At 64.4% G+C, this 55,155-nt stretch carries 60 protein-coding genes (2 of these 60 cut by a window edge); 31 read left to right on the forward strand and 29 right to left on the reverse strand.

The features are described from left to right. Together LZ016_RS14450 and LZ016_RS14455 are read right to left on the reverse strand one after the other, a co-directional pair. Positions 1-140, reverse strand: the start of a protein-coding gene (locus LZ016_RS14450) for an LL-diaminopimelate aminotransferase (protein ID WP_241448159.1). Its footprint begins 1,039 nt before the window's first position; the window shows 140 of its 1,179 coding nt (coding positions 1-140); the start codon lies at positions 138-140; its stop codon lies off the left edge, out of view. A 37-nt stretch (positions 141-177) separates the two neighbouring features. Beyond that, positions 178-795 (reverse strand): trimeric intracellular cation channel family protein, encoded by a 618-nt coding sequence (locus LZ016_RS14455; protein WP_241448160.1) that lies wholly within the window; start codon positions 793-795, stop codon positions 178-180. A gap of 91 nt (positions 796-886) precedes the next feature. Between LZ016_RS14455 and LZ016_RS14460 the strand changes: the two genes are divergently transcribed. Then, a complete protein-coding gene (locus tag LZ016_RS14460) occupies positions 887-2,662 on the forward strand; it encodes a PHA/PHB synthase family protein (RefSeq protein ID WP_241448161.1) in 1,776 nt (591 codons plus the stop codon). Positions 2,663-2,706: 44 nt separating this feature from the next. Here the strand turns inward: LZ016_RS14460 and LZ016_RS14465 are convergent, their stop codons facing one another. The 4 genes from LZ016_RS14465 to rarD are packed head-to-tail and all read right to left on the reverse strand — an operon-like array spanning position 2,707 to position 5,153. Further along, on the reverse strand, positions 2,707-3,285 hold the full coding sequence (locus LZ016_RS14465; RefSeq protein ID WP_241448388.1) for a YdeI/OmpD-associated family protein: 579 nt from the start codon (positions 3,283-3,285) through the stop codon (positions 2,707-2,709). A 14-nt stretch (positions 3,286-3,299) separates the two neighbouring features. After that, positions 3,300-3,521 carry a hypothetical protein gene (locus tag LZ016_RS14470; protein WP_241448162.1) on the reverse strand — a complete coding sequence of 74 codons (222 nt, stop codon included), beginning with the start codon at positions 3,519-3,521 and terminating at the stop codon, positions 3,300-3,302. A 22-nt stretch (positions 3,522-3,543) separates the two neighbouring features. Then, positions 3,544-4,224, reverse strand: a complete 681-nt coding sequence (locus tag LZ016_RS14475; RefSeq protein WP_241448163.1) for a hypothetical protein — start codon at positions 4,222-4,224, stop codon at positions 3,544-3,546. Between the two features lie 11 nt (positions 4,225-4,235). Continuing rightward, positions 4,236-5,153, reverse strand: a complete 918-nt coding sequence (rarD, locus tag LZ016_RS14480; protein WP_241448164.1) for an EamA family transporter RarD — start codon at positions 5,151-5,153, stop codon at positions 4,236-4,238. A 158-nt stretch (positions 5,154-5,311) separates the two neighbouring features. Between rarD and LZ016_RS14485 the strand changes: the two genes are divergently transcribed. Genes LZ016_RS14485 through LZ016_RS14510 form a run of 6 tightly spaced genes read left to right on the forward strand, consistent with a single transcriptional unit; the run spans position 5,312 to position 9,046 of the window. Then, the gene (locus tag LZ016_RS14485) at positions 5,312-5,944 is read left to right on the forward strand and encodes a DUF4893 domain-containing protein (protein ID WP_241448165.1); all 633 of its coding nucleotides are present in this window, start codon (positions 5,312-5,314) and stop codon (positions 5,942-5,944) included. Further along, positions 5,941-6,306, forward strand: coding sequence for a ribose-phosphate pyrophosphokinase (locus tag LZ016_RS14490; RefSeq protein ID WP_241448166.1), 366 nt, complete (start codon positions 5,941-5,943; stop codon positions 6,304-6,306). The genes LZ016_RS14485 and LZ016_RS14490 overlap by 4 nt, the downstream gene beginning before the upstream one ends. A gap of 32 nt (positions 6,307-6,338) precedes the next feature. Continuing rightward, the gene (locus LZ016_RS14495; RefSeq protein ID WP_241448167.1) at positions 6,339-7,460 is read left to right on the forward strand and encodes an RluA family pseudouridine synthase; all 1,122 of its coding nucleotides are present in this window, start codon (positions 6,339-6,341) and stop codon (positions 7,458-7,460) included. After that, positions 7,457-8,131: an HAD-IA family hydrolase gene (locus LZ016_RS14500; protein ID WP_241448168.1), complete on the forward strand. Its 675-nt coding sequence runs from the start codon at positions 7,457-7,459 to the stop codon at positions 8,129-8,131. Before LZ016_RS14495 ends, LZ016_RS14500 begins: the two co-directional genes overlap by 4 nt. Then, on the forward strand, positions 8,124-8,354 hold the full coding sequence (locus LZ016_RS14505; protein WP_241448169.1) for a hypothetical protein: 231 nt from the start codon (positions 8,124-8,126) through the stop codon (positions 8,352-8,354). The genes LZ016_RS14500 and LZ016_RS14505 overlap by 8 nt, the downstream gene beginning before the upstream one ends. After that, positions 8,351-9,046, forward strand: coding sequence for an ATP12 family chaperone protein (locus tag LZ016_RS14510; protein WP_241448170.1), 696 nt, complete (start codon positions 8,351-8,353; stop codon positions 9,044-9,046). The genes LZ016_RS14505 and LZ016_RS14510 overlap by 4 nt, the downstream gene beginning before the upstream one ends. Here LZ016_RS14510 and gmk read toward each other — a convergent pair. After that, positions 9,043-9,699 carry a guanylate kinase gene (gmk, locus tag LZ016_RS14515; protein WP_241448171.1) on the reverse strand — a complete coding sequence of 219 codons (657 nt, stop codon included), beginning with the start codon at positions 9,697-9,699 and terminating at the stop codon, positions 9,043-9,045. The two genes, LZ016_RS14510 and gmk, sit on opposite strands and share 4 nt — an antisense overlap. Positions 9,700-9,822: 123 nt before the next feature. On the opposite strand from gmk, the gene LZ016_RS14520 reads away from it, so the two are divergent. The 4 genes from LZ016_RS14520 (at position 9,823) to LZ016_RS14535 (ending at position 13,032) form a co-directional block, all read left to right on the forward strand. After that, entirely contained in the window at positions 9,823-10,554 is a 732-nt protein-coding gene (locus LZ016_RS14520; RefSeq protein WP_241448172.1) for a phasin family protein, read from the forward strand. Positions 10,555-10,706: 152 nt separating this feature from the next. Then, positions 10,707-11,039: an ATP-dependent Clp protease adapter ClpS gene (clpS, locus tag LZ016_RS14525; RefSeq protein WP_241448173.1), complete on the forward strand. Its 333-nt coding sequence runs from the start codon at positions 10,707-10,709 to the stop codon at positions 11,037-11,039. A gap of 44 nt (positions 11,040-11,083) precedes the next feature. Then, a complete protein-coding gene (murA, locus tag LZ016_RS14530) occupies positions 11,084-12,367 on the forward strand; it encodes a UDP-N-acetylglucosamine 1-carboxyvinyltransferase (RefSeq protein WP_241448174.1) in 1,284 nt (427 codons plus the stop codon). Positions 12,368-12,501: 134 nt separating this feature from the next. Then, positions 12,502-13,032 carry a phytanoyl-CoA dioxygenase family protein gene (locus LZ016_RS14535; RefSeq protein ID WP_241448175.1) on the forward strand — a complete coding sequence of 177 codons (531 nt, stop codon included), beginning with the start codon at positions 12,502-12,504 and terminating at the stop codon, positions 13,030-13,032. A 3-nt stretch (positions 13,033-13,035) separates the two neighbouring features. Here the strand turns inward: LZ016_RS14535 and LZ016_RS14540 are convergent, their stop codons facing one another. Genes LZ016_RS14540 through LZ016_RS14555 form a run of 4 tightly spaced genes read right to left on the reverse strand, consistent with a single transcriptional unit; the run spans position 13,036 to position 19,133 of the window. Continuing rightward, positions 13,036-13,464 (reverse strand): GNAT family N-acetyltransferase, encoded by a 429-nt coding sequence (locus LZ016_RS14540; RefSeq protein ID WP_241448176.1) that lies wholly within the window; start codon positions 13,462-13,464, stop codon positions 13,036-13,038. Next, the gene (locus tag LZ016_RS14545; RefSeq protein ID WP_436286372.1) at positions 13,461-14,729 is read right to left on the reverse strand and encodes a DUF445 domain-containing protein; all 1,269 of its coding nucleotides are present in this window, start codon (positions 14,727-14,729) and stop codon (positions 13,461-13,463) included. The genes LZ016_RS14540 and LZ016_RS14545 overlap by 4 nt, the downstream gene beginning before the upstream one ends. A gap of 32 nt (positions 14,730-14,761) precedes the next feature. Further along, a complete protein-coding gene (locus tag LZ016_RS14550; protein WP_241448177.1) occupies positions 14,762-17,920 on the reverse strand; it encodes an efflux RND transporter permease subunit in 3,159 nt (1,052 codons plus the stop codon). Positions 17,921-17,942: 22 nt separating this feature from the next. After that, on the reverse strand, positions 17,943-19,133 hold the full coding sequence (locus tag LZ016_RS14555) for an efflux RND transporter periplasmic adaptor subunit (RefSeq protein WP_241448178.1): 1,191 nt from the start codon (positions 19,131-19,133) through the stop codon (positions 17,943-17,945). Between the two features lie 209 nt (positions 19,134-19,342). Between LZ016_RS14555 and LZ016_RS14560 the strand changes: the two genes are divergently transcribed. Then, complete coding sequence (locus LZ016_RS14560) at positions 19,343-19,603, forward strand: GlsB/YeaQ/YmgE family stress response membrane protein (protein ID WP_241448179.1); 261 nt, start codon at positions 19,343-19,345, stop codon at positions 19,601-19,603. A gap of 84 nt (positions 19,604-19,687) precedes the next feature. Continuing rightward, positions 19,688-20,404, forward strand: coding sequence for an SIMPL domain-containing protein (locus LZ016_RS14565; protein ID WP_241448180.1), 717 nt, complete (start codon positions 19,688-19,690; stop codon positions 20,402-20,404). 72 nt (positions 20,405-20,476) lie between these two features. Here the strand turns inward: LZ016_RS14565 and LZ016_RS14570 are convergent, their stop codons facing one another. Together LZ016_RS14570 and sciP are read right to left on the reverse strand one after the other, a co-directional pair. Beyond that, the gene (locus LZ016_RS14570; protein ID WP_241448181.1) at positions 20,477-20,728 is read right to left on the reverse strand and encodes a GlsB/YeaQ/YmgE family stress response membrane protein; all 252 of its coding nucleotides are present in this window, start codon (positions 20,726-20,728) and stop codon (positions 20,477-20,479) included. A gap of 168 nt (positions 20,729-20,896) precedes the next feature. Continuing rightward, positions 20,897-21,196, reverse strand: coding sequence for a CtrA inhibitor SciP (sciP, locus tag LZ016_RS14575; protein ID WP_241448182.1), 300 nt, complete (start codon positions 21,194-21,196; stop codon positions 20,897-20,899). Positions 21,197-21,604: 408 nt separating this feature from the next. Between sciP and mnmA the strand changes: the two genes are divergently transcribed. From mnmA to LZ016_RS14590, 3 genes are read left to right on the forward strand one after another with little or no spacing between them, the layout of a single operon-like run. After that, on the forward strand, positions 21,605-22,723 hold the full coding sequence (gene mnmA / locus LZ016_RS14580; protein WP_241448183.1) for a tRNA 2-thiouridine(34) synthase MnmA: 1,119 nt from the start codon (positions 21,605-21,607) through the stop codon (positions 22,721-22,723). After that, positions 22,707-23,171 carry an NUDIX hydrolase gene (locus tag LZ016_RS14585; RefSeq protein WP_277622782.1) on the forward strand — a complete coding sequence of 155 codons (465 nt, stop codon included), beginning with the start codon at positions 22,707-22,709 and terminating at the stop codon, positions 23,169-23,171. Before mnmA ends, LZ016_RS14585 begins: the two co-directional genes overlap by 17 nt. 8 nt (positions 23,172-23,179) lie before the next feature. Next, complete coding sequence (locus tag LZ016_RS14590) at positions 23,180-24,256, forward strand: alpha/beta fold hydrolase (RefSeq protein WP_241448185.1); 1,077 nt, start codon at positions 23,180-23,182, stop codon at positions 24,254-24,256. On the opposite strand, the gene LZ016_RS14595 is transcribed toward LZ016_RS14590, so the two are convergent. Genes LZ016_RS14595 through pdxH form a run of 5 tightly spaced genes read right to left on the reverse strand, consistent with a single transcriptional unit; the run spans position 24,228 to position 28,285 of the window. After that, a complete protein-coding gene (locus tag LZ016_RS14595; RefSeq protein WP_241448186.1) occupies positions 24,228-24,704 on the reverse strand; it encodes a YybH family protein in 477 nt (158 codons plus the stop codon). The two genes, LZ016_RS14590 and LZ016_RS14595, sit on opposite strands and share 29 nt — an antisense overlap. Next, complete coding sequence (locus tag LZ016_RS14600; protein ID WP_241448187.1) at positions 24,701-25,972, reverse strand: APC family permease; 1,272 nt, start codon at positions 25,970-25,972, stop codon at positions 24,701-24,703. The genes LZ016_RS14595 and LZ016_RS14600 overlap by 4 nt, the downstream gene beginning before the upstream one ends. After that, complete coding sequence (locus tag LZ016_RS14605; protein ID WP_241448188.1) at positions 25,969-26,754, reverse strand: PhzF family phenazine biosynthesis protein; 786 nt, start codon at positions 26,752-26,754, stop codon at positions 25,969-25,971. The genes LZ016_RS14600 and LZ016_RS14605 overlap by 4 nt, the downstream gene beginning before the upstream one ends. Next, positions 26,751-27,713: a cation diffusion facilitator family transporter gene (locus LZ016_RS14610; protein WP_436286373.1), complete on the reverse strand. Its 963-nt coding sequence runs from the start codon at positions 27,711-27,713 to the stop codon at positions 26,751-26,753. The genes LZ016_RS14605 and LZ016_RS14610 overlap by 4 nt, the downstream gene beginning before the upstream one ends. Further along, positions 27,710-28,285 (reverse strand): pyridoxamine 5'-phosphate oxidase, encoded by a 576-nt coding sequence (pdxH, locus tag LZ016_RS14615; protein ID WP_241448391.1) that lies wholly within the window; start codon positions 28,283-28,285, stop codon positions 27,710-27,712. Before pdxH ends, LZ016_RS14610 begins: the two co-directional genes overlap by 4 nt. Before the next feature lie 83 nt (positions 28,286-28,368). Here pdxH and LZ016_RS14620 point away from each other — a divergent pair, with 83 nt between their 5' ends. From LZ016_RS14620 to LZ016_RS14640, 5 genes are read left to right on the forward strand one after another with little or no spacing between them, the layout of a single operon-like run. Beyond that, on the forward strand, positions 28,369-29,316 hold the full coding sequence (locus LZ016_RS14620; RefSeq protein ID WP_241448189.1) for a DnaJ C-terminal domain-containing protein: 948 nt from the start codon (positions 28,369-28,371) through the stop codon (positions 29,314-29,316). A gap of 25 nt (positions 29,317-29,341) precedes the next feature. Further along, on the forward strand, positions 29,342-30,376 hold the full coding sequence (locus LZ016_RS14625; RefSeq protein ID WP_241448190.1) for a YihY/virulence factor BrkB family protein: 1,035 nt from the start codon (positions 29,342-29,344) through the stop codon (positions 30,374-30,376). Continuing rightward, the gene (gene fabI, locus LZ016_RS14630) at positions 30,373-31,176 is read left to right on the forward strand and encodes an enoyl-ACP reductase FabI (RefSeq protein ID WP_277622783.1); all 804 of its coding nucleotides are present in this window, start codon (positions 30,373-30,375) and stop codon (positions 31,174-31,176) included. The genes LZ016_RS14625 and fabI overlap by 4 nt, the downstream gene beginning before the upstream one ends. Next, a complete protein-coding gene (locus LZ016_RS14635; protein WP_241448192.1) occupies positions 31,173-31,607 on the forward strand; it encodes a nuclear transport factor 2 family protein in 435 nt (144 codons plus the stop codon). Before fabI ends, LZ016_RS14635 begins: the two co-directional genes overlap by 4 nt. Continuing rightward, complete coding sequence (locus LZ016_RS14640; protein ID WP_366512934.1) at positions 31,607-31,879, forward strand: acylphosphatase; 273 nt, start codon at positions 31,607-31,609, stop codon at positions 31,877-31,879. Before LZ016_RS14635 ends, LZ016_RS14640 begins: the two co-directional genes overlap by 1 nt. Here the strand turns inward: LZ016_RS14640 and LZ016_RS14645 are convergent. Then, on the reverse strand, positions 31,876-33,165 hold the full coding sequence (locus LZ016_RS14645; protein ID WP_241448193.1) for an adenylosuccinate synthase: 1,290 nt from the start codon (positions 33,163-33,165) through the stop codon (positions 31,876-31,878). The genes LZ016_RS14640 and LZ016_RS14645 overlap by 4 nt on opposite strands. A gap of 107 nt (positions 33,166-33,272) precedes the next feature. Between LZ016_RS14645 and LZ016_RS14650 the strand changes: the two genes are divergently transcribed. After that, the gene (locus tag LZ016_RS14650) at positions 33,273-33,947 is read left to right on the forward strand and encodes a protein-L-isoaspartate(D-aspartate) O-methyltransferase (protein ID WP_241448194.1); all 675 of its coding nucleotides are present in this window, start codon (positions 33,273-33,275) and stop codon (positions 33,945-33,947) included. A gap of 6 nt (positions 33,948-33,953) precedes the next feature. Here LZ016_RS14650 and LZ016_RS14655 read toward each other — a convergent pair whose 3' ends face one another. From LZ016_RS14655 to LZ016_RS14665, 3 genes are all read right to left on the reverse strand, one after another. Then, complete coding sequence (locus LZ016_RS14655; protein WP_241448195.1) at positions 33,954-34,469, reverse strand: hypothetical protein; 516 nt, start codon at positions 34,467-34,469, stop codon at positions 33,954-33,956. A gap of 127 nt (positions 34,470-34,596) precedes the next feature. Continuing rightward, positions 34,597-36,180: a phosphoglycerate dehydrogenase gene (gene serA / locus LZ016_RS14660; RefSeq protein WP_241448196.1), complete on the reverse strand. Its 1,584-nt coding sequence runs from the start codon at positions 36,178-36,180 to the stop codon at positions 34,597-34,599. Between the two features lie 85 nt (positions 36,181-36,265). Beyond that, entirely contained in the window at positions 36,266-37,420 is a 1,155-nt protein-coding gene (locus LZ016_RS14665) for a phosphoserine transaminase (protein WP_241448197.1), read from the reverse strand. A 362-nt stretch (positions 37,421-37,782) separates the two neighbouring features. Here LZ016_RS14665 and LZ016_RS14670 point away from each other — a divergent pair, with 362 nt between their 5' ends. From LZ016_RS14670 to LZ016_RS14690, 5 genes are all read left to right on the forward strand, one after another. Further along, the gene (locus LZ016_RS14670; RefSeq protein WP_241448198.1) at positions 37,783-38,730 is read left to right on the forward strand and encodes a M23 family metallopeptidase; all 948 of its coding nucleotides are present in this window, start codon (positions 37,783-37,785) and stop codon (positions 38,728-38,730) included. Positions 38,731-38,778: 48 nt separating this feature from the next. Continuing rightward, positions 38,779-39,111 (forward strand): iron-sulfur cluster insertion protein ErpA, encoded by a 333-nt coding sequence (erpA, locus tag LZ016_RS14675; protein ID WP_241448199.1) that lies wholly within the window; start codon positions 38,779-38,781, stop codon positions 39,109-39,111. Next, positions 39,108-39,881 (forward strand): exodeoxyribonuclease III, encoded by a 774-nt coding sequence (xth, locus tag LZ016_RS14680; protein ID WP_241448200.1) that lies wholly within the window; start codon positions 39,108-39,110, stop codon positions 39,879-39,881. Before erpA ends, xth begins: the two co-directional genes overlap by 4 nt. A gap of 96 nt (positions 39,882-39,977) precedes the next feature. Continuing rightward, entirely contained in the window at positions 39,978-42,146 is a 2,169-nt protein-coding gene (locus LZ016_RS14685; RefSeq protein ID WP_241448201.1) for a prolyl oligopeptidase family serine peptidase, read from the forward strand. A 455-nt stretch (positions 42,147-42,601) separates the two neighbouring features. Then, complete coding sequence (locus tag LZ016_RS14690; protein ID WP_241448202.1) at positions 42,602-43,783, forward strand: calcium-binding protein; 1,182 nt, start codon at positions 42,602-42,604, stop codon at positions 43,781-43,783. A gap of 44 nt (positions 43,784-43,827) precedes the next feature. Here the strand turns inward: LZ016_RS14690 and LZ016_RS14695 are convergent, their stop codons facing one another. Then, the gene (locus LZ016_RS14695; RefSeq protein WP_241448203.1) at positions 43,828-44,973 is read right to left on the reverse strand and encodes an N-acetyltransferase; all 1,146 of its coding nucleotides are present in this window, start codon (positions 44,971-44,973) and stop codon (positions 43,828-43,830) included. A 100-nt stretch (positions 44,974-45,073) separates the two neighbouring features. Between LZ016_RS14695 and LZ016_RS14700 the strand changes: the two genes are divergently transcribed. Continuing rightward, positions 45,074-46,165, forward strand: a complete 1,092-nt coding sequence (locus tag LZ016_RS14700; RefSeq protein WP_241448204.1) for a fatty acid desaturase family protein — start codon at positions 45,074-45,076, stop codon at positions 46,163-46,165. Between the two features lie 7 nt (positions 46,166-46,172). Here the strand turns inward: LZ016_RS14700 and LZ016_RS14705 are convergent, their stop codons facing one another. Genes LZ016_RS14705 through lptF form a run of 3 tightly spaced genes read right to left on the reverse strand, consistent with a single transcriptional unit; the run spans position 46,173 to position 48,726 of the window. Beyond that, complete coding sequence (locus LZ016_RS14705) at positions 46,173-46,367, reverse strand: hypothetical protein (RefSeq protein ID WP_241448205.1); 195 nt, start codon at positions 46,365-46,367, stop codon at positions 46,173-46,175. Positions 46,368-46,426: 59 nt separating this feature from the next. Continuing rightward, positions 46,427-47,527, reverse strand: a complete 1,101-nt coding sequence (gene lptG, locus LZ016_RS14710) for an LPS export ABC transporter permease LptG (protein WP_241448206.1) — start codon at positions 47,525-47,527, stop codon at positions 46,427-46,429. Further along, positions 47,524-48,726, reverse strand: coding sequence for an LPS export ABC transporter permease LptF (gene lptF / locus LZ016_RS14715; protein ID WP_241448207.1), 1,203 nt, complete (start codon positions 48,724-48,726; stop codon positions 47,524-47,526). Before lptF ends, lptG begins: the two co-directional genes overlap by 4 nt. A gap of 204 nt (positions 48,727-48,930) precedes the next feature. Between lptF and LZ016_RS14720 the strand changes: the two genes are divergently transcribed. Next, the gene (locus LZ016_RS14720; protein ID WP_241448208.1) at positions 48,931-49,902 is read left to right on the forward strand and encodes a diacylglycerol/lipid kinase family protein; all 972 of its coding nucleotides are present in this window, start codon (positions 48,931-48,933) and stop codon (positions 49,900-49,902) included. 2 nt (positions 49,903-49,904) lie between these two features. Then, positions 49,905-50,768: a hypothetical protein gene (locus tag LZ016_RS14725; protein WP_241448210.1), complete on the forward strand. Its 864-nt coding sequence runs from the start codon at positions 49,905-49,907 to the stop codon at positions 50,766-50,768. Here the strand turns inward: LZ016_RS14725 and LZ016_RS14730 are convergent. From LZ016_RS14730 to LZ016_RS14740, 3 genes are read right to left on the reverse strand one after another with little or no spacing between them, the layout of a single operon-like run. Further along, a complete protein-coding gene (locus LZ016_RS14730) occupies positions 50,725-52,722 on the reverse strand; it encodes an ATP-binding protein (protein WP_241448211.1) in 1,998 nt (665 codons plus the stop codon). The genes LZ016_RS14725 and LZ016_RS14730 overlap by 44 nt on opposite strands. 48 nt (positions 52,723-52,770) lie before the next feature. Continuing rightward, on the reverse strand, positions 52,771-53,970 hold the full coding sequence (gene spt / locus LZ016_RS14735; RefSeq protein WP_241448212.1) for a serine palmitoyltransferase: 1,200 nt from the start codon (positions 53,968-53,970) through the stop codon (positions 52,771-52,773). Further along, on the reverse strand, positions 53,967-54,215 hold the full coding sequence (locus LZ016_RS14740; protein ID WP_241448214.1) for an acyl carrier protein: 249 nt from the start codon (positions 54,213-54,215) through the stop codon (positions 53,967-53,969). The genes spt and LZ016_RS14740 overlap by 4 nt, the downstream gene beginning before the upstream one ends. A gap of 399 nt (positions 54,216-54,614) precedes the next feature. On the opposite strand from LZ016_RS14740, the gene LZ016_RS15770 reads away from it, so the two are divergent. After that, positions 54,615-55,155, forward strand: the 5' portion of a protein-coding gene (locus LZ016_RS15770; RefSeq protein WP_241448216.1) for a LytTR family DNA-binding domain-containing protein. The gene runs 113 nt beyond the window's last position; only the first 541 of its 654 coding nucleotides appear in the window; the start codon lies at positions 54,615-54,617; its stop codon lies off the right edge, out of view.

Here is a 55,155-nt window from a genome sequence, read left to right on the forward strand (position 1 = left end):
TTCGGCGGCGCTCCGTCCGGGTTGCCCATGCCGAGATCAACGATGTCCTCGCCGCGCGCTCGTGCCGCAGCCTTCATCGCGTTCACTTCGGCGAAGACATAGGGCGGCAGGCGCTGAATGCGGTAGAATTCGTCGGTCACCCAATTAGCATGCCGACCATGCTGCACTGCGGCAAGCCTAGTCTCGGTAGGTCGGAAGCGACCAGCCTCGTGCGATCGCGAGTCCGCGCAGCGCGAACCCCGCTGCCGCAGCAATGAGCGCGGCCGGCTGAGGCGCCATCCCGAGGCTTGGAAGCCCGACCAGCAGCCCGGCCGAAAGCGCCGCGGCTGTCACGTAGAGCTCCGGCCGCATCAGAATCGATGGTTCTCCTGCAAGCACGTCGCGGATTATCCCGCCCGCGCAGGCGGTCAGCACGCCCATCATGAAAGCCGGAACTGGCGCAACGCCGAAGCTCAGCGCCTTCGCCGCGCCGTATGTCGCGTAGGCGCCGAGGCCCGCTGCGTCGAACCAAAGCAAGGCGCGTCCGGCGATCAGGCGGTGGCTTGCGACCCAGGTGATGAGCGCTGCGCCAATGCAGATCAGAAGCGTGGCGTTCTTGTGGACCCAGAAGACGGGCGCGCCGATCAACAGGTCGCGCAGCGTTCCACCGCCGACTCCTGTGACCACCGCAAAGAAGATGAAAGTGACGAGGGTCTGGCGCTTTTCCGCCGCGAGGAGCGCCCCGGAAACGGCGAAAACGCCGATCCCGAAATAGTCGAGAAGGACGAGGGCCTGGGGAAGGGCGGCGGGCTGCATCGTCCCGTCATTGCGAGGAGCAGAGCGAGAAGCAATCCGCTAGCTCACTGGATTGCTTCGCTTCGCTCGCGATGACGAGTACAGAAGCAGCATGGCTGATGGAACGGAAACGGCGAGCGCGATTCCGACGCTCGAGGACTGGCAGCACTGGACCTATGTGATGGGCCGGGCCCAGCAGATGCTTATGGAATCCTGGGCCGACGGACTGCCGAAGGGGAACGCCTGGCCCGCTTCGCCACCCGCTTGGGGCGCCTTTCCGCCGGCTTTCGGTGTCGGCTCTCCCGCGACCGCCGACCCGGCGGCGCTCTTCACGGCCGGCGCCGAGGCCTGGGCCAAGGGTCTCGAGACCTGGGGCAAGATGATGGGCCTCGACACCGAGGCCAAGGAAGGCGCGAAGGACCGCCGCTTCGCCGCTCCCGAGTGGCAGGAGAGCCCGGTCTTCGACACCATCCGCAAGACCTATCTCGCGCTGGCCGACAAGATGCTGGGGACCGTCGAGGAGATCGATGGCCTGGACGCCGAATCGCGGCAGAAGGCGCGGTTCGCGGTGCGCAGCTTCGTCGACGCGATGAGCCCGTCGAACTTCGCGCTGACCAACCCGCAGGTGCTGCGGCGCACGATGGAGACCCGCGGCGAGAACCTTCTGAAGGGTCTCGCCAACATGCTGGACGACATCGCGGCGGGCCAGCTGACGCAAACCAAGGCCGGCGTCTTCGAGGTCGGCAAGAATCTGGCGATGACGCCCGGTAAGGTCGTCAAGGAAACGCCGCTCTATCAGCTGATCCAATACACGCCGGTGACCGACAAGGTGCTCGAAACGCCGCTGGTCATCTTCCCGCCATGGATCAACCGCTTCTACATCCTCGACCTGACGCCGGAGAAAAGCTTCGTCCGCTGGTGCGTAGAGCAGGGCATCACCTTGTTCATGGTCAGCTGGAAATCGGCGGACGAGAGCATCGCCGACACTCATCTCGACGATTACGTGCTGAAGGGTCAGCTCGACGCGATCGACACCGTGCGCGACCTGCTTGGCGTCGAGAGCGCGCACGTCATTGGCTATTGCGTGGCCGGGACGACCCTGGCGGCGACGCTCGGCTATCTCCACGCCAAGAAGCAGCAGGCGAAGGTGAAGTCCGCGACTTTCCTGACGGCGCAGGTCGACTTCTCTCTGGCTGGCGATCTCAAGCTCTTCACCGGCGACGAGACCATGGCGCTGCTGGATGAGCTAACGCGCGACAAGGGGTACCTCGACGGGCGCTACATGGCGGCCACGTTCAACCTGCTGCGCGGCCGGGACCTCATCTGGAACTACGTCGTCAACAATTACCTTCTGGGCGACGAGCCCGCGCCATTCGACCTGCTCCACTGGAACGGCGACACGACTAACCTGCCCGGCAGCTGGCACCGCGACTATCTCGAGACCCTCTACAAGGGAAATAAGCTGGTCCTGTCGGGCGAGATCACCGTCGCTGGGACGCCGATCGACATCGATATGGTCGAGACGCCGTCCTACATCCAGGCCGGCCGCGAGGATCATATCGCGCCGCCCGAAAGCGTCTGGAAAATCATGGACCATTTCGCCGGTCCGAAGCGGTTCGTTCTTGCGGGCTCAGGCCATATCGCGGGGGTCGTGAACCCGCCGGCGGCGCAGAAGTATCAATATTGGGTCAGCACCGAGGACCCCGAGACGCTGGAGCAGTTCGTCGCGGGTGCCGAAGAGCACAAGGGCAGCTGGTGGCCGGATTGGCTCGAATGGCTGAAGAGCCAGAACCCGAAGACGGTCGAGGCGAAGGGGGCGCGCATGCCCGGCGAGGGCAAGCTGAAGGCGATCGAGGATGCGCCGGGGCGGTACGTCAGGGAGCGCTAGGCGCTCGGATTGCTTGCGCCGCCTGTCCCCCGGACAGGCTGGGCTCAGCAATTTTGATATTTCCAATGCCGCTTCTTGCCTTCGGCTAGCCATTCGATCGCGGTCGCGATCCGTTTCTCGCGGGTCGCGTCCTGCTTCGCCTCCGCGATCCATTCGAGGTAATCGCGCTGCGCAGACGGCGAGAAGCCTTCGAGAACCGCCTTCGATTTCGGCGCCTTGTCGAGCGCGGCCGCGAAGGCTGGAGGCATCGCAGGCGGGGGCTTCGGCTCATGCTTGGCCTTGCGCGGCGCGGGCGCGCTCTTCGCCAGGTCGGCGGCTTCGCGGATCAGGCGGTCGAGCTCGGCCTCGGGAGGAAGGTCGGCGAGTGAAGCGATCTTGCCGAACTGTCCCATGGCATCGCCGTTGGCCTCGTTCCCACGCATCTCCTGACCGCGCCAGAAATTGAGCGCCATGTGCGCCTTGAACGCTGCCATGATCAGCAGGATCTTCCCGTCCAGCGTGAACGAGGGCGCGCTCCACTTCAGCGTTTCTTCGACGTCCGGCACCACGGCGTGCACGCGCTCGCGGACATGCTCCAGGATCGGCTGTGCGAACGGCTGCGCCTTGGCGATGTAGCCGTCGATGCGCGGATCGCTGCTTACAGGATGCCGCCGCCAAGCATGAGCCGGGCAATGCCGACGACGATCACGAACAGGTTGAGGTTGCGGCCTGCGGTGCTCTTGCTCAGCACGCCGGTTCCCGCGCCGATAATGGCGAGCGGAATGACGAACCAGTTGGCCCAGCCGAGGAAGGGCAGGAAGGCAAAGACGGCCAGGATCAGCGCTACGACGCCGATGACCAGCGAAACGACGTTGAACATCCCGGCTCCTTTGCAGCTGTCCCTAGTAAGCGGTCTGTATCCTCGTGATCTCCGCGAGGGTCTTGTCGCCGCAGCGGACGACGACGCTGCCGACCGGCTGCTGCAGCGGCCATTCCCAGCGCACTTCATGGGGCGACAGGACCTGCGCGTTCATGCTGCTGCCTTCCGGCGGGGCGACGTAGAGGGTGACGAAGGCCTGCGGCGGCTGGCCGCGGCGGATCTGCATGTAACGGTCGAATGCGACCTGATAGCCGGCGGACTGGGTGACGACCTTGCCCGTGACGACCAAGGTCGGGCGGCCGCCCTGACCCGGCATGGCATTGACCCAGGCCGTCCAACCGCTCGACGAGGTGATCGGACATTCCGGCGGCGCGGGCTGGTACGCCTGGCCGGGGTAGGGTGCCTGACCCGGGTAGCCCGGTGGGCTCGAAGCGTACGGGTCGTTGGGATATTGGCCCGGTGCCGACGGATAGGGCTGCGACGGGTAAGGGTTCTGCGATGTCGGATAAGGCTGCGGCTGGGACGGATAGGGGTTCGGCGCGGGATAGGAATAGGGGTCTTGCGAGCCGTATGGGCCCTGGGGCGGCGGATTGTCGTACGGACCTGGCGGAGGCGTCGCTCCGTAGGGTTCGCATGCGGCGACCAGCAACAAGGCGGATGCGGCTACAACTCGCTTCAAGGTCCCATTCAGTGGCCGAATCATCCGCATATTCCCTACTCCGGTATCGTTACGGCCGCTCTGGCGTGCCGCACCAAGGCGAGGACGTAAAGCCCAAGCGCGGCCCAGATCGCGCCGAACGCAATGGCATGTGCCCGCGTGAACGGCTCGCCATACAGCAGCACGGCGATGAGGAACTGTAGGGTCGGCGCGATGAACTGGAGCATACCGAGCGTCGAGTAAGCGAGGCGCCTCGCTGCTGCTGTGAACAGCAGGAGGGGAACGGTCGTCACGACGCCTGCGACGGCGATCAGCGCGATGTCCGTTCCGGAGTTGCCGAACGTCGGTTGGCCTGACGTGTAGCTGAAGATCAGCCAGGCGAGCGCGAAGGGCGAAAGGAGGACCGTCTCTATTGCAAGGCCTGCCACGGCGTCGACCGGGGCGATCTTCCGCAGCAGGCCGTAGCTCGCGAAGCTCAGGCAGAGGACGAGGCTAATCCAGAGCTGGCCGAGGGCTCCGACGGCCAACGCGGTTATGCCTGCAGCGGCAAGAGCCACGGCGGCCCATTGCAGCTTCGACAGCCGTTCCTTGAGGACGACGCGGCCAAGCAGGACGTTCGCCAGCGGGTTGAGGTAGTAGCCGAGGCTCCCCGCGAGGATGTGTCCGCTGTTCACCGCATAGACGTAGAGCAGCCAGTTACCGCAGATCAGCAAGGCGGTGACCGTGAGAAGGCGGACAACGCGAGGGTTTCGAACAACTGAACGCGCCTCGCCCCAGGCGCGGAAGAGCGACAGGAGGAGTGCCAGGATCGGAACGGACCAGAGGATCCGGTGCGCGACGATGTCGACAGGCCCGATCGCCCGCAACGCCTTGAAGTAGATGGGGAGGACGCCCCAGAGGCCATAGGCCGCAACGCCGAGTGCGAACCCCTGCCGCGCTTTCCGTGACGCTTCCATGTTGGGATGACGGTTCATTTATCGCGCGCCTAGTCGCGATGACTCGCATTTCAAAGCGGATGATGAACGTTCCGTTAGTTGCAACGCGCCCCGGCGAGTGTCACTTTCCACTCGTGCGGATTCGTCGAAATTCCGCCGTTTGGCACGGTGTCGCAAGCCTCGCCGGAACGGTTTCATTGCTCCTGCTCGCAGGCTGCGCGACTGCGCCGGAGGAGCCAAAGCCAACCCCCGTCATCACGACCGAGCCGCCGACGAAGTCGGATGTGTGGAGAGGCATCGCCACCCCGGCCGACCAGAAGCGCCTCGCGGGTCTCGGGCTTTCTTGGCAGGACGCGTTGGCGGAGGCCCAGAAGAGCAATCCGAAAGACGTCGAGGCGGAGGGTGCGCTTTTGAAGCCCCGCGCGGCCCTTCCTCGTCCGGCACCCACCCCAGGAAGCTACTATTGCCGGCTGATCAAGCTCGGCAGGGTTGCGGCCAGGGGACCCGCGTTCGAGAAGTTCAAGCCCTTCTTTTGCTACGTCGAGGTGGAAGGCGACCTGCTGACGATCGTGAAGCAGACGGGGAGCCAGCGTCCCGCAGGCCGCTTGTGGGAAGACGACAAGCCCGACCGGCTGATCTTCCTCGGCAGCGTTGCTCTCGGCAGTGAGGAGCAGCCTTTGGCTTATGCCGAGGACCCCAAGCGCGACATGGCTGGCGTCCTCGAGCGGATCGGCCCCTTCCGCTGGCGGCTGGTGATCCCAGCTCCGCAGAACACGACGTCCAAGCTCGATGTCTTCGAGCTGAAGCCGGTAGAGCAGCAGCCGCAGTGAGCGCGGCGGGGCTGCTCGCCGATCCGGCCGAGGTCCGCGCAATCCTCATCGCGAGCGCCAAGGCGGGTGAGGCAATCACTTATTCCGAGACGCTGGCGCTGCTCGGCCACGACTTCACGCGCCCGAAGATGCGCGCGCTCTGCAAGGTTTTGGCCTTCGTCGACGACGAGGCGGCGGAGCTCGGCGAGCCTGAGCTGGCTGTCCTCGTCGTGCGGCAGTCGGACGGCTTGCCGGGGCAGGGATGGTGGGTCGGCGGCGCTAAGAAGCATGGGTACACGGGCCTGTGGGAGGGGCCAAAGGCGGCCAAACTCATCAGGCGCCTGCAGAAGCAGGCATTCGATTATTGGGGGCGTCAGGGGTAGATTCCCTGCCGCATGGCACTAAGTCGCTGCCAATGCAGGACCGCGGAGCACAGCCAAGGACGTTCGTCGTCGCCGAGGACGATGACGGCATCCGCTTGGACCGCTGGTTCAAGCGGAACGCCCCGGACATCAGCTTCAACATCGTCTCGCGCTGGGCGCGGACGGGGCAGCTGCGCGTCAACGGGCAGCGCGCGACGCCCGGCGATCGCATCGAGGCGGGGCAGACCATCCAGTATCCACCGCCGGAAGCGACACCGGCGCACAACCCCAAGCCGCAGCGCAAGCGCGAGCCTCTGACGGACGACGAAGAAGAGCTGGTGCGGGACATGGTCATCCACCGCGATGCGCACGCCTTCGTCCTCAACAAGCCGCCTGGCCTCGCCACGCAGGGTGGGACGAAGACGCACCACCATCTCGATCGGCTTCTCGACGGGCTCGCCGACGATTCGGGCAATCGTCCGAAGCTCGTGCATCGGCTGGACAAGGACACGTCGGGCGCGCTGCTCGTTGCACGTAGCGCCCGCGCGGCAGGGCACTTCTCGAAGGCTTTCTCCGGCCGCACGGCGCGAAAGGTCTACTGGGCGCTCGTTGTCGGCGTTCCGTCGGGCGACGAGGGTTTGATCGACGCTCCGCTCGCCAAGCAGCCGGGCACGGGCGGCGAGAAGATGCATATCGACGAGGAGAACGGCCTCCCCGCCAAGACCCGCTGGCGGGTGATCGACCGCGCGGGCAATCGCGCTGCGTGGGTCGAGCTCCAGCCGCTGACGGGCCGCACGCACCAACTCCGCGCGCACATGGCGGCGATCGGACATCCAATTGTCGGCGATGCGAAGTACGGCGGAGCGGAAGCGTTCCTGACGGGCGGGATCAGTCGCAAGATGCATCTCCACGCCCGGCGGCTCCGCGTCGATGCTCCCGGCGGTGGAACAGTCGACGTCACTGCCGATCTCCCGCCGCACATGGCGGAAAGCCTCGGCACGCTAGGCTTCGAGCTGATGCATGGCGAAACGATGTCGCTGGACCAGCCGAAGCCCTCGCAATCGCCCGCTGTGAAAAAGAAGCGCGTCGCTGCGGCCGCCAAGGAGCGTCGGCAGGCGCGCAGAGGCGAACGCCGCTCGCGCGGGGCCTCGGGCAAGCCGAAGGGCCGCCGGTGAACCGTCTCGCCGTCTTCGATTGCGATGGAACACTGGTCGACAGCGGGGCGAACATTGCCTCCGCGCTTGCGGACACGTTCGTGGAGCACGGCTTAGACGTTCCCCCGCTGCACGTAAGCCGGAAGGTCATCGGCCTTAGCCTCGTCGAGGCGATGGCGGCTCTGCTGCCGGACGCTGAGCACGACCAGCATCGGGCGCTGGCCGAAAGCTACAAGCGTCATTTCCAGCGGGCGCGTCACGAAGGCCGCGTCGACGAGCCGCTGTTCGAAGGCATCCCGGAGCTCCTGGATGCGCTGGAAGTCGATGGCTGGCTGCTCGCGGTCGCAACGGGCAAGTCGGACCGTGGCCTTGCGCATTGCCTCGACTGCCATGGCTACAATCAGCGCTTCATCTCGCTCCAAACGGCAGACCGTCATCCTTCGAAGCCCCATCCGTCGATGGTCCATCAGGCCATGGCTGATGCGGGCGCCGCCCCGGAAACGACGGTCGTGATCGGCGATACGGCATTCGACATGGCCATGGCTGTGGCGGCCGGAGCCACCGGGATCGGTGCCGCCTGGGGCTACCACGACGCCGCGGAGTTGGTGGAAGCGGGCGCTGCGGCCGTCGCCGACGAGCCGCTCGGCGTCTTGCCTCTCCTGCCCCGCGTGCATGAGCGCCTCTGTGGCTGACGAGGATCTCTGGCGCCGCCGGTTCCACCTCTTCATGCTCGTGCGGCTGGTCGGCCTCGCGACTTTCTTCCTTGGGGTCGCCATCATTTACACCGATTTGCTGCGTGAGGGCGGCTGGCCGGCCGTCGGTGCAATCCTGGCCGTAATCGGTACGCTGGATGCCGTCTTCGCTCCTCGGGTGCTCAAGAAGGTCTGGGAACAGCAGGACAGCGAGCGGCCGTGAAGCGATTCTGGAAGACCGCCGAAGCCGTAGCCAAGGACGGCGGCTGGACGATCGAGCTGGATGGACGGCCCGTGAGAACACCTGCTCGGGAGCTTCTGACCGTTCCAACGGCGAAGCTCGCCGAGGCAATCGCTTCCGAATGGAATGATGTGGGCGAGAGAATAGACCCGCGCACCATGCCGCTGACCGGGCTTGCGAATGCGGCAATCGATCGGGTTGCGCCGGACCGGCAGGCGTTCGCTGCCGGTCTTGCCAAATATGCCGAGGGCGACCTCGCCTGCTATCGGGCCGAAGGACCGCATGAACTCGTCGAGCGGCAGGCCGAGAGCTGGGACGCGCTCCTGAGTTGGGCTCGCCGGCGGTTCGACGTGGACTTCCGGACGACGTCGGGCATCCTGCATGTCGATCAGCCCGCTGCGACAGTCGAGCAGCTCGCCCATGCCGTCGCCGCGCTCGACGCCTTCCATTTGTCCGGGCTCTCGCCGTTAGTGACGATCGGCGGGTCTCTCATCGCCGCGCTGGCGATCCTGGAGGGCGGCCTTTCGGTGGAAGATGCGTGGAGGGCCGTCAGCCTCGATGAGCGCTGGCAACTCGAGCAATGGGGGTCAGACGCCGAGGCCGAAGCCGCCTTGGAGAACCGCCGTAGCGACTTCTTCGCCGCGGCGCGCTTCCTGGACTCGCTGGACGGCTAGTGCTGCGGCCCGATGAGGTCGCGTACGAAGGCGTTCAGCTCGATCTGGCTGGTGCGCTTCGAGCGCTCGGCGGTGACAATCGCACGGACCTTCCGAAGGCAGGCGTCCATGTCGTCGTTGACGAGGACATACTCATATTCGGCCCAATGGCTGATCTCGTCAGCCGCGCGGCGCATCCGGTCGGCGATGACCTGCTCGGAATCGGTGCTCCGGGCGCGGAGGCGGCGCTCCAGCTCCGTCAGCGACGGCGGAAGCAGGAATATGGTGACTAGATGCTCGCCGAAGTCCGGCTCCAGTTGGCGCGCTCCCTGCCAGTCGATGTCGAACAGGATGTCGCGGCCCTTTTTGAGGGACGCCTTCACGGGGTTCTTCGGCGTTCCGTAGCGGTAGCCGAACACGGGCGCCCATTCGACGAACTCCCCGGCCGCGATCATTTGGTCGAACTGGGCATCGTCGACGAAATGATAGTCCACGCCGTCCACCTCGCCGGGGCGCATGGGACGGGTCGTCGCGGAGACCGACATCGAAATCTCGGGATCGGACTCCAGCAGCATGCGCGAGATCGTCGTCTTGCCGGCACCGGAAGGAGAGGAGAGGACGATCAGGAGGCCGCGGCGGCGGCGGGTCGATTGATCGGCGTCAACTAGGTCCATGGCCGCTCTTGGTCCGGCCACCCGTGGCCGTCAAGCGGTGGCTTGTTGCACTGCACAAAATTCATTCTTGAAAGCTGCGCCGCAACAGATTATGTTGCACCGCACAAAAGGAGATTATTGGTGATGGCAGACGAGACCCAGACGCTGATCGACGCAACCGCGGACGCCACTGTAAAGGCGACTGAGGCTGTTGGCGAAGCTGCGAACGAGGCGACCGCCACCGCCGTTAAGAGCAGCCGCCGCGTTGCGACCGCCGCCCGCCGCACGAAGCGCCAGGCGAAGGTTGTTCCTGCTGCAGCTGCGAAGACCACCCGCCGCGCGAAGCCGCGCCGCACCAAGAAGGCCGCTGCCGCTAAGCCGCGCGTGGCCAAGGAAAGGATCAATACCGTGGCAAAGAATTCGAACGACTGGTTTGCCTCGTTTGGCAACCTCCCCACCGCAGCTCCCTTCCAGGCGCTGTTCAATGAAGCCGGTGAGCGTGGCCAGCAGGCCGTGAAGCGTTCGCAGAAGGCCGTCGAGGAGCTGGCCGAAGTCAGCAAGGCGAACGTCGAAGCGCTTGTCGATGCCGGCAAGATCGCCGTCGAAGGCGCCCGCTCGATCGGCCAGGACGTCGTCGAGACCAGCCGTGAAGGCATCGAGAAGGCGGCCGACGCGGTCCGCGCTCTCGCCGAGGCGAAGTCGCCGACGGAATTCTATCAGCTGCAGAGCGAGTTCGCCCGTGCGCAGTTCGACCGCTTCGTCGCGGAGAGCTCGCGCCTCACGGAATCGTTCGTGAAGCTTGCTGGTGAGGCCATCCAGCCGATCCAGAACCGCGCCACGCTGAATGCGGAGCGCATCAACCAGCTCGTTGCCTGACGCCTCTCCCCTCCTGTTCAGGCAGTGACAGACGGCCGCCCACCTCTCTCCCGGGCGGCCGTCTTTTTTTTGGGCACGATCCGCATCATCCCGCCTTGCGGTGAGTTTAGCGGTTGCCATATCTTATTGCTGTGACTGGTATGCGTTGGACCATGGGCGAAGACCCGGACAATGACGGTGGGATCGGCGATGTCGACACCGGCGTAGCGACGCGCACGCGTCCGCGGACCAAGAAGCCTTCCAATTACAAGGTCCTGATGCTGAACGACGACTATACTCCTATGGAGTTCGTCGTCCTCGTCCTCCAGCGCTTCTTCACCATGGATATCGAAGACGCGACCCGCGTCATGCTGCAGGTTCACCAGCAGGGCATCGCCGTCTGCGGCGTCTTCACCTACGAGGTAGCCGAGACGAAAGTCAGCCAGGTGATCGACTTCGCCCGCGAGAACCAGCATCCGCTGCAGTGCACGCTGGAGAAGGCGTAGTTCCCCTCCCTTGCGCGGGGGCCGACTCCCGCTAAACGGCGCCGATGGACAGCATCTGGATCCGCGGCGGCAATACGCTTCAGGGTGAAATCCCCATTTCCGGCGCGAAGAACGCCGCGCTGACCCTGATCCCCTGCGCCTTGCTGACGGAAGAAAAGCTGACGCTCGCGAACCTGCCTCGGCTCGCCGATGTCGATAGCTTCAGCCACCTGATGAACCAGCTCGGCGTGTCGACCAGCGTCGCGGGCGTCAAGAAGGGCGAATTCGGCCGCAAAGTGACGTTCCAGGCCAGCGAGCTGAGTTCGACGGTCGCGCCCTATGACATGGTTCGCAAGATGCGCGCCTCGATCCTGGTCCTCGGGCCGATGCTGGCGCGTGCCGGGGAATCCACCGTTTCACTGCCGGGCGGCTGCGCCATCGGCGATCGTCCGATCGACCTCCATTTGAGGGCGCTCGAGGCAATGGGCGCGGAGATTGAGCTTGCGGCTGGCTATGTGAAGGCCAGCGCGCCGAAGGGCCGGCTGACCGGCGGCGATTACAGCTTCCCGGTCGTCTCTGTCGGCGCGACCGAAAATGCTGTCATGGCGGCAGTCCTCGCGAACGGCCGCACGCAGCTCTTCAACGCCGCTCGCGAGCCCGAAATCGTCGACCTCTGCAATCTGCTCGTCGCCATGGGCGCGAAGATCGAGGGCATCGGGTCTGGCCACCTAATCATCCAGGGGGTCGAGGGGCTCCACGGCACCACGTATGAAGTCATGCCCGACCGCATAGAGGCGGGCAGCTATGCCTGCGCCGCAGGGATCACGGGCGGCTCGGTCGATCTCCTCGGCGCGCGTCCCGACGACATGCAGGCCACCCTCAACGCGCTCGCGCAAGCCGGGCTCGTCATCGAATTCCACGATCGCGGCATCAAGGTCAGCGCGAACGGCGGATTGAAGCCGCTGGCACTATCCACGTCCCCCTTCCCCGGCTTCGCAACGGACATGCAGGCGCAGTTCATGGCCATGCTATGCCGCGCTGAGGGCCAGAGCTTCCTCGAAGAGACGATCTTCGAAAACCGCTACATGCACGTCCCCGAGCTTCGCCGTATGGGCGCGGAAGTCGACATCCACGGCCGTTCCGCCGTCGTCCACGGCGTCGAGAAAATGACGGGCGCCGAAGTCATGGCGACCGACCTTCGTGCATCCATGAGCCTCATCCTCGCTGGCCTCGCCGCCGAAGGCGAAACCGAGGTGCTGCGCGTCTACCACCTCGACCGCGGGTACGAGCGCCTCGAGGAAAAGCTCAGCGCCGTCGGAGCAACGATCGAGCGCCGCACCGCGGGCTAACCGTGGGCCTAGAGGTGGAAGCCGACGGAGCTCAGCGGTTCCCGCACCGGCTGGACTCGAATGCGCTTGAGGCTCTGAAGCGACTCCTTCCGGGGGCTACCGGGCCGGGCGAACGTATTTTCAGCAATCCGTCGTTGGCCGCTTGGCTGGCAACCGGACCGGTCGCTGCAAATGTTCGCGACATTCTCGGTGAAATGGCCCAGCCCGTCCGAGCCATCCTTTTCGACAAGACGCACGAAGCGAATTGGGCTCTGCCTTGGCATCAGGATCGGACGATCGCGGTGCGCCAGCGGGTCGAAACGGAGGGCTTTCTGAACTGGAACACTAAGTCAGGAGCGGTGCACGTCGAGCCGCCTTTCAACTTCATCGAAAACATGCTGACCGCGCGAATCCACCTCGATCCAGTGCCTGAGACAAATGCACCCCTCCTGATCGCTCCCGGTTCGCATCGACTGGGTCGAATTCCAGAAGGCAACATTGAGCGGGTAGCGGAGCAGTGCGGAAGCTTCGCATGCGTCGCAAACGCGGGCGATGTCTGGCTTTATCGCACTGCCATTCTCCATGCGTCAGACGCAGTGCGTCAGCCGGGCAGACGGCGCGTCCTTCAGGTCGATTACGCCGCGGAAGAGCTTCCGGGTGAGTTGCGGTGGCTGGGGGTCGGCTGACTTCTAAGCCAGCCGCTTCATGAAGCGGTAGCTCGTCCGTTCGTAGCCGAGCTTCTCGTAGAATTGGTGGGCGCGTTCGCGGCGGACGTTGCTCGTGACTTCGAGGATTTTGCAGCCGAGCGCCGCGAGCCGCTTTTCGGCTTCCGCGATGAGCAGCGCGCCAATGCCGCGACCGCGATGCGCTTCCGCGACGATCATGACTGAGACGCGACCCACGGGAGCGTCGCGATGGACCGTCACCATCGCGGAGAGACCGCACATTGCGACGACCTCGCCGTTGGTCGTCGCGACCAAGGGGAGCGGGCTCCGTTCGCTGAGCAATTCCAGGTTCGCGCGGACCTGAGCTTCCTCGATCGGATGGCCGAGTTCGATGATCAGCTCGGTCAGGCGTGGGGCGTCGGCAAGCTGCGCGTCCCGGATGGCGACCGTCACAAGGTGTCCAGCGCGTGGATTGCAACGCCCACCAGCCCGCCGACGATGGTGCCGTTGATGCGGATGTACTGAAGATCGCGGCCCACAGCGGATTCGAGGCGCGTCGTCACGGTCCCCGCATCCCAGCTGCGGATCGTTTCCGAGACCAGCTTGACGATGGAACTTCCGTAGCTGGCGGACATGCCCACGACGGCGCGGCGAGCGAACTGGTTGATGGCGGTGCGGATGCGCGGATCGCTTTCGAGCGTGCCGCCCATCGAACGCATGACTTCGCCGAGCTTTCCGGCGAGCACTGCATCGGGGTTCCGGGCCGCCCGAATGATCGCCTCGCGCCCCTTTTGCCACAGGGCGTCGAGCCACAAGCTGACCGAGCGGTTGTCTAGGAGCTGCTCCTTGAGCGTCTCCACGCGCTCGCGAGTTTCCGGGCGCGTCTGCAGGTCGTTCGCGAGCTGCGCCAAGGCCTCCTCGACCTTGATCCGTACCGGATGAGCGGGGTCGGTCGACATCTCCACCGTCAGCTTGCGCAGGCCGTCGACGATCGCGTCGGCAAGCTTCTCGTCGAGCCCGGCAAGCTTCAGGACCCAATTGGCCTTCTTGTGCACCATCTCGCGGATCAGCGGCTCGTTGGCGTCGAGCGCACGCGCCATCCAGCGAATTGCCGCCTCCAGCATCGGCACGTGACGATCCTCGTTGATCGCCGAGGCCAGCGCGTGGCCGAGAAGGGGAGAAACCTCCATCTTGCGGAGGCGAGTGGCCACGGCGCCTTTGACGATGCCGCCCAGGCGCTCGTCGTCGAGGCTTTCGAACACGTCGGCAATGAGCCGCGACGCGCCTGCGCGGATCCTGGTACCTTCGCCGGCAGGCGTCTGGAGGAAGCGGCCGGCCGCTCCTGCAACGTCGATGTTTCTCATCCGCCGCGCCACTACCGACGGCGTCAGGAAGTTCTCGCGAATAAAGTTGGCCAGCGCCTCGCCGATGCGGTCCTTGTTGCGCGGGATGATCGCCGTGTGCGGGATTGGGAGGCCAAGGGGGTGGCGGAACAGAGCCGTGACCGCGAACCAGTCGGCGAGGCCGCCGACCATTGCCGCCTCAGCAAAGGCCTTCACGAAGCCGAGCCACGGATATCGAGGCTCGAGCGCGCGAGTGACGGCGAAGAGCGCCGCCATGAGCACCAGCAGGCCCGTCGCGGCAACCTTCATCCCCGCGGCGCCCGGCTGGGCCGGGTTGAACCGCGTCAGGGCTGAGCGCTGTGGCGTCGCATCCATGGGCTCATCAATAGACGAGCTTGGGCGTCGGTTCACTCCGCTGCTTGCGGCGCCTGTCCCGAGGGAGTGCGATGTGCCTCCTCACCGACGAACTTGCGGAACTTGCGCGCAATCCAATGCTCGATGTCGATGGCGATCGAGAAGTAGGCCGGAACGAGCAGCAGGGTTAGCACCGTCGAGAAGATCAGGCCTCCGATCACCGTGACACCCATCGGCGCACGCCAGCTGGAGTCTCCCGAGAGCGACAGGGCGATCGGCAGCATGCCCGCCACCATGGCGACGGTCGTCATGACGATCGGCTGCGCACGCTTGTGGCCGGCTTCGTAGATCGCCTCGTCCGTCGGCATGCCGTGGTTCATCATTTCTACGGCAAAGTCGACCAGCAGGATCGAGTTCTTCGCGACGATCCCGAACAGCATGAGGATGCCGATGAACACCGGAAGCGAGAGCGGGTTGCCCGTGAGGTGAAGCGCAATCGCTGCACCCAATGGTGCGAGCAGCAGCGATCCCATGTTGACGAACGGGGACAGGAAGCGCCGGTAGAGCAGCACGAGGACCGCGAAGACAAGCAGCACCCCCGAACCGAGCGCGATGAAGAAGTTCTTCATCATCTCGGCCTGCCATTTCTGATCGCCGAGATCGAGCTTGCTGACGCCGCGCGGCAGGTTCTTGACCGTCGGCAGATCGTTGACCTTCGGCCAGACGTCGCCCGTGACCTGGCCCGGTGCGAGATCGGCGCCCACCGCAATGCGGCGGATCTGGTTCGTGCGCTGGACGGTCGTGGGACCCGCCCCGAAGCCGATATCCGCGACCGCCTTGAGCGGCACCGAGCCGCCGTTCGAGGTCGGAACGGGCAGGTTCTCGAGCGTGGCGATGTCGCGGCGATCGTTCTCCGCCAGCGAGACCATGATCGGCACCTGGCGGTCGGCGAGCGAGAACTTGGCGCTGTTCTGCTCGATGTCGCCGAGGGTCGCGATGCGGATCGTCTGGCTGAGCGCCGTCGTCGTCACGCCAAGGTCGGCGGCGAGATCGAAACGCGGCTTGATCGTGATTTCCGGCCGGACGAGGTCGCCCGCCACTCGGGGAGCGCGAAGGCCCGGAAGCTTCTGCATTTCGTCCGCGATCTTGTTCGCGGTGGCGTAGAGCAGCTCCGGATTGTCGCTGCCGAGGTAGAGCATGATGTCGCGCGAAGCGCCGCCGGGTCCGCCGCCGTTCTGGCTAAGGAAGTTCACCTGGGCGTCTGGGATCGCGGAGATCTGCGGCGTCAGGCTGCGTTCGAATTCGATGCTAGTCTGCTTCCGATCCTTCTTGAGGACGATGTTGACGTAGCCCGAGCCGACGTAGACGCGCTCGAACACCCGATCCACGTCGGGATCCTTGAGAACGATCTTGGCCGTGCGATCGACGACTTCCTCGGTCTGCTTGAGCGTTGAGCCCGGCGGCATGCCGATGCGAACGTTCGAGAAGTCGAAGTTCAGCGGCGGCTGGAACGTCATCGAAAGAGTCGCGAACAGGAATCCCTGGAACAGGAAGAGCAAGGTGCCGGCGCCGACCATCCAGATGCGGTGATCGCGGAACAGCGACAGGACGGCGTGAACCGGGCCCGGATGGCGTTCCCGGTACGCGCTCGACTTCTTCGTGCTGAGACTCCACTTCAGGATGTCGAGATACTTATCCATGACAAGGCCCGACGCGTGGGGCTGGATGCCCTTGGCGCGGAGGAAATAGGCCGCGATCATTGGGGTGATCATTCGGGCGACGAGCAAGCTCATCAGCACGGCGATGACGACGGTGAAGCCGAACGCCTTGAAGAACTGGCCCGAGATGCCCGGCATCAGCGCGACGGGCAGGAAGACCGCGACGATGGACATGGTCGTAGCCAGCACCGCGAGACCTATCTCGTCGGCCGCATCAATGGACGCCTGATACCCCGATTTGCCCATGCGCATGTGACGGACGATGTTCTCGATCTCCACGATCGCATCGTCGACGAGCACTCCTGCGACGAGGCTGAGCGCGAGCAGCGAGAGGCCGTTCAGCGTGATCCCCATCAGGTCCATGAACCAGAAGGCGGGAATGGCCGAGAGCGGGATTGCGAGAGCGGAGATCAAGGTCGCGCGGATGTCGCGGAGGAAGAGGAAGACGACGAGGACCGCGAGAACCGCGCCCTCCCACAGGCCTTCCATCGCCGACTTGTACTGGGCCTTGGTGTAGTCGACGTTGTTCGAGATTTCCGAGAAGTGGATGCGCGGGTCGTCCTTCTCGATCTTCTTTAGCTCTTTCCAGGCGTCGTCGTAGACGGTCACCTCGGACGAGCCTTTCGACCGCTGGACGTTGAAGCTGATGACCTGCCGGCCATTCATCTTCGCGATCGTGCGCTGCTCCGAATAGGCGTCCTTGACGGTGCCCAGGTCGGCGAGGCGAACGGTGCGTCCGCCGGGGACCGAGATCTGGGTCTGCGAGAGCTCGTAAGCGTCGCGCGCGTTGCCCAGCACGCGCACCGACTGCTCCGAGCCGGCGATCTCGGCCCGGCCGCCCGCGGCGTTCAGGTTGGTCTGGCGAAGCTGCTGGTTGACCTGCGCCGCCGTGATGCCCTGCGCCTGCAGCGCCGCGGGATCGAGGATGACGCGGATCTGCCGGTCGACGCCGCCCTCTCGGGAAACGGCGGCAACGCCTTCGACGCCCAGCAGACGCTTGGCGACCGTATTGTCGACGTACCAACTGAGCTCTTCCAGGCTCATGTCCGTCGTCTCGGCGGCGACGAATACGATGGGGTCGCCGGCGATGTCGATCCGGCTGATCTGCGGTTCGAGGATGCCTTCCGGAAGGTCGCCGCGGATTTGCGCGATCGCATCGCGGATGTCATTCACGGCACGGTCGGTCGGAGTGCCGATCTCGAACTGGACGAAGGTGTTGCTATTGCCCTCGCGGATCGAGCTGTTGATCTCTTCGACGCCGTTCACTCCGCGGATGGCGGATTCCACGCGCTGCGTAATCTGCGTTTCCATCTCGCTCGGCGCGGCGCCGGGCTGGGAGATGTTCACCTGAGCCGCCGGGAAGTCGATGTCAGGGTTGTTGTTCACCTGCATCTGCATGAAGGCGACGATGCCGGCGAGCAGCAGTCCCGCAAACAGAACGATCGGCGTGACCGGGTTTCGGATGCACCAGGCGGAAATGTTGCGGAAGTTCATGACGTCGAGCTTCTACTGCTGGTTACCGGGCGGCCGCTTGACGCTTCGGCGCGACCTTCTGGCCAGGGTTCAGGAACGGACCGGCGGAGAGGACCACGGATTCCTGACCGCTGAGCCCTTCGGCGATGGTCACGCCATTGTCGTCGACCGAGCCGATCTTGATGGGGCGACGTTCGACCTCGTTCTTCGCGTTGACGATGTAGACGTAATTGCCTTTCTCGTCGCTGAGCACCGCGCTCTGCGGAAGAAGCGGAGCGGTCGTTCCGCCGGCGCCGATGCGCGCCTCGGCGAAGCCGCCGGGACGGATTGCGGGATCGTACGGAACGATGATGCGAACCTCGCCCTGACGAGACTGCGGGTCGATCATCGGTGCGACCTGCCAGACGCGGCCGGTGAAGCTGCGGTCGAGGCCGATCGGCGTCACACTGGCCGGCATCCCCGTCTTCACGAAGACGAGGTCCTGCTGCGACAGATTCGCCTTCATTTCCATCTCGCCCCCCTCGGCGAGGCGGAAGAGCGCGCCCGTTCCGGGGCTGACGATCTGGCCGACCTCGACGTTCCGGGCGAGGATCAGGCCGCTTGCCGGAGCGCGGACGTCCAGGCGGCCGATCTCGGCGCGGGTGGAGTTGAGCTGGGCTTGCGTGACGCGGACCTGGGCGTTCGCCGCGTCGCGGGTGGCGCGCTTGGAATCGATCTCGGCCTTGGACACGAAGCCACGCCCTTGAAGGGCAACTGCGCGCTCGTAATTGCTCTGAGCGAGCGCGGCATTAGCGCGCGCTGCGTCCACCTGCGCTGCGAGCTGAGCCGCCTGCTGCGCCTGCACCGAGCGGTCCACGGTGGCGAGCGCCTGTCCGGCCTTCACCCACGTTCCGGCGTCGACAAGCACGCGCGTCACACGGCCGCCGGTGCCGGCAATGCCGACCGGCTGGTCGCGGCGCGCCGCAAGGGCGCCGCTCGCGGTAACGGTGCGCGCGACGTCGCTGCGTCCGGGAACGACGACCGTGACGGTCGGTCTCTGGCCGCCGCCTTGGCCCTGCTGCGTGCCCGGAGCGGGCGCAGACTCTTCCTTGCCCCCACGCATCATCAGGAATGCGGCGACGAGAACGACAACGATGAGGCCTACGCCGGCGATCAGCGCCATCCGCTGCCGCCGCGACCGGTCGACTACAACCAGCGTGTCAGAGCTAGAAAACCCTCTCGATTCCCGATTCATTTCCACTTCTTTCGCCCTAGTTCGCGAATCCCACCGGCGTCCGGCGGACTGTATTACGCGAATAAGTCAGTCCCCGCAACTGAGACGCGCAACACAGATTAAACTATAGTTTTTCGACCAACGGCGGCACTTGCTTTGCCAAGGGGCGTTAGGCGACATTGTTACGGCGCCGCACTGCACTTTGCGGGCTCAAAGGGGAAGGCGAAAACATGGAGTCTTACGGCATCCTCGGCTGGATCGTCATCGGTGGCCTGGCCGGCGCAATCGCGAAGCTTCTGATGCCCGGACGCGACCCGGGCGGCTGTATCATCACCATCCTGCTCGGCATCGCTGGTGCGTTGCTCGCAGGTTTCCTCGGCCGCGCGGTAGGCTGGTACAATCCGAACGAGGGCGCCGGCTTTTTGGCCGCCATCGTCGGTGCCTTCCTCATCCTGCTGATCTACCGGCTAGTGCTGGGACGCCGGGCCTAGTTCACGACGCGGCTGTTCAGGGAACAGCCATAGGCTTCCGTTGAGTTAGACCTCCTGTCCCCAAGGTTCAGGAGGAGAAAGATGATGAAGTTCGCCACCGCTCTGGCGATCTGCGCCGCTGCAGTTCCTGCCGCCGCTCAAGCACAGGCAGTCCAGGTCCAGGTCCCGCCGATCGCGGGCACCAGCCTGGAAGTCAGCGCGACCGGCGAAGTGACGCGCGTTCCTGATGTCGCGGTCATCTCCGCCGGCGTCGTGACGCGCTCGCAGACCGCGAGCGCTGCGCTCCAGCAGAATGCGGCCCGCATGGACGGGGTCATCGCTGCCCTGAAGGCTGCGGGCGTTGCCGAGCGCGATATCCAGACGAGCTCCATCTCGCTAAATCCCGAATATCGGTACGTCGAGAATCAGGCGCCGAAGCTCACGGGCTACTCCGCATCGAACAGCGTGAACATCCGCTTCCGCGACATTCGCAACAGCGGAAAAGTGCTCGACGCGCTCGTCGCCGAGGGGGCGAACCAGATCAACGGGCCAACGCTGACGATCGACAAGCCGGAGGCAGCTCTGGACGAGGCGCGCGCCAATGCGATCGCCAATGGCCGCGCGCGGGCCGAGCTTTATGCTCGCGCGCTCGGCAAGCGCGTCGCCCGCGTGGTGTCGATCAGCGAGAGCGGACGCAGCTACCCAGTTCCGCCGCCGATGCCGGTGATGATGGAAGCGCGCGCGCAGGCTGCGGACACGAAGATCGTCCCGGGCGACCAGAAGCTCGAAGTGACGGTCTCGATGGTCTTCGACCTGCAATAGCCGAAGCGACAAATAAAAAGGCCGCCTGGGGAAATCCCAGGCGGCCTTTTTATTGGATACGGCAGTCCGCTTTTAGCGTACCGAACCGCGTCTGATGAGATTGACGATCGCCAGAAGAATAACGGCGCCAATCAGCGAATAGAGGAACGTTTCGACGGTCAGCGCCTGGTTGATGCTGCCACCGAAAATCAGGCCTGCAATAACGGCGCCGATGATGCCGACGACGATGTTGAGCAGGACCCCTTGCTGAGCGTCGGTCCGCATGATGAGGCTGGCGAGCCAACCGCAAATACCACCGACGATAAGCCAGATGATGATACCCATTGAGCGTTCCCTCCTGTTATCGTGGACCGCCGATTTCGGAACAGGGCGGCCCGGTCCGGCATCTAGACGCGCGATGCACGCACGTTGTTCCGGGTTCGGAAGGAATTGTCTAGTTTTTTGGTTAATTCGCGGCGGAACTCCTAGAGGAATTCCGCCCCGTAACGATCCTTAATAGCGCTGTTGGCGCTCGTATTGATCGCGATAATGCTTGATCCGCGTGACGCGCAGGCCGGGCATTCCGCTGCGGTCGACCGCGCGCTGCCAGCTCGTGAACTCTTCCAGGCTCAGCGAGTAGCGTGCGCACGCCTCGTCCACGCTCAGGAGGCCACCCGCGACGGCGGCGACGACCTCAGCCTTGCGGCGCACAACCCAGCGGGTGGTGGACGCGGGCGGAAGGCTGTCGAGCGTCAGCGGCTCGCCGAGCGGTCCGATTACCTGTGCCGGCCTAATCTTCTGGTTCTCGAGCATCTCTTTCCGTCAAACCTGCTTAATCATTGGCGATGGCGTTACTCTTAAGCCCTGCCCGTTGAAGATATTCTGAAACGCGCTGGTTAATATCGCCCTCACGCTTCCTTATCGTCCTTTAACCCTCGCTCTTGAGGACCTTCAGCGAAGGCGCCGCCGAGCAGATCGCGGGCCTCCCTCCAGCCCGGTGCAGCAGCAAGGAGAGCGGCGATGGCCACCCTGCGATCGCCGCGTGCACTGGCGAGCTGCGCCTCAAACGCGGCGACAAGCTCTGCAGCATCGAGTTCGGCTGGCGCAGCAGCAGTAAAATTCGAGTCCCGCCGCGACAAAACATCCCCTCTCACTAGCCCCGACGACTCCCGCCTAGCCCTGAGGGGTGAAATTCAGGTAAAGAGCGGCGAAATAGCTCCAATGCAGATCGATTTCGGCCTCGATCGCGCGCCGCGCGAAACACGGATCGTCGTCGCCATGTCCGGCGGCGTCGACAGTTCCGTCGTGGCCGCGCTCGCCGCGCGCTCGGGCGCTGAGGTGATCGGCGTCACGCTGCAGCTTTACGATCACGGCGAGGCGGTGAAGCGATCCGGGTCCTGCTGCGCGGGACAGGACATTTACGACGCCCGCACGGTCGCCGACCGGCTCGGCTTCGGGCATTACGTACTCGACTACGAAAGCCGCTTCCGCACCGGCGTGATCGACCGTTTCGCCGACGAATATGCGCGCGGTCGAACGCCCGTGCCCTGTTCGCTATGCAACCAGGGGGTGAAGTTCACCGATCTCGTCGCTTTCGCGAAGGAGTTGGGCGCAGACTGCCTGGCCACCGGTCACTATGTGCGCCGCGTCGTCAACGGCGGCCGCGTCGAGCTGCACAAGGGCAAGGATCCCGCGCGCGACCAGAGCTATTTTCTCTACGGAACGACGCAGGAGCAGCTCGATTTCCTGCGCTTCCCGCTCGGCGACCTGCCCAAGAAGGAGGTGCGCCGGATTGCCGAGGCGGAAGGCCTCGCCGTCGCATCCAAGCCCGACAGCCAGGACATCTGCTTCGTTCCCGATGGCGATTATGCCGGCCTGGTGCAGCGCCTCCGCCCGGAAACGATCGCGCCGGGCGAGATCGTGGACATGCAGGGGAATGTGCTCGGCACGCATCGAGGCGTCGTGCACTTCACGATCGGGCAGCGACGCGGGATCGAGATCGGCGGACAGAAGGAGCCGCTCTACGTCGTCGGCATCGATCCGGACGCGCGCCGCCTTGTCGTCGGTCCGCGCCGCGCACTGGCCGTGGAGGCGATGCGTGTCGAACAGCTGAACTGGATCGGCGAAGATCAGGCCGAGGTGGCGGTAAAGGTCCGCTCCCTCGCCCCGCCCGTTCCCGCACGGCTGGCGGGTGAGCAGGTGCAGTTCGAGCGCCCGGAATATGGCGTTGCGCCCGGACAGGCGGCCGTCTTCTACGACGGCACGCGCCTGCTCGGTGGCGGCTGGATCGCCGAGACGGTGTCGGCGGAGCAGGGCCAGATGAATGCCGCCGCCGCCTAGCGCGGGCATCCTCCTTTTCCGGCAGCGCAGCGGAAAGACCGAAGTCCTCCTCGTGAAACCCGGCGGCCCGTTCTGGCGAAACAAGGATGCGGGCGCATGGATGATTCCCAAAGGCATGGTCGAGCCCGGCGAAGCCCCCGCCGAAGCGGCCCTGCGCGAGTTCGAGGAAGAGGTCGGCGTAAAGTTGACGACTGTACCCTTTCCGCTGGCCACGGTGCGTCAGGCCGGCGGAAAGATCGTCGAGGCGTTCGCTGTCGAAGGCGATTTCGACTGCTCGACAATCAACAGCATCGAGTTCGAGATGGAATGGCCTCCGCGCAGCGGTGAGCGCCAGAGCTTCCCGGAGGTGGAGGAAGCGCGCTGGATGGCGCTGCAAGAAGCGCGCGAGCTCATGCTGCCCAGCCAGTTGCCGCTCCTCGACGCATTGGACGAAAAACTACGTAAATGAGGCGATCGATGATCCTGTACCTCGCGGCGCTTGTTGCTGCCCAACCCGTTCAAGCGGCTCCTGTCCCTTCCCCTGCGAAGAGTTGGCCCACGAGCGAAGGCGATGTGGTCCTGAAGGCCTTCCGCTTCCGCAGCGGCGAGACGCTGCCGGAACTGCGGATGCACTACACGACGCTCGGCAAGCCGCACCGCAATGCGGCGGGTCAGATCGACAATGCCGTTATGGTGCTCCACGGGACCGGCGGCACCGGGCAGCAGTTCCTGCGGCCGCAATTCGCCGACGAGCTATACGGTCCCGGCCAGCCCCTCGACATCAGCCGCTACTGGATCATCCTTCCCGACAATATCGGCCACGGAAAGTCGTCGAAGCCGTCCGACGGCCTGCGGATGAAATTTCCGAAGTACGATTACGACGACATGGTCGAGGCGCAGCACCGCATGCTGACCGAAGGTCTCGGCGTGCAGCACATGCGGCTGATCATGGGCACGTCCATGGGCTGCATGCACAGCTTCGTCTGGGGGGAGACCTATCCGAACTTCGCCAGCGCTCTAATGCCGCTGGCGTGCGAGCCGATCGAGATTGCGGGCCTCAACCGCATGTGGAGGCAGCTCGCGATCGACGGGATCGAGGCGGACCCTGCCTGGAAGCGCGGCAATTACACAGCGCAGCCAGTGCTCGGGCTGAGGACCGCGCAGTCGCTGCTCTTCGTCGCCGGCTCAGCGCCGCTCTATTACCAGTCGCAATTTCCGACGCGGGCGGCGGCGACGGCTTTCGCCCAAGAGCGGGTGGCTTCAGCGATCAAGGAACTCGACGCCAACGACACGATCTACCAGCTCGATTCCTCGCGGAACTACAATCCGTGGCCGAAGCTGGAGGCGATGAAGGTTCCGGTGACGTGGATCAACTCGGCCGACGACTTCATCAATCCGCGCAACTTGCCCGTTCCCGAGCAAGCCCTGAAACGCATGCCGACCGCCAAATTCCGCCTGATTGCGGAGAGCGCCGAGACCCGCGGTCACGGCACCCATACATGGGCGAAGTTTTGGAAGGCCGACCTCAGCGAGCTTCTGGCGCAACCTCAGTAGGCGCGACGTCGTAGGCCGAGACGTGGTTCATCGTGATGAGCCATTTGCCGCCGACCTTCCGGAACAGACGCGTATTCACGCCTTCGGTCAAGCGGGCGCCGCGCTGAAGCCGGTATTGGCCGACCAGCATCGCAGCGTCAGGCGCCAGCAGGTCCACCTTCATGTTGTAGAAGTGGAGCTGCCCGCGGCGTTCCGGCGAGCCGCCATAGTCCCGGACGTAATGGTCGAGCGTGCCTTGCCAGCCGTCCTGAAATTTGCCTCCGGAAATGAAGACGACGTCCGGGTTCCTGAAGCCCGCCATGTAGCCGCGGAAATCGCCGCGATTCCAACCTGCCTCCATGCGCGCGACGGTGGCGAGGATGGCCGCCCGTTCTGACTTCGGGCTCGCTGCGGCAGAGGGCGAGGCCAAGGCGGCGAGGGCCAGGAGGGCGAGGAACAGGTGCTTCATGCCTCGGTGCTCCGGAAGAATCTGGCGAGGAGGTAAAGGAGCAGGCCCGCAGCCGCGAGAGCTCCGAGCGTCAGCCAAGCCTTTGCGTCAGCCTGAGCGGCAACGACGATGCAGACCAGTACGCCGATGCTCGCAAGTAGCCAGTGCGATGGGCTGATGTGTGCGGGTCGCGCCGGCGCCCCAGGCAGCGCGAGGATGGTGACCGAATAGACGATCATTCGCGCCAGCGTGCTGATGACGGCCAGCCAGACGAAACTTCCGCTGACCGCCAGCGCAGCTACAAGCGCGGCGAAGAAGAGGATCGACGCAACCGGTGTGTCGAAACCGCTATGAACCTTTGCGAGCCACGTGGGCAGCTCGCCGCGCTCGGCCATTGAAAAAGTGACGCGAGGTGTTGCGGCCATATTGCTGTGGAGGTTTCCGGCGGTCGAGAAGATGGCCGTGACGCCGATCAGGAGCGCTCCGACGGGACCCATCAGCCATTCGCCGAGCGCGAGAAGAGGCGCGTCGGCGCCCTCTTCGACGCCGTTCGGAAAGACGGCGACGAACGCGAGTTGCACGAAGAAGTAGAGCAAGGCGACCGTTCCGATCGTGCCCAGCAAAGCCCTGGGCAAGGTGCGGTTCGGGTCCTTCGTCTCGCCGGCCGTGACCGTGGCATTCTCGAATCCGACGAAGGCGTAGAAGACGAGCAGCACGCCGGCCTCGATTTCCGTGACCGGCGGCAGGGGACCGGGAGCAGGCGCGCCTGCGAGCGCCAACGCAGCCGCGGCCAGGAGCAAGAGCGGGATGGTCTTCAGCAAGGTCAGCCCGCCCAACACGCGCATCGCCGACTTCACGCCAGTCACGTTGATCGCCGTGAAAGCGGCTACGAAAGCGAGCAGCAGGGCGATCCGCGTCGCGCCTCCGTCCGCAGCGCCCCACCAGCGCGCGAGATAGGAAATGAGGACGTTGAGGTTGGCCGCGAAGGCGGTCGCTCGTGCGATGTAATAGATCCAGCCAAGCTCGAAGCCGGCAAGCGTGCCGAACACGCGACCATAGGTCGCCGGACCTCCGCTCTCGGGAAACGCAGCGACCGATCGGCAGAATGGGATTGCGATCAGCAGCGAGGCGATGCCGACAAGCGGGAAAAGCCAGGGCGCCGAGGTTCCGAAGTCGGCCGCCAGCATTCCCGGCAAAGCGAAGATCGACGCGCCGATTGCGCCGTTGAATGCAAGCAGCAGCGCCCCGCCGATACCGATCCGGCGCGGGAGACCGTGTGGTTCGCTCAAAGCTGGAACGTACCTACGACGACCGTGAAGCAATTTCCGCCGAGGGAGACGCGATCGGCCTCGAGCCTGCAGTGCAGGATGCCGCGGCGCGCGCTTGCCTGAAGAGCGGTGAAGCTGGCGCGGCCGAGGCGCTCCGCCCAGTACGGCACGAGCGCGCCGTGGGCTGAGCCCGTCACGGGGTCCTCGTCGATGCCGGCGTAAGGCACGAATACGCGGCTCGCGATGTCCTGCGCGTTGCCCCGCGCCGTGACGATCGCCATTCGCTGGATGTGCTTCAGCTTGCCAAAGTCGGGCGAGACGGCCAGCACTTCGGCTTCATTCTCGACTTCAAGAATGGCGCTGTCGTTGAATCCGGGTGGGGCGATCCACACGGGGCGATTGCTCAGGCCAACCGCGGCGCAGAGCTCCGGCTCCTCTACCTCGTGAAGCTTCGCGGCGGGAAGATTCAGCTCGAGCAGATCGTCGTGCCGGGTGACGGTCAGGATGCCTGACTTGGTGCTGAAGCGCACGGCGTCCGAATGGATGAGGATATGTCCGGCCGCGAGGGTGGCGTGGCCGCAGAGCGGTACCTCGACCGCCGGGGTGAACCAGCGAAGGTCGTAATCCGCATCCTCGCTCTCGGACGGTACTGTGAAGGCCGTTTCCGCCAGATTGTTCTCGGCCGCGATGGCCTGCATCACGTCGTCCGGAAGCCATCGGTCCAACGGCATGACCGCCGCGGGATTGCCCGTCAGCGGCCGCTCGGCAAACGCATCGACCTGAAAGAAGGGAATTCCCGTCACGACGCTTTCTCCGTGATTTCCGACGAGAGCAGGGTTTCCCGGTCCGTGTGGCCCTCGGGATCGAGGTGGATGAGGATTTCCGTCGCCGGGAAGCGCGCCCGGAGCTCTTCCTCGACGCGGTCCATGCTGTCGTGAGCCTGCTGGACGGTCCAGTCGCCAGGGACCCAAACATGGAATTGCGCGAAATGATGCGTCCCGCTGGTCCGGGTGCGCAGGTCATGAAGGCCCGCGAGCTCAGGATATTCCTTCGTGGCAGCGAGGAAGCGTTCACGCTGTTCGCTCGGCCACTCGCGATCCATCAGCTGATCCAGGGAGTGGCTTGACGCCTGCCAGGCTCCCCACAGCAGCCAAAGAGCAATCAGCACGCCGAAGAAAGCGTCCGCTCCGGTGAGTCCGGCAAATTGCTCCAGCGCCAAGGCAACGATGACCGACCCGTTGAGAGCGAGGTCGGAGGCGTAATGCAGCCGGTCGGTCGAGATTGCGACCGAGCCGGTCCGCCGGACGACGTGACGCTGGTAGGTGATGAGCGCGATCGTGAAGACGATTGCGACGAGCGACACGCCGATGCCGAGCTCGGCATCCTGCGTTTCCGCGCCGGCCAGGAGCCGCTGGATCGAGCGGTAGCCGATGAACAGGCCGGACAAGGTGATCAGGATTACCTGGACGAGCGCCGCCAAGGCCTCCGCCTTGCCGTGCCCGAAGCGGTGATCGTCGTCGGCGGGCTGAGCCGCAATGCGCACACCTGCAAGCACGACGAGACTGGCGAGCAGGTCGAGGCCGCTGTCCGCGAGGGAGCCGAGCATGGCCATCGAGGAGGTCTCGATCGAGGCCCAGGTTTTCAGCACGATCAGGAAGATCGCCATCGAAATGCTCGCCATCGCCGCACGCGAAGTCAGCGTGGAGCGCTCGTCGCCGTGTGCATGGCCATGGCCATGATGGTGATGATGAACGCCGCTCATGGATATAAAAGTCCTTCGGACCAGCCGGACGGGCCAGCCGAGAATAGCCGCCGCTCATGCAGGCGATGCGGGCGGTCCGTCCAGAACTCCATCCGTTCCGGCTTCACTCGAAAGCCGCTCCAACGCGGAGGGCGCGGCACGTCCTCGCCGTCGAAACGGCGGGTGAAATCCTCGAACCTCTTCTCGAACGTCGCGCGGAAATCGAGCGGTCGCGACTGGTACGAAGCCCAGGCTCCGAGCTGGGAATCGCGGGACCGGCTGGCGAAATAGGCGTCGGCTTCAGCGTCGCTGACGGCCTCGACGGGACCTTCTATGCGCACCTGCCGCCGCAGCGACTTCCAATGGAAGAGCAGAGCGGCATGCGCATTCGCCGCAATCTCCGCGCCCTTCCGGCTGTCGAGGTTGGTGTAGAAGACGAACCCCTCCGGACCGTAGCCCTTGAGAAGGACCATTCTTACGGACGGGCGGCCGTCGGGCGTTGCGGTCGCGAGAGCCATCGCGTCCGGGTCGTTCGGCTCGGCCTCGCGGGCCTCAGCGAACCATTGCTCGAAAAGCTCGAAGGGATTGGTCACGGACACGGCAGCGGCTTAGGCTTGGAGCCGCCTCAGCCGCAACCCATCTGGAAACCCGCGGTGTATTACGGCATTGGGGCACCATGGATCTTTATCAAACGCTCGGTATCCAGCGCGGCGCGAGCGAGGCCGAAATCAAGAAGGCGTATCGCAGCCTTGCGAAGCAGCTTCATCCCGACCGCAACAAGGACAACCCGAACGCGGCCAAGCGCTTCTCCGAGGTCACGGCGGCTTACGACCTGCTGTCCGACAAGGACAAGCGCGCGCAGTACGATCGCGGAGAGATCGACGAGCAGGGCCAACCGAAAATGCCCTTCGGCGCCGGTTTCGGCGGCGGAGGCGGGCCGCGTCCGGGCGCAGGGGGCGGCTTCGAGGGGTTCGAAGGCGGCTTCCCCGGCGGCGACACTGCGGATCTCAGCGACCTGTTCGAAGGCCTTTTCGGCGGTGCAACGGGGCGCCGTGGCGGCTCGGGGGGCTTCGGCGGCTTTCGTCAGCGTGCCCGCCCCCCGCAGAAGGGCGCTGACATCGCGTACCGGCTGACGGTGCCGTTCGTGGAGGCGGCAACGCTCAGGCCGCAGCGGATCACGCTCGCCGACGGCAAGACGATCGACCTCAAGCTTCCGAACGGTGTCGAGGACGGGACGAAGATCCGCCTGTCGGGCAAGGGCGAGCAGGGGCCGGGCGGCCCGGGCGACGCGATCGTCACCATCGCGATCGCGCCCCACCCTTTCTATCGGCGCGAGGGCAACGACATCCGCCTCGACCTACCCGTTACGCTCAAAGAGGCCGTTCTCGGCGGGAAGGTGAAGGTGCCGACGGCCGACGGGCCGGTCATGCTGACGATCCCGAAGGGTAGCAGCTCAGGCAAGGTCCTGCGCCTGAAGGGCCGCGGATTCCACGACAAGAGCGGCAAGCGCGGCGACCAGCTCGTCTCGCTGGAAGTCGACCTGCCTGCCGGCGATGCGGAACTGCAGGAATTCGCCGAGAAATGGAGCGGCGGGGGCAACCCGCGCGCCGCACTTGGGGTTTAACAGCCTTAGGCTGTAGACCCACCCGATGCAGGACCACTCGCCGCTAGCCCCTGAGGAACGTCGCAAGCGGGCGGCGAGCCTCCGCGCGGCATTCGGGCGAGACGTGGCGGAGAAGCTGCGGCCGCACACGCATCCGATCGAAGTCATGAAGCGCGTCGCCGTCGGCGTGTACAACGACGGCTTCATCCACGCCGGCAACCTTGCCTATCTGTCGCTGCTGGCGCTCTTCCCGTTCTTCATCCTCGCGGCGGCGGTCGCGCAGATTCTCGACCAATCCGACGCCGCGCATAAGACTGTCATAACCGTTCTTGCCCAATTGCCGCCCGCGGTCGCGGACGTGCTGCAGGAGCCGGTCCTGGAAGTTCTGACTGCCCGGACGGGGCCGCTGCTGTGGATAGGCGCCATCGTCGCGCTGTGGACCGTCGGAAGCTTCATCGAGACGATCCGCGACATCTTGCGCCGCGCCTATGGCGTCCGGTTCTGCGCACCCTTCTGGGAGTATCGGCTGGCGTCGATGGCACTGATCGTCGGCGCCGTCATCCTGCTGCTGTTCGCACTGGCCGCGAGCGTGGTGCTGAGCTCCGTCCAGCGCGCCGTCGAAGCCTGGATCCCGCTTGCCCAAGACGTGTCCGACACGCTGGCGTTGTACCGCGTCATCCCCGCCGTCGCGCTCTACTGTACGATTTACTTCATCTTCTATTTGCTGACGCCCTTGCGATATCGCCGCCGCGGGTGCCGAAAATGGCCGGGCGCGCTCCTGATCACCTCCTGGTGGCTGCTGACTGCGGAATTACTTCCCAAGGCGATCGGTCTTCTGGGCGGCTACAGCCTCACCTACGGCAGCCTCGCCGGCGTGATGATCGTCCTCATTTTCTTTTACATGGTCGGCTTGGGCGTCGTGATGGGCGCAGAGTTGAACGCGGCGCTGGCGGAAGCCGGTGCGACGGCGCTAAAGGGCGAGATCTATTCCGGTCCGTACACGGACCAGCTGGACGTCGAAGAGCCCCAGCCGGGGGAGGATGTAGAGCGTATGCCTGAGAAAGAGGGACCGCAGCTTTGAGCGGATTGATGAAGGGCAAGAGAGGCCTGATCATGGGCCTTGCGAACGACCGCTCGCTCGCGTGGGGCATTGCCCGTGCCTTGGGCGAGCAGGGCGCTGAGCTCGCCTTTTCCTATCAGGGTGAAGCGCTTGAGAAGCGCGTGCGGCCGCTCGCGCAGGAGCTGGGGTCGGAACTCCTGATCGATTGCGACGTGTCGGACATGAAGGCGCTCGACAAGGCATTCGAGGACCTGAAGGCCCAGTGGGAATCCCTGGACTTCGTCGTCCACGCCATCGGCTTTTCCGACAAGAACGAGCTTCGCGGAAAGTTCGTCGACACGACAGTCGACAATTTCCTGCTGACCATGAACGTGTCCGTGTACAGCTTCATCGCCGTCGCCCAGCGCGCCCGCGCCATGATGAAGCCGGGCGGATCGCTCCTGACGCTCAGCTATTACGGTGCTGAGAAGGTCATTCCGCACTACAACGTAATGGGGGTCGCCAAGGCGGGACTCGAAACCAGCGTAAAATATCTCGCCGCGGACCTTGGGCCGGAAGGCATTCGGGTAAACGCCATCTCGGCGGGACCGATCAAGACGCTCGCCGCCAGCGGCATTGGCGACTTCCGCTACATTATGAAGTGGAACGAGTATAATTCGCCGCTTCGCCGCAACGTGACGATCGAGGATGTCGGCGGTGCCGGTCTGTACCTGCTGTCCGATCTGGCGAGCGGAGTGACCGGCGAAATCCACCACGTCGATGCCGGCTACAACGTTGTTGGGATGAAAGCCGAGGACGCGCCTGATATAGCGACAGTGTGAGCGCCGAGTCCGCCAATGACTTCGACAACATCCTCAGCGCTTCCGAGCGCTGGATGGGAGCCTGGCGGGACAAGAACCGCAGGGCACTCGAAAGCGTGATGGCGGTCGATTACTCGCTCGTAGTGGCGACGGCGCCTCATTATCACTTCGACCGGGAAACCTGGATCGAACTCGCACTCGGCTCGTACACCTGCACCCGCTTCTCGTACGAGCACGTGCAGTTTCACCGGTTAAGTAGCGACATCGTGGCAATGTCGTCGGTTGCCGACCAGGATGCCTCCCTGGGGCGGGAAGACCGGTCGGGGCGCTTCTTCCTCACCGACATCTGGCGGCGTAGCGGTCAGGGCTGGCAGGTTTGCGCCCGCTATTCCGCACCGCCTTCGGAAGTGGATCGCACCATCACTTACATGGTCGGTGCCGAGCGGACCTGATGACGATCGCCCGGGACGTCAGCGTCAGCGGCCGGGTGCAGGGCGTCTTCTTCCGTGGCTGGACTCAGGAGCAGGCCGAGCGGCTCGGCGTGACCGGTTGGGTCCGCAACTGTCCGGACGGGTCCGTCGAAGCCCATCTCGAAGGCGAAGAGGGAGCCGTGAACTGGCTCGTTGATTTGATCGGCGATGGGCCCGCGAGCGCGCGCGTCGCGAACGTCCGGGTGCGCGAGGCCGAAGTCGAAGGACTGGAGGGCTTCGAAGTCCGCCGCTAGCCCGCGAACGGATCGCGCACGAGGATCGTGTCGTCGCGTTCCGGCGACGTCGAAACAAGAGTCACCGGGCAGCGGATCAGCTCTTCGATGCGGCGGACATATTTGATTGCCCGGGCCGGCAGGTCGGCCCAGCTACGCGCGCCGCGCGTCGAGCCCGGCCAGCCCTCGATCTCCTCGTAAACGGGCTCGACCCGCGCCTGGTCCGTGGCGTGCGGCGGAAGATAATCAAACTCTTCGCCGTCGATGCGGTAGCCGGTGCAGATCTTGACCGTCTCGAAGCCGTCGAGAACGTCGAGCTTGGTCAGCGCGACGCCGGTCACCCCGCTGACGGCCACGGACTGGCGAACGAGCACGGCGTCGAACCAGCCGCAGCGACGGCGGCGGCCGGTCACGGTGCCGAACTCATGGCCGCGCTCGCCGAGCCGCTGTCCGACCTCGTCTTCGAGCTCGGTGGGGAAGGGGCCGGAGCCGACGCGCGTCGTGTAGGCCTTCACGATCCCTAGGACGAAGCCGGCGGCGGACGGACCCATACCCGTGCCCGGACCGACCGCGCCCGCGACCGTGTTGGACGAGGTGACGAATGGATAGGTGCCGTGGTCGACGTCGAGCAGCACGCCCTGCGCCCCTTCGAAGAGAACGCGCTTCCCGCGGCGGAACGCGGCGTCGAGATCGCGCCACACCGGCTTGGCGAAGGGCAGGACGAACTCGGCAATTTCGGCGAGGTCGTTGCGCAGCCGCTCGCGATCGACCGGCGGCTCCCCGAAGCCGGCGCGAAGTGCATCGTGGTGCGCGCATAGGCGGTCGAGAAGCGGGTCGAGGTCGTCGAGATGCGCGAGGTCGCATACGCGGATGGCGCGGCGGCCGACCTTGTCTTCATAGGCAGGACCGATGCCGCGGCGGGTGGTGCCAATCTTGCCGGCGCCGCTCGCATCCTCGCGCAACGCATCGAGATCGCGGTGGATGGGAAGGATGAGTGGGCAGGTCTCTGCGAGCATCAAGATTTCCGGCGTGACCTTCACGCCCTGGCCCTGGATACGCTCGATCTCGCTCTTGAGCGCCCAGGGATCGAGGACGACCCCATTGCCGATCACCGATGGCGTACCGGTGACGATGCCCGACGGAAGCAGCGAAAGCTTGTAGGTCTCGCCGCCGACGACGAGCGTGTGTCCGGCGTTGTGCCCACCCTGAAAGCGGACGACCATGTCGGCGCGGCTGGCAAGCCAGTCGACGATCTTTCCTTTGCCCTCGTCGCCCCATTGCGCGCCGATGACCGTGACGTTGCCCAAGTCGAATTCCTTTTTGAGGCCCCGGCGCTCCTAGGGACCCATCGCCGATGCGTCCAGCCGTTGGAACGGGTGCGGCTGGGGTCCGTTCGGCGTACAAGGAAGCAGCCATGAAGCCGATGACCGAGCAGCACCTGGCCTTGTTCCGCAGGCATATGGTCGAGATCATCGAGATGCATTTCGACCTCTCCGGCGAGGAGATCGGCACTGACGAGCCCGATCCGCAGCTTCGCCGCGCCTTGATGGACGTCCCGCGGCACCTCTTCGTGCCTCAAAGCCTGATGCTGATGGCATATCAGGACACGCCGCTGCCGATCGGCTTCGACAAGACGATATCGCAGCCCTTCATCGGCGCGCTGATGCTCGAGCTGCTGGACCTTCAACCCGGGGCTCGAGTCCTCGAGATCGGGACCGGCTTTGGCTACCAAGCCGCGGTCATGGCGGACATGGGGGCAAAGGTATTCAGCGTCGAGGTCGTCGAAGAGTTCGCGGAAGCCGCCAAGACACGCTTCGCGGCCCTCGGCTACGACGTCGAAGTCAGAGTGGGAGACGGTTCGCGGGGCTGGGCCGACCACGCGCCCTTCGACAGAATCCTCGTGACCGCGGCGGCGCGGGAAGTGCCGCTGGCCCTGATCGAGCAGCTTGGCCCCGGCAGCAGGATCGTCATCCCTCTAGGCGGTGACGACGTTCAGCAGCTGAGCGTCGTGGAGAAATCCGCGGGTGGCGAGATTGAGACGCGGCAGATCATGCCGGTGCGATTCACCCAGCTCGAGGAAATTGCCTGAACGCGATCAGCCAAACGACAAGTCGGCGAACTGGAAAGAGCCCGTCGAACAGGTCAGCGCGACGGTCGGGTTGCCCCGCATCATCTGCTCGACCGTGACGCTCTGATCGCCGGCAGTCACCCGCACCTCGTTCTTCAGCAGATCGATCCGGAATGAGATCGGCTGGTCGAGCGAGATCGTCCCGAGTTCGGCAAACTCCTCCTCCGACCCGGTGCCGTTACGCACACGGACGAGCACCTTCTTCGAATCCGGTCGCTCGGGCGTCAGCTGCAACGCCACGAAGTCCTTCTTCGTCGAGACCCGAACCGTGGCCGTGGGAAGCACCTTGGAGTCGGTGCCAAGCTGCTTCACCTGCACGTTTCCGGAGATGGCGGGATTCCCGCCACCTGTCGCATGGGTCATCTGCGAAAAGGCGCCGCCGGCAGCGGTGCAATCGTAGGTCGTCGTCTTTGCGCTAAGGCCGCTGCTTGCCGCGAACAGGACCGTTGCAGCGGCCGCGAGGCTGAAACCACGAGCGTTCATCGTACGCCTCCCTCGTGAAGCACTCAGAGTGGCACCAGCGCTCAGGGCGAGCAAGAGCAAATGGCCGCCGGAGCATCCTCCGGCGGCCGTAAACTTGAGCACTTAACTTGCGATCGCCGCTCTGTCGTCAGAACTTCAGCGCGCGCACGAGCTTCACGCCCGGGAGCGCCTCGACCTTCGCGATAACGTCGGAGTTCACCGGCTCGTCGACGGACAGGAGCAAGACGGCCTCGCCGCCTGCCTCGACCCGCCCGAGGTGGAAGGTGCCGATGTTGATCCCGGCTTCGCCCAAGGCGGTTCCGAGGCGGCCGATGAACCCCGGCGCGTCCTCGTTCACCACGTAGAGCATGTCGCCGACGAGATCGGCTTCTACCTTGATTCCGAACAACTCGACCAGGCGCGGAGCGGAGTTGCCGAACAGCGTTCCGGCGACCGTACGCGGGCCGGTCTTGGTCTCGGCCGTGACGCGCAGCAGCGTGTGATAATCGCCTTCACGATCGTGCCGGACTTCGCGCACATCGAGCCCGCGCTCCTTCGCCAGGAACGGCGCGTTGACCATGTTCACCGTGTCGGAATGGACGCGCATGAATCCCGCCAGCACGGCGCCGGTGATCGGCTTCATGTTCAGTTCCGCCGCAGCGCCCTCGGTCTCGATGGACAGGCCGGCGATGTTGCCGTGTGAGAGCTGCCCGACAAGGCTGCCCAGCTTTTCCGCAAGCGCCATGTACGGCTTCAGGCGCGGCGCCTCTTCGGCGGACAGCGAGGGCATGTTGATCGCGTTCGTCACGCCACCGAGCAGGAGATAATCGCTCATCTGTTCCGCGACCTGGATCGCGACGTTCACCTGCGCTTCGTTCGTGGAAGCACCGAGGTGCGGCGTCGAGATGAAGTTCGGGGTCCCAAACAACGGGGAGTCCTTCGCGGGCTCCGTCTCGAACACGTCGAGCGCCGCGCCGCCGATGTGCCCGGACTCCAGTCCATCCTTCAGTGCAGATTCGTCGATCAATCCGCCGCGCGCGCAATTGACGATGCGCACACCCGGCTTGGCCTTCGCCAGATTTTCGCGACTGAGGATGTTGCGCGTCTGGTCCGTCAGGGGGGTGTGTAAGGTGATGAAATCGGCACGGCGCAGAAGCTCGTCCAATTCCACCTTTTCGATCCCAAGCTCGATCGCTCGCTCCGGCGTCAGGAAAGGATCGTAAGCGACGACCTTCATGCGAAGGCCGAGCGCGCGGCTGGCGACGATCGATCCGATGTTGCCGGCGCCGATCAGCCCGAGCGTCTTGCCCGTCACCTCGACGCCCATGAAGCGGTTCTTTTCCCACTTGCCGGCCTGCGTCGAAGCGTCCGCTTCCGGCAGCTGGCGGGCAAGCGCGAACATGAGCGCGATCGCATGTTCGGCAGTCGTGATCGAGTTGCCGAAGGGCGTGTTCATCACGACGACGCCGCGGGCCGTTGCGGAGGGGATGTCGACATTGTCGACGCCGATCCCCGCGCGCCCGACGACCTTAAGGTTCGCCGCTGCGTCCAGGATCTCCTTGGTCACCTTCGTCGACGAGCGGATGGCGAGGCCGTCATAGTCGCCGATGATCGCCTTCAATTCATCGGGGGTCTTACCGGTGATCTCGTCGACGTGGATGCCGCGATCGCGGAAGATCGCTGCCGCCGTCGGATCCATCTTGTCCGAGATGAGCACTTTGGGTTGGGTCATTGTGTTTCCTTGCGGGGTGCCTGCGCACGCAGGAACCCGTCTCTTGTGATTGGGCTGGGCTCCCTGCTTCGCAGGAGCGCGACTGTTAAGCTGAGCGCACTTCCTCGTAGGCCCAGTCGAGCCAGGGCCCGAGCGCCTCGATGTCGGACGTGTCCACCGTTGCCCCGCACCAGATGCGGAGGCCCGGGGGAGCATCGCGGTAGCCGGCGATGTCGAACGCCGCGCCTTCCTTCTCGAGCAGGCCTGCGAAGGCCTTGATGAAGTCGGCATCCGCGCCTTCGATCGTCAGGCAGACGGAGGTCGTCGAGCGGCTTGCCGGGTCGGTCGCAAGATGGTTCAGCCAGCTGCGCTCCTGCACGATCCGGTCGAGCGCCGCGGCATTGGCGTCGGAGCGCTGCTGAAGCGCCTTCGCGCCGCCGATCGACTTCGCCCATTCCAGCGCCCAGATGGCGTCCTCGACCGCGAGCATCGACGGCGTGTTGATCGTTTCGCCCTTGAAGATGCCCTCGGTCAGCTTGCCCTTGGAAACGAGCCGGAAGACCTTCGGAAGCGGCCTGTCGGGCGTGAAGCTTTCCAGCCGTTCCACGGCGCGCGGGCCGAGGATCAGGACGCCGTGGCCGCCTTCGCCGCCCAGCACCTTCTGCCAGGAGAAGGTCGCCACATCGATCTTCTCCCACGGAAGATGATAGGCGAACACTGCACTCGTCGCGTCGGCGAAGCTCAAACCCTCGCGATCGTCGGCAATCCAGTCGCCGTCGGGAACGCGCACGCCCGAGGTCGTCCCGTTCCAGGTGAAGAGGACGTCGTTCGACCAGTCGACCGCGTCCAGGTCCGGAAGCTCGCCATAGTCCGCCCGGATGATCGTCGGATCGAGTTGAAGCTGCTTGGCGACGTCGGTCACCCAGCCTTCGCCGAAGCTCTCCCAAGCGAGCGTGGTAACGGGGCGGGCGCCGAGCATCGCCCACATCGCCATTTCGAAGGCGCCCGTGTCGGATCCAGGGACGATGCCGATGCGATGCGTGTCGGGCAGGCCGAGCAGCTCGCGCATCAGGTCGATGCAATATTGGAGGCGCGACTTGCCGATCTTGGCGCGGTGCGAGCGTCCAAGCGATTCGGTGGCGATCTTGGATGGGTCCCAGCCTGGCGGCTTGGCGCAGGGTCCGGACGAAAAGAACGGACGGGCGGGGCGGGTAGTCGGCTTTGGCCGGCGCAACAGCGCGCCTGCTTCTTGGTCTTGCAATGTAACTCTCCTCACAGAGAGCGCGCGCCGCGTTGGGACGGCGTGGCCCGCGGACGGTTCTAGCGGCGAATGTGGCGGCCGCAAGGCAGAGCCGAATCTCTTACTGTTCAGCGCACAAGACCGATTCGGACCCGTTACGCTTTCGCCCATTCGGCGCGAATCGCACGGTTCACCGCGTTGAGCGGACGGCTCATCCCGGTAAGCGGAACTGAAGGTTGAATTCATTAACCCCCCCGGGACAGTCTCCCTCTCGCCAGCGGATGAGGGCAAGTTCGCGGGCATGTGGGGCTGGGGAGCTCCTTAAATCGATGGATAGTCGGCATCGCGCTTCGGCACGAGCCGCATTGGTGGAGCGAGGGGTCATGTCTACGGTGTTGGCGGCGACGTCGGGTTTATTCCGCGACCGCGACTTTTTCGTCCATGACGGCGCGCAGCTCCGTCGATTCCGGCTTTCGGCCACGATTCAGATCCTCGCTTTCGTAGGCCTTTTGGCTCTCGTCGCATGGTCGAGCTATGCGCTCGCCCGCGTCCTGACCCCAGCACAGCCCGTCGCCCAGATTGCCCAGACCTCCCAGTATTCTGCTCAGCTTGCGAAGCTCGCTGCAGAGACCGAGCGCCGCGTTCAAGTCATCGAGCAACGCCAGCGCGCTCTCGCCGCTGCACTCGCCAGCGAGAACATCGACTCCGCAACGCTCGAGCGCCTTGGCTTCACGCCGGCCTCCGCGACTGATGGCCGCGGCGGTCCGTTCGACGCCGCCAACGGCGATCCCACGTTCAAGCAGCTCTTCAGCAGCTGGAAGAAGCTCGACAATCTCGCGTCGGGCGCAATTGCAGTTCCTTCGGACAAGCCGGTGAAAACCGCCGCTTTCACCAGCGGCTACGGCGTCCGTTCCGATCCCTTCCGTGGCTCTGCCGCGATGCACCCCGGCATCGATCTCGCCGGCCCCTACGGCACGCCGATTTACGCGACCGCGGACGGCACCGTGCTTCGCGCCGGCTGGAACAATGGCGGCTACGGCAATCTGATCGAGGTCGACCACGGCCGCGGCATTGCCACGCGCTATGGCCACCTGTCGCAGGTCCTGGTTCACGCCGGCGACCGCATCACGCGCGGTCAACTGATCGCCCGCATGGGCTCGACGGGCCGCTCGACCGGCAGCCACCTGCACTACGAAGTGCGGATCGATGGCCGCCCGGTGAACCCGATCCCCTTCATGAAGTCGACGGACTATCTCGTCGCCATGCAGAAGAATGCCGGCACGCATTCGATGGACCAGGTCGCTCTCGGCGGACCGAGCGGCGGCAAGTAAGACCGGGCGCGCTTGCCGCACAGGCGGCGCCTCCCTATCTCGCTTCTCGTGAGCGAGCCCCAAATCACCCTGACTGAAAGCGCTGCGAAGCGCGTCGCCTGGATCGCGGCGCGCCAGTCCAAGCCTGCTATCCTGCGCCTTGCGGTCGATGGCGGCGGCTGCGCCGGGTTCACCTATAAGTTCGAGCTGGCCGATGCGCCGGACGAAGAGGATTCGATTGCGGAGACCGACGGCGTGAAGCTGGTCGTCGATCCGATGAGCCTGGACCTGGTGCGCGGGTCCGCCGTCGATTTCGTCGAGGATCTCGGCGGGGCCTCTTTCAAGGTGACCAATCCGAACGCGGCCTCGGGCTGCGGCTGCGGCTCGAGCTTCTCCGTTTGAAGCTGACGACTTTTAACGTGAACGGCATTCGGGCGCGCCTGCCGCGCCTGCTCGAATGGCTCGACCGCGAGAAGCCGGACGTGGTGTGCTTGCAGGAGCTGAAGTGCGCGGACGACGCGCTTCCGATCGCCGACATCGAAGGCGCTGGATACGGCGCTGTCTGGCACGGCCAGAAGGGCTTCAACGGGGTCGCGATCCTCGTGAAGGGCGATACGCCGGAAATCCGCCGCGTCGGCCTTCCCGGCGATCCCGACGACACGCATAGCCGCTACATCGAGGCGGAAGCATGCGGGCTGGTGGTCGCCTCGCTCTACCTTCCGAACGGCAATCCGATCGGCACCGAGAAGTTCGATTACAAGCTCAACTGGATGCAGCGGCTGGAAGAGCATGCCGCGACGCTCCTCGCGGACGAACGGCCGACGATCCTGGCGGGGGACTGGAACGTGGTCCCTGAGGACCGCGACGTCTTCTCGATGCGCGCCGCAGCCAATGATGCGCTGGTGCAGCCCGAAACGCGCAACCAGTGGCGGCGGATCATGAACCAGGGTTGGACTGACGCGCTGCGCGCATATCACCCGCAGGACGCGCATCTCTACACGTTCTGGGACTACACGGCAGGCTGCTGGCAGCGTGACGCCGGTTTTCGCATCGACCATTTGCTGTGCTCTCCCGAAGCCGCGGACCGCTTGCAGGGCGCCGGCGTCGACAAGTGGGCGAGGGCGGAAGAGAAAGCGTCGGACCACGCGCCGACCTGGGTCGAACTCGCCTAAGCATCGGCCCTACAAGGATGACCTTACCTTTGGTGAATGGTCCTGATCCACGTTAACAGCTACAGATCGTGACCTGGGTAACCGGGGAGAATCGCGATGTCGTTCACGCGTGTGTGGGTTTCTTGCGCCGTCCTTCTAGCCAGCACTGCTCTTCAACATCAGGCATTCGCGGCTCCTGCCTCTCGACCGGCACCGCCGCCCGCGAAGCCGGTCACGGAGACGCATTTCGGCACCAAGATCACCGATCCCTACCGGTACATGGAGGATGAGAAGGACGCGTCGGTCGTCGACTGGATGAAGGCCGAAGGCCGCTATTCGCGCGCCTTCCTCGACGCTCTTCCGGGTCACGCGGACATGCTCTCCAGGTTGAGCGCGTTCACCGGCTCATTCGATTTCGTGAACTCGATTCAGCAGGCCGGCGGCCGAACCTTTTATGAGGAGCGCTCGCCTGGCGCGGACAATTTCGACCTGCTCGTGCGCAACCCGGACGGGACGACCAAGAAGCTGGTCGACGTCGCGGCGCTCCGCGCTGCCAACGGCGGCAAGGCAATGGCGCTCAACTATTTCCAGCCTTCGCAGGACGGCTCGAAAGTCGCCGTGGGACTGTCCGAAGGAGGCTCCGAGAACGCCAAGCTCACGGTCATAGACGTGGCCACGGGTAAGACGATTGCGGGACCGATCGAGCGCGCTCAATTCGGAGCGAACAACTGGACGCCCGACGGCACCAAGATGTTCGTCCACATCTTCCAGGAACTCGCGCCGGGCGCCTCCTCGATCAACAAGTACAAGAACAGCCGGACGTACGTATGGGATCTGCAGAATCCGCCTGTTCCGGTGCTCGGAAAGGGCGTTGGGACGCTTGCGTTCACCGAGGATGAGTTCCCCTTGATCGCGACGACGCCGGGGAGCGATCTCGCGCTCGCAATTAGCGCTAACGGCGTCCAGAACGAGATCGCCCTGTGGACGGCGCCGCTATCCGATGCGCTGAAACCCAATGTCGCCTGGAAGCCGCTCGCGGCGCGTTCGGACGACGTCACCAACGCCGCGATTTCGGGCAACCGCATCTACCTGCTCAGCCACAAGGACGCCCCGACCTTCCAGGTGCTATCGATGGAAGCCGGTCAGCACATCTCCGACGCCAAGGTCATCGTCCCAGCGCAACCCGGTCGCCTCATCGAATCCATCTCTGCCGCCGCCGACGGGCTGTATGTTCGTGCGCGCCGCGGCGTTTATTCGGAGCTCTTCAAGGTACCGCTCGATGGCGGGCCCGAGCAGGCGCTGCCCCTTCCGTTCAAGGGGTCGATCAGCGAACTGTTTGCCGATCCGCGCGAGCCCGGAGCCATTATCCAGGTGGAGGGTTGGACCACTCCGCCGACGACGCTCGCCTTCGCGCCGTCGACCGGCCAGTTCACCGATCTGAAGCTGGGGATGACTCCTGCGGGCTTCGATCCGAAGCAGTTCCGCATCGAGGACCTCACGGCCAAAGCGGCAGACGGAACGGCCATTCCGCTGAGCTATCTGACCGCGGCCGGCGGAACGCATCCGCGACCGCTGTTGCTGTGGGCTTACGGCTCATACGGCATCTCCCAATTCCCCGGTTTCGGCTCGCGCGTGAACATGACCCTTCGCGAGGGCATCGATTACGCCGTCTGCCACGTTCGCGGCGGCGGCGAGCTGGGCGAGACCTGGCGTCTCGGCGGCAAGGACGCCAACAAGCCCAACACGTGGCTCGACCTGATCGCCTGCGCGGAAGACGTGATCGCCCGCGGCTATACGACCAAGTCCATGCTGTTCATCGGCGGCGGCTCTGCAGGGGGAATCACAATGGGCCGAGCGATGGAGTCGAGGCCCGACCTCTTCGCTGGCGTGTTCGACTTGGTGCCGTCCGCCAATCCACTCCGGATGGAGTTCTCGCTCAGCGGACCAGCGAACATCCCGGAATTCGGCTCGATCAAGACCGAGCAGGGATTCAAGAACCTGCTGGCGATGGACTCGATCTATCACTTGAAGCCGGGCACGCACTACCCGCCGATCATGATCACGACCGGCCTCAACGACCCGCGCGTGTCCAGCTGGGAACCGGCCAAGCTGACGGCGAGCCTCTTGGCTTCGGGCACGAAGAACCCGGTGCTCCTGCGCGTGGACGAGGATGCGGGTCACGGCATCGGCTCAACGAAGACGCAGAGCGACGAGCTCTACGCCGACATCCTGACGTTCATCAAATGGCGTCTCGCGCAGAATGGAGGCGTTGCTTCGGCGAAATAGCGCGCCTCTCTCGGAGCCGTCAGAGGTTCTTTAGCAGCCAGCATCTGATCTGAGTCGCGAGCGAACGTCCATTCAAAATGGTCAGGCATAACTCTAGGCTTAGGACCGAGGATTCGGGATCAGTCGGTCGAGCGCTGTTCCAAGCGTGCCATATGACCACGCAAAGGCACGATAGAAGCGCAGCATATGTCGCGCCCACCTAATGTAGGCGCGGGGCGCGTTGGTCGTGCGAGCGAACCGGAAAATCCGATGGCTCCACTTTGCTATATGGAATCTCAGCCGGAAAACGAACTTGCGGCGGAGTGGAAGGTTAGCAACAGACGTTACGACGACACCGCTTTTGTCCGTCTCTCCCCAAGGCCGCGCGAATTCACGCGCGTTTCACGTTTCCCTAGCGCTGTACTGACGGCCGTTATGCCTATGCTCGTCATGCCGCAGCAGCGAGGAGGCGAGCATTGACGACGACCACGCTCACCGATGGCCCCGATGTCTTCACCACGACCTGGCGGTCGTCCGAAGATGTGCTCTTCCTCAACGTCTACATGCTCGGTGGAGACGACCGGTTCAGCAATGTCGGCTGGGGATCGCTCAGGATCTATTTGGGCGCTGGAAACGACTATGCCCTCATCAACCCCTGCTATCAGGCGATCGTCTACGGCGAAGCAGGTGACGATACGGTCGATGCGAATCTCAATTCCCCGCTCACGTTCTACGGGGGCGACGGGGCCGACCGCGTCAATTTCCTCAAGTCATCCTTCTTCGTCACTATCGACGGCGGGCCAGGAAACGACAGCTTCTACGCCAACAACTTCACGATCGGAGGCTCGATAAAGGGCGGGGCTGGAGACGACATTTTCAGAGGCTTCGGCAATTACGGGGGTTACAAGCCGACATTGGCGGGTGGGCCTGGCAATGACACCTACTTCGTCAACCCAGCCGCCGTCCCCAGCTTGGTGGAGAGTGCTGGCGAAGGTACTGACACCGTACGCACGAAGAGCAGCTACACACTACCCACCGGCGTCAGCATCGAGCGACTCCTTGCCAACGATTCTCTCTCCACTGCCGCCATCAATCTTACGGGAAACGAGCTCGCGAACGTCATTAACGGCAATGCCGGTCCTAATGTGCTGAAGGGCCAAGCCGGCTCCGACACGCTCCACGGCCTCGGAGGCAACGACACCTTAATTGGCGGGCCGGGCAACGACCTTCTCTACGGCGGGAAGGGCGACGATTGGATCCGGGTCGTGAGCTCGAACGATGGAGCCGATCGCACTTATGGCGATTTGGGCGCAGACTTTATCGAGCTGACAATCGGCGACGTCATTGCCTATTCGTCATGGCAGCAATCCAGCCCCGATTTTGGCCGGGACACGGGTGTCACCCAGCAAAGAGGCGACCCCTGGACGGTCGACTTCACGGGATTCGACGCGAATCTCGCGCTGGCCGGTGTCCAGAAGCTGGTGTTCGATGCGAACGACAGCACGCCCGAAGCTGGCGAACTTTCGTACCTCAAAGGCGGGCTCTTCGGTGTCCAAGTCATAGGGCTGCAGGCCAACGTGGATAGCGATCCTCAGGCCGAGTTCATCCTGTACTTCGGCTGGGAAGCCCAAGCGCCGCCAAGCCTCATATTCGGCTAGTTTCCGCCGTGCTCGCAGGTTGAAGCTGGCGACTGGGGAAGCTTTCAAAGCGCCTTCTCGTAGATCCGGTAGCGGTGATTGATGAAGGCGCCCGGAAGCTGGGCGATCGACAGCATTCCCTTGTTGTCTTCCAGGATCCAGCCGAACTCGCCCTGCGTGGCGCCGAATTTCGTTACGGCGTCGCGGCGGGTGAATTCGATCATCATGAAGGCGAGTTGGCTGGCGAGCCGCGATCCATGGAGCTTTTTGGCGACGCCCATCAGCGGGACGCGCAGGCGCCGCGTGCGCGGCTTGCGCAAGCGCCAAAGCAGCTTGATGAAGTTGAAGGGGAACAGCTCGCCGTTGAGGTCCTTCGTCAGCTCGTTGATGTCCGGGATGGTGAGCATGAAAGCCACCGGTTCGCCGTCCAGCTCGGCGACCCGCACCAGCTCGCTGAAGATGATCGGCTTCAGCTTCTTGCCGGCGTAGGCGATCTCGGCCTCGGTGAGGGGGACGTAGCCCCAATTGCTGGACCAAGCGTCGTTGAGCAGGTTCAGGATCAGGCGCGCTTCCTCGTCGAACTTCGACTTGTCGACCAGGCGAATGCGGATGCGCGGATTTCGCTCGCCCGCGGCGATCAACCGGTTGATCAGCGGGTCCTCCCAGTCCGAAATGTCTAGCGAGTAGGTGACGAGGTCCTTCGCCTTCTCGTAGCCCGCGGCTTCGACCCAGCCCTGATATTCCGGCTTGTGATGCCCCATCATGGCCGTCGGGGCTTCGTCGAAACCCTCGATCTCCAGTCCCGGCTCATCCCAGATGGACAGGCTGAACGGCCCGAGCGCCCTGGTCATGCCTTGCTGCCGAAGCCACGCCTCGGCGGTAGCGATCAGCTCGGACGCAGCCTCGGCATCGAGGGCTTCGAACATGCCCCATTGGCCGGTGCCTCCGCCCATATGTTTGAGCACGAGGTCGTCGACTTGTGCGCTGATGCGCCCGACGAACTTCTCGCCGCGGTACGCCAGCCAGAATTGCGCCCGCGCATGTTCGAACCACGGATTCTTCTTAGGGTTGAGAAGGCCGTGGACCTCGTCCTTGAGCGGCGGGACCCAGGCGGGATCGTCCTTGTAGACCTCCCACGCGAAGTCGACGAACGCCTTGCGGCCTCTCTTCACAAGCTCGAGCGGACGGATGGTCAGAGGCTGGGGGTTCATGGCCGTTGGCTAGCCGCTCGCCGCTCCTTGCGCCAGCATGCCCTTTGAACGCCACGATAGCGCCACTATCTCTTGGCAATCGGGAACTACCGGAAAAATCATGGCAAACACGGCAATCCTGGAACGCAATGCGGTCGAGGCTGCGGACAAGCAGCACGTATTCGCGCGCGCCGACGACAAGACGATGCTCAAGGCCGCGGCGGACCTGACCCGCGACCTCAACGTCGCTCGTCCGGCGATCTACTGGGCCGACCTCGCGGCTTCGGCGGTGGTTGGCTATGCGGCGATGTTCGCGGCGATGTTCGTTCATTCGACCTCGTTGGCGATTGTTGCCGGTTTCGTAGCGATCCTCGCGCTCTATCGTGCGGGCAGCTTCATCCACGAGCTGACGCACCTGAAGCCGAACGCCGTTCCCGGCTTCCGCTTCGTCTGGAACCTGATCGTCGGCATTCCGCTGCTGGTACCGTCCTTCATGTACGAAGGCGTCCACAATCAACATCATGCCAAGCGCTATTACGGCACGCTCAACGATCCCGAATATCTGCCCTTGGCGCTGATGAAGCCCTGGACCCTGCCGGTGTTCATGATCGCCGCGCTCCTCGCGCCGATCGGCATGCTGATCCGCTTCGGCGTTCTTGCGCCGCTTACGCTGCTTTCGCCAAAGCTGCGCGATGCCGTGGTGGCGAAATATTCGGGCCTTCAGATCAATCCTAAGTTCCGCCGTCCGCAGCCGGAAGGCGAGTTCCGGCGGCAGTGGCTGGCGATGGAAATCGCGGCAAGCATCTGGGCGATCGCGCTCTTGGCGATGGTCGCGACTGGCGTGATCCCGCTGCGTCCCTTCGTGATCTTCCTTGGCATTTCTTCGGGCGTGATGTTCCTCAATCAGATTCGCACGCTCGTTGCGCACCTGTGGGAGAATGACGGCGAGCCGATGACGGTGACCGCGCAGTTCCTGGACAGCGTCAACGTTCCGCCGCCTTCGACCCTGCCAATCTTCTGGGCTCCGGTCGGGCTGCGTTATCACGCGCTGCACCACCTGCTGCCGGGCCTACCGTATCACGCGTTGGGCGAGGCGCATCGCCGCCTTTGCGCAGCGCTCGATGAGCAGTCGGTCTACCATGATTCCACCCACCGTGGCCTGTCGCCGCTGGTTGGCCGCCTCGCTTCGAGCAGCTGGCGCAATCACGCCTAGTTAGAGGCTATTCGAACTCCATCAGACGCAGCTTCACCGGCTGTCCGTCTCTGATGGCGACGACCTCCCGTCGCTGCTTCGCTGGAAGCTTCAGCCAATCGTCCTTGGACACGCGTACTGGCCGCAAAATGCGCACGGTTGCGCGCGCCTGCGGTGTGGCGGTGGGCATGGCCGAAGCGGCAAGGGCGGCGAGCAATAACACCGCCGATCATTCGTCAGATCAGGCTTAATCGCTGCCTGCACTTTGCTCCGGAACGGATTCTACTCTTCCGAGCGGAACAGGACCGTCTCTCCGACCAGCAGGAAGAGCAGGAACGGAGCCCAGGCCGCGAGGAAGGGCGGATAGGCACCCACGTTGCCCATCGCGATGCTGAAATTGTCGGCGACGAAATAGGCGAAGCCGAGCGCCATGCCGATGCATGCACGCAGGAGCACCTGTCCCGACCGGGCTAGGCCGAACGCCGCAATGGCTGCCAAGAGCGGCATCAGCAACGTCGACAGGGGTCCGGTGATCTTGTGCCACAAGCCGGCCTTGGCTTCGTCCGCCGGACGTCCCGCAAGCTCAAGCTGAGAGATGCGCTCCTTCAACGTCCAGAAATCGAGCTGGTCGGGATCGACCTTCGCGAGGGTCAGTTGCTCCGGCTGGAGACCCGCGAGGGCCTGCATGTCCGGCACCTTTCGGATCATGCTCATGGTCGAGTCATAGACTTTGACACCCGTCAGCTTCCATTCGCCGTTCTCCGGCGTGGCGCGGTCGGCGCGGACGATGCGTTCCAGGACGCCATTGGTGCCGCGATCGTAGATGGTCAGCCCGTCGACGTGAAAGCTGGATCCGTGTCCGCCGACCATCTTCGCCTGGATCAGGTCGTCGCCCTGAAGCAGCCATACGTTGGACAGAATGCCGCTTTCAGGCGGCACGGGCTTGTAGTCGTTGTCGCTCCACGCCGTGACCTGTCGGTTCGCGTTCACCACCACGCGCTCATTGAAGAAGAAGAGGCCACCGCCGATGACGAGGCTCGCGAGGATCAATGGCGCCAGCATCTGGTGCGCCGAGATGCCCGCGGCCTTCATGGCGACGACCTCGCTATGCTGGTTCAGCCCTGTGAAAGCGATCAAAGTTCCCAGCAGCACTGCAAAGGGCAGGAACCTCGAAATCAACAGCGGGAGCCGGAGCGCGACATAATGCCAAAGCTGCGCCTCGCCGTTGCCGGGCACCGCAAGAATCTTGCTGGACTCGCCGAGCAGATCGAGCGTCATCAGCACAAGAACGAGCGCGACAAGCACTGCGAGGCTTCGGGTGACAAACAGCCTCACCGTGTAAAAGGCGAGCTGCTTCGACGGGAAGAAGTGCAGGTTGATCATGCAGTCTGCGCCTTCGGAAGCAGCCGCCGAACCATCTTGCCGACCCGGCTGAAGCCCTTTTCAAGCGCGCCGATCGGCTGGCCGCCCGGCTTGTGCGCGAGCACGTGGTACATCCAGTAAATGAGGACGCACAGCACGATGAGGGGCGTCCACATCGCGATCACCGGCTCAATCTTGCCCCGTGCGGCGGCGCCTTCCGCCCACTGGTTCACCTTGTGATAGGCGACGACGATCACGATCCCCACGAAGATCCCGAGCGCCGAGGAACTTCGCTTGGGAGGCACGGCCAATGAGACGGCCAGCAAGGGCAGCATCAGCATCATCAGCACTTCGACAATCCGGAAGTGGAGGTTCGCCTGGGCGCCGAGCCGGTCTTCCCTGGAGGCGGTCGGGCTCAGGTAGCCGACACGGACAAGCTCCGGCAGAGTCAGCTCCTCCAGTTCCTCATGCCCGCGCTGGCGGAAAGGATCCACTCTCGGAAGATTGATGGGGAAATCGTAGAGGTCGAACGACAGGGTCCGAGGCGTCGTGAATTTCGGCGAATCCTGAATGAGCTGGCCCCTTTCCAGGCGGAACAGGATGACGTCGGGATCGTCAGTCGACAGGAACCGACCGTGCTCAGCGGTCGCAGCCACGGACATCCCGTTCTTGTCGTCAGCCTGCACGAAAATCCCGTGCAGCTGCGTTCCGCGATGTTCGCTTTTGTCGATGCGCAAGGTCATGCGCTTGCCGAGAGTGTTGAACTCCCCGACCTTGATCGAGGCCCCCAGGGCGCCCGAGCGAAGGTCGAAGCGAAGCCGCTCGTAGCCGTAGTGGGTCCAGGGCTGCAGCCAGCCGACGATGAACAGGTTCAGCAACAGGAGCCCCACGGCATAGGCATAGGGGACGCGCAACATCCGCCCGTAGCTCATGCCGATGCCGCGCAACGCGTCGAGCTCCGACGTCAGCGCGAGCCTGCGGAAGGCGAGGAGGATGCCCAGCATCAGGCCGATCGGAATGCCGAGCGAGAAATATTCCGGCAGCAGGTTGGCGAGCATCCGCCAAACCACGCTGACCGGGCCGCCCGCGTTTACCACGAAGTCGAACAGTCGGAGCATCTTGTCGAGGACGAGCAGCATCGCAGCCAGCAAAAGCGTGCCGATGAGCGGCACCGCGATCGCCTTTGCGAGGTATCGGTCGATCAAACTCAAACGGCGCACGGATTTTGTCGTCCCAACACCATGATTTGGCCGCAAACCCAGCCGACATAACCCACTGGGCCGTTGCACCTTGCTGAACGGTGTTGGGCCCCTGGGGAGCCTATAGCGGACGCGAAATGAAAAGCATGCCGAAATTGGGCTTCTCTGCCGCACGAAACTCCATTGTCGCCGGCGCGCCTGCCGGCGAGCTTGGTCGCAGGTAAGATGTCGCGTCCTCGTATCGCATTGCTGTCCAACCCGAAGTCCACGGGCAATATCGCGCAGCTTTCGCGAATCCGCGACTATTGCGCCGATCACCCCGACCTCTTCCATTACGAGGTCGAGCGGGCGGACCAGATCGGCGAGGCCCTGCGGACGATTGCTCGGGTGCGGCCGAAGATGCTGATCATCAACGGCGGCGACGGCACGGTTCAGGCCGCGCTGACTGAGATCCACAACGGCGGTCATTTCGAAGAGGCGCCGCCGCCGGTCGCGGTCCTGCCCAACGGCAAGACAAACCTCATCGCTCTGGACCTTGGCGCGCATGGCGATCCGATCCGGGCGTTGGAGCGTCTGGTGAACCTGGCGCAGTCGGACCTCAGCCCGCACATCGTCGAGCGCGAGCTGATCGCCCTTCGCTACGATGCTTCGCCGCATCCGGTGATCGGCATGTTCCTCGGCGGCGCGGGGCTTGCGGACACGATGCTGTACTGCCGCAACAAGATCTATCCGCTTGGCCTGCCGAACGGGATCAGCCATGCTCTGACGCTCATCGCGTTGATGGCGCGGATGCTGCTGCGCCTGCAGTCGCGCTTCCTCCCGCCCAAGCCGACACTGATGGAGCTTTCCGTCCGCCGCGACGGCACAATCTCCGGACGGTTTGCGGTCCTCGCGGTCACGACCCTCGAGAAGATGCTGCTGTCCAGCGAGGTGAAGAGCAGCGGCACCGGTCGGCTGAAGGTCCTCGCGGTCGAAGAGCGGCCCGGCTCTTTGGTGCAGGCCTTCGCTGCCACTTTGGGCGGGAAGCTCGGCCGGTCGGGCATGCGCGGCGTGCATTTCGCCGAGACCGACGAAATCAGCATTGAGGGCGAGAACACCAACCTGATACTCGACGGTGAGATGTTCCGCACCAGGATCGGTCATCCGATCACTCTGAAGCCCGCTCAGCCGCTCTCGTTCGTCCGCCTCGCGGCCTGACCATGCAAAGCCTCCGCGAGCTCGTTGCCGCGGAACTTTCCGTGCCCGCCGATCCGCGCGTGTCGGGCATGGCCGCGGCTATTGCAGCGAAGCATTCGCCCGCCTCCCGCGCCGTGCTCTTCTACGGATCGTGCCTGCGCCAAAAGCAGCTCGAAGGGCTGATGCTCGATTTCTACCTGATCGTGTCGGACTATCGCGCAGCCTACGGCACGAGCTGGCTGGCCACCGCAAACCGCCTGATTCCGCCGAACGTCTTTTATTTCGAGCATGACGGGCTGGCCGCCAAATATGCGGTGCTGAGCGAAGCCGACTTCCACCGGCTGAATGGGCCGGAGACCAGCAGCGTCTCTGTTTGGGCCCGCTTCGCGCAGCCCTCGCGGCTGGTGTGGGCGGCGGATGATCAGGCGAGAGATCGTGCGATCGATGCCGTGAGCCGCGCGGCACCCACGCTGCTTGCGGCGGCCGGATCGGTAGACGGGGAGGAGCCGCTCGACTGGTGGCGGCGTGCGTTCGGCCTCACATACTCGGCGGAGTTGCGTGCCGAGCGGAAGGGTAGGGCGAGCTCCGTCGTAGACATCGAGCCTGAGCGCTACGAGCGCTTCAGCGGCCCCGCGATGGCCGCGATCCCGACGAAGCTCCCACGGCAGGCACGCTGGGCGACGCGGCGGCTCGAGGGGAAGGCGCTCTCGGTCGCCCGCCTCGCCAAGGCCAGCGCGACATTCGCGGGCGGCGTCGATTACATCGCTTGGAAGATCAATCGCCACGCCGACACGGATATCCAGATCAAGCCCTGGCAGCGGCGATGGCCGTTGCTCGCGGCGATCAGCCTGCTGCCGCGGCTCCTCCGCTCCGGCGCGGTTCGGTAGGCCGCCGCGACAAAGCAACCGCCACGGCGTTCGCGAGTGCTCCGACCGTGAACGGCTTGCGGAGCAGTTCGTAGCCGACGAGATCGCCAGTCTCTCCCTCGCCAACGTAGCCGGTGACGAAGAGCACGGCGAAGTCCTCGTGGTCCTGCTTCAGGTGCTTGATCAGCTCGGGACCTGTCATTTCCGGCATGATGACGTCCGAAATGACGAGGTCGAACGTGGCGCTTTCGAAGAGGGCGATTGCCTCTGCGCCGCTGCCGCATGCGACGGGGTCGTAGTCCAGATCCTGAAGCGCCTCGATCGTCGAGCTTCGCACGCGCGGATCGTCCTCGACCACGAGGATGCGAGCGCCGGGAACGACTGCCTCGTTGTCCATCCGCTGCATGGCTGGATGAAGTCGGACGCGGTCCTCTGCGTCGGTGCGCGGGAGATAGATGGAAACCGTCGTGCCTTTGCCCATCTGGCTCTCGATGCCGACCTCGCCACCGGATTGATGCGCGAAGCCGAAGATCTGGCTGAGGCCGAGGCCCGTGCCCTTGCCGACGGGCTTGGTGGTGAAAAACGGCTCAAATGCGCGCTCCATGACCTCTGGGGTCATCCCGCAGCCAGTGTCTGTCACGCTGATCCGCACATACTCGCCGGGGCGGACGTCGCCGACTTCGTTCGCGGCGAGTGTGACGTTGCTCGTCGTGATGCGCATCGCGCCTTCGCCTTCCATGGCGTCGCGCGCGTTGACGGCGAGATTGACGATCGCATTCTCGAGCTGATGCGGGTCGACGTAGGTCGGCCAGGCGTCAGGTGCGAGCCCGACCTCGATATGGATGCGTTCGCCGAGGGTGCGGTCGAGCAGGTCCGACATTCCGGCGACAAGCTCGGAGCTGTCGACGCGCTCCGGGAGCAGCGGCTCCGACCGGGCGAACGACAGCAAGCGGCGGGTGAGCGCAGCGGCGCGCGTCGCACCCTCCATCGCATTGTTGAGGTGATTGAGGACCTCGCGGCGCGGGCCATTGAGCCGCCGCCGGGCCAGGTCGATGCCGCCGACGACGACGGCCAGCATGTTGTTGAAGTCGTGCGCTATGCCGCCGGTGAGTTGCCCGACAGCCTCCATCTTCTGGACTTGGCGAAGCTGGGCTTCGGCGGCCTGGCGCTCTTCTGCCTCCGCCTTGAGCGCAAGGTTCGCCTCCAGCAGCTCCCGGGTGCGATCGGCCACCGCCTCTTCGAGCCCCTCGGCCCGCTCGGCTTCGGACTCAGCCTGCTTCTTGGCGAAAGCGAACTGCCGGATTGCCTGCACGGAGATTAGGCCGAGGAAAATCGCTCCAATGCCGACGACGATCCCTAGCCAGCTGAGATAGTCCGTCAGCCTGTCGGCGCGCGCCGAGAAAAACTGCGTCGCGTGCATGCGCTGGCGGAGCAGCTCGCGTTCAGCGCGCCCGATTTCGGTCAGCTTGGCGGCGAGGCCCCGGCCATGCTTGGCGCGGTCGGTTTCCGCTTTCGCTGACTGATAGAAATAGCCGGTGCCGCCCTGGCCCTGTTTCGCAACCGTTGCTCGCGCGGCAAGAGCAAACTCCTCGCTTCGCTGATTATACAGGGTCTGCAGCTCGCGCACCCGCTCGAGCTGCTGGGGGTCGTTGCGGACGAGTTGTTCGAGTTGGCGGATCTGCTGACCGGCGAGCCGCCACTGGCTGTAATAGATGTTGCCGCTTCCGCGTTCGTCTTCGTCGAGGACGAAGCGGCCGAGCGCCGCTTCCGCTCGGGCGGTGCTCGCGTCGACGGCGCGCGTGAGCACGGTTACGTCGTACGCGTGACGCTCGCCTTCCAGCGCGGCGTCGCGTGCGCCGTTGGACATGGCGACCAGAACGACCATGGCGAGCAGGATGAGGGTGGCTACGAGCGCCCCTGCCGCTGCCCCACCACGTCGCCAGTCGAACTGGAGATCGTCCCCACTGGGCGTCATGATGCCAGTCTAGCGGCGTCTTCGCGCCGACGGAAGGCGCGTTAATATTTAGATGCAGCCGGTTGCTCGGCCCGCCGCAGCAAACATTCCGAGTATCTCTTCGACCTGATCGCTACTGTGCTCGGCGCAAAGCGAGCAGCGCAGCAGCGTCATTCCGGCCGGCGTGGCGGGCGGGCGGGCCAGATTGACGTAAAGGCCCTCTTTCAACAGCGCTTCCCACATCGCCGCGCCGGTCTCGAGGTCCGGCATGAGGACGGCGATGATCGCCGACTGCGGCTCGTCGGTGCCGAGCTTGAAGCCGAGCTGGCGAAGGCCAGCATGCAGGCGCTTGCTGTTTTCCCAGAGGTGCGCGCGCTTGCCGGCGCCATCCATGAGCTTGCGGATCGACGTTGCCGCGGTTGCGACCACCGATGGCGGAAGCGACGCGGTAAAGACGTAGGGACGACAGACCAGGCGCAGGATCTCGAATTTCGGATGATTCGAGACGCAGAAGCCGCCGACGGTGCCGACCGACTTGGAGAAGGTGCCGATGATGAAGTCGACGTCGTCGATCACGCCCTGCGCCTCGGCGACGCCGCGGCCGTTCTCGCCGATGAAGCCCATGGAGTGCGCTTCGTCGACCAGGACCATCGCACCATTGGCCTTCGAGACGGCGACCATTTCCTTGAGCGGCGCAATGTCGCCGAGCATCGAGTAGACGCCTTCGAGGACGACCAGCTTGCCTGCGCCTTCGGGAACGCGCTTCAGCCTCTTTTCGAGGGCTTCGATGTCGTTGTGGCGGAAGGGGACGATCTGCGCGTTGCCCATCGCGCAACCGTCGTAGATCGACGCATGGCTGTCGATGTCGAGAATGATGTAGTCATCCTTGCCGGCGATCGTCGAAATGACGCCGAGATTCGCCTGGTATCCGGTCGAAAACACCATGGCATGATCCAGGGCGTAGAAGTCCTTGAGCGCATCCTCGACCGCACGGTGGCCGACATAGGTGCCGTTGAGCACCCGGCTTCCGGTCGTGCCGGATCCGAACTCGTCGAGAGCCTTCTTGCCAGCGGCGATGACGTCCGGGTCGAAGGTCATGCCCATGTAGTTGTAGGTGCCGAGAAGGATCGTGCGGCGACCGTTGCAGATCGCGACGGTCGGGCTTTCCACCTTCTCCATCACCAGGTTGAACGGGTCGGTGAGGCCCGTGGACAGGAGCTCTTCGCGCTGCTGGATCAGCGGATCGAACTTGGAAAAGAGGTCGCTCACCGGTCGCCCTGCAGCTGGCGCACGGCATCGACGAGCTGGTCGACCGTCTCGATCTCCGCAACGCGGTTCATGCTGATGAGAATGTCGAACTCGTCCTCGACCGAGGCGACGAAGTCCATCACCGTCAGGCTGTCCCATTCGAGATCCTGGGCGAAGCGCGTGTTGCCGTTGATGTCGGCGCCCTTCTTGTTGAAGGGGTCGATCAGCTCGCGGATCTTGGCAGCGGTTTCGTCACGGTCGGTCATGCGGGAGGCCCTATTGCGAGGGCCGACGTTTCGCAACGTAATCGGGCCGGAATGCGGCGCTTTGGTGCCGGCCGAAGGTCACCATGTTGACTGTCTCGCGAGGCCCGGAACCACGGCGGCTCTCCAGCATGCGCGCCGCCGACCAGGTCTACTTGTGACCTTCGTCAACTTCGAAGGCAGCTGGGTCGGGTCGGCTGGAAACCTCATCGAATAGCCTGAAGTGCAAGTTTGCGGCTGTAGGACAGCGATTTTCCTAATGTCCGGAATGGGTGGTAAGCGGACATTAGAGCCCTCGAACACAAACGTTTGGCGTGCTAAGGGCAGCCATCGCTGGCTGGAATTTTCGGCCTGGCGGCTGAGAGACCGTTTGTGCTCCCGTTTTGTAGACAGGAGCATTTTGTGGACCATGCCGTCGATCGCCGCCTTGCGAGTCTTCGCGTCATAATGTGCCTGACATTCGACCGCAGGGCGGCTCCGCAGGAGATCGCAGCCGCTAAGGCTGCGATCATTGCATGTCAATCAGTGCTCCATTCGGTCGAGCTAAGCGGGACTTTCGACTTCATGTTTGAGGCGGAGGTCGCAGACATGGCGACCTACAACGCACAACTGAGCCTTTGCGCAGAACCGATGGCAAGGCTCGTTTCGCGGTACGAGGCGAACTTCGTCTGCAAGCGATTCATTCGCCGAGATAAACCCGATCGCGCCGTTTGGGTGCCTCATAACGGCGGGATGAAACGAATTGATTGCAAGGCTCTGGATAAGGTGTCGGCTGAAGGCGATTACATGCGCGTCCATTCGGCCAGCAAGAGCTGGATGATCCATTCAACGATGGCCGCGGTCAGCGACCGGCTCGGTTGCGACGACTTTATCCAACTGCACAGGTCATTGATCGTACGTCGCGGGTTTATCGATGAGCTGATTCACGGGGGCCGTAATTGGA

The organism is Sphingomonas telluris, from assembly GCF_022568775.1.
Lineage (GTDB): Bacteria > Pseudomonadota > Alphaproteobacteria > Sphingomonadales > Sphingomonadaceae > Sphingomicrobium > Sphingomicrobium telluris.

Bases quoted from the DNA above. Each gene is read 5' to 3' on its own strand.
- LZ016_RS14720 (WP_241448208.1), top strand. From the start codon at position 48,931: ATGTCGCGTCCTCGTATCGCATTGCTGTCCAACCCGAAGTCCACGGGC.
- serA (WP_241448196.1), bottom strand. From the start codon at position 36,180: ATGACCCAACCCAAAGTGCTCATCTCGGACAAGATGGATCCGACGGCG.
- LZ016_RS14640 (WP_366512934.1), top strand. From the start codon at position 31,607: ATGACGATCGCCCGGGACGTCAGCGTCAGCGGCCGGGTGCAGGGCGTC.
- LZ016_RS14595 (WP_241448186.1), bottom strand. From the start codon at position 24,704: ATGAAGCACCTGTTCCTCGCCCTCCTGGCCCTCGCCGCCTTGGCCTCG.
- murA (WP_241448174.1), top strand. From the start codon at position 11,084: ATGGACAGCATCTGGATCCGCGGCGGCAATACGCTTCAGGGTGAAATC.
- LZ016_RS14695 (WP_241448203.1), bottom strand. From the start codon at position 44,973: ATGAACCCCCAGCCTCTGACCATCCGTCCGCTCGAGCTTGTGAAGAGA.
- LZ016_RS14700 (WP_241448204.1), top strand. From the start codon at position 45,074: ATGGCAAACACGGCAATCCTGGAACGCAATGCGGTCGAGGCTGCGGAC.
- LZ016_RS14685 (WP_241448201.1), top strand. From the start codon at position 39,978: ATGTCGTTCACGCGTGTGTGGGTTTCTTGCGCCGTCCTTCTAGCCAGC.
- LZ016_RS14725 (WP_241448210.1), top strand. From the start codon at position 49,905: ATGCAAAGCCTCCGCGAGCTCGTTGCCGCGGAACTTTCCGTGCCCGCC.
- LZ016_RS14620 (WP_241448189.1), top strand. From the start codon at position 28,369: ATGGATCTTTATCAAACGCTCGGTATCCAGCGCGGCGCGAGCGAGGCC.
- mnmA (WP_241448183.1), top strand. From the start codon at position 21,605: ATGCAGATCGATTTCGGCCTCGATCGCGCGCCGCGCGAAACACGGATC.
- LZ016_RS14520 (WP_241448172.1), top strand. From the start codon at position 9,823: ATGGCAGACGAGACCCAGACGCTGATCGACGCAACCGCGGACGCCACT.
- LZ016_RS14470 (WP_241448162.1), bottom strand. From the start codon at position 3,521: ATGTTCAACGTCGTTTCGCTGGTCATCGGCGTCGTAGCGCTGATCCTG.
- lptG (WP_241448206.1), bottom strand. From the start codon at position 47,527: ATGATCAACCTGCACTTCTTCCCGTCGAAGCAGCTCGCCTTTTACACG.
- LZ016_RS14740 (WP_241448214.1), bottom strand. From the start codon at position 54,215: ATGACCGACCGTGACGAAACCGCTGCCAAGATCCGCGAGCTGATCGAC.
- LZ016_RS14670 (WP_241448198.1), top strand. From the start codon at position 37,783: ATGTCTACGGTGTTGGCGGCGACGTCGGGTTTATTCCGCGACCGCGAC.
- gmk (WP_241448171.1), bottom strand. From the start codon at position 9,699: ATGGACCTAGTTGACGCCGATCAATCGACCCGCCGCCGCCGCGGCCTC.
- LZ016_RS14545 (WP_436286372.1), bottom strand. From the start codon at position 14,729: ATGGATGCGACGCCACAGCGCTCAGCCCTGACGCGGTTCAACCCGGCC.
- LZ016_RS14550 (WP_241448177.1), bottom strand. From the start codon at position 17,920: ATGAACTTCCGCAACATTTCCGCCTGGTGCATCCGAAACCCGGTCACG.
- LZ016_RS14455 (WP_241448160.1), bottom strand. From the start codon at position 795: ATGCAGCCCGCCGCCCTTCCCCAGGCCCTCGTCCTTCTCGACTATTTC.
- sciP (WP_241448182.1), bottom strand. From the start codon at position 21,196: ATGCTCGAGAACCAGAAGATTAGGCCGGCACAGGTAATCGGACCGCTC.
- LZ016_RS14585 (WP_277622782.1), top strand. From the start codon at position 22,707: ATGCCGCCGCCGCCTAGCGCGGGCATCCTCCTTTTCCGGCAGCGCAGC.
- rarD (WP_241448164.1), bottom strand. From the start codon at position 5,153: ATGAACCGTCATCCCAACATGGAAGCGTCACGGAAAGCGCGGCAGGGG.
- LZ016_RS14650 (WP_241448194.1), top strand. From the start codon at position 33,273: ATGAAGCCGATGACCGAGCAGCACCTGGCCTTGTTCCGCAGGCATATG.
- LZ016_RS14730 (WP_241448211.1), bottom strand. From the start codon at position 52,722: ATGACGCCCAGTGGGGACGATCTCCAGTTCGACTGGCGACGTGGTGGG.
- LZ016_RS14460 (WP_241448161.1), top strand. From the start codon at position 887: ATGGCTGATGGAACGGAAACGGCGAGCGCGATTCCGACGCTCGAGGAC.
- LZ016_RS14655 (WP_241448195.1), bottom strand. From the start codon at position 34,469: ATGAACGCTCGTGGTTTCAGCCTCGCGGCCGCTGCAACGGTCCTGTTC.
- LZ016_RS14590 (WP_241448185.1), top strand. From the start codon at position 23,180: ATGATCCTGTACCTCGCGGCGCTTGTTGCTGCCCAACCCGTTCAAGCG.
- LZ016_RS14495 (WP_241448167.1), top strand. From the start codon at position 6,339: ATGCAGGACCGCGGAGCACAGCCAAGGACGTTCGTCGTCGCCGAGGAC.
- clpS (WP_241448173.1), top strand. From the start codon at position 10,707: ATGGGCGAAGACCCGGACAATGACGGTGGGATCGGCGATGTCGACACC.
- LZ016_RS14555 (WP_241448178.1), bottom strand. From the start codon at position 19,133: ATGAATCGGGAATCGAGAGGGTTTTCTAGCTCTGACACGCTGGTTGTA.
- LZ016_RS14625 (WP_241448190.1), top strand. From the start codon at position 29,342: ATGCAGGACCACTCGCCGCTAGCCCCTGAGGAACGTCGCAAGCGGGCG.
- LZ016_RS14560 (WP_241448179.1), top strand. From the start codon at position 19,343: ATGGAGTCTTACGGCATCCTCGGCTGGATCGTCATCGGTGGCCTGGCC.
- LZ016_RS14570 (WP_241448181.1), bottom strand. From the start codon at position 20,728: ATGGGTATCATCATCTGGCTTATCGTCGGTGGTATTTGCGGTTGGCTC.
- LZ016_RS14475 (WP_241448163.1), bottom strand. From the start codon at position 4,224: ATGATTCGGCCACTGAATGGGACCTTGAAGCGAGTTGTAGCCGCATCC.
- LZ016_RS14565 (WP_241448180.1), top strand. From the start codon at position 19,688: ATGAAGTTCGCCACCGCTCTGGCGATCTGCGCCGCTGCAGTTCCTGCC.
- LZ016_RS14610 (WP_436286373.1), bottom strand. From the start codon at position 27,713: ATGAGCGGCGTTCATCATCACCATCATGGCCATGGCCATGCACACGGC.